The following is a 57671-nucleotide window of genomic DNA, read 5'->3' as shown; positions in this document are numbered from 1 at the left end:
GCGGTGCACCGAGAATGCCGAGCAGGCCGGCCTTGTCCAATGGGGCAACCGCCCACGGACGCCAGTCGACGTGGCCCTGGGCGGTATACACCGCGACCAGCAGCAGCACGAAGGCCAGGCTCAGGTTGAACGCCCGCAGTACACCACCACGGTCGTTGCGGGACGGGACCGGCGGCGTGCCGGTGGGCTGGGGCAGGTTGGCGTTCATACCCTTAGGGATGGCGTCGCCCCGGATGAACACAAGGGCAACGCCGTGGGAGAGAGAGGTGCCGCCTGCGGGACAATCCCGCAGGCGGCACGGTCGGTCAGGCGTGGCCGCCTTCCTTCGGCGGGTTCTTCAGGCTCAGCACCACGGTCGCGGCGATGATCACCGCCACCACACCCAGCGAGATCGGGGTGGGGATCTTGAAGATGTCGATCAGCATCATCTTGATGCCGATGAAGGCCAGCACCAGGGCCAGGCCGTACGGCAACAGGTGGAAGCGATCGGCCATGCCGGCCAGCAGGAAGAACATCGCGCGCAGGCCCAGCACCGCGAACACGTTCGAGGTCAGCACGATGAACGGGTCGGTGGTGATCGCAAAGATCGCCGGGATGCTGTCCACCGCGAAGATCACGTCGGTCACCGCGATCAGGATCAGCACCACGAACAGCGGCGTGAACCACCGCTTGCCATCGCGCATGACGCTCATGGCATTGCCGGCATAGTCCGGCAGCAGGCGCAGGTGCTTGCGCATCCAGCGCAGGGCGGGATTGGTCTCCAGATCCGGCTCGCTGCCGGCCGAGAACCACATCTTCCAGCCGGTGAAGAGCAGGAACGCGCCGAACACGTAGAGCAGCCAGTGGAACTTGGTCAGCAGCACGCTGCCGGCGAAGATCATGATCGTACGCAGCACGATCGCTCCGAGGATGCCGATGATCAACACCTTCTGGCGCTGTTCCTCGGGCACCGCGAAGTAGCCCATGATCATCAGGAACACGAAGATGTTGTCCACCGCCAGGGCTTTCTCGACCAGGTAACCGGTCAGGAACTCCAGGCCGACCTTGTTGGCCACCACCTGGCCGGCGGTCTCGTTCAGGTAGTACCAGAGGCCACCGTTGAAGGCCAGGGCGAGGGCGACCCAGCCGATGGACCACCACAGGGCTTCCTTGAAGGTGACCTTGTGTGGGCCGCCATGTCGCATCAAGACGAGGTCGACCAGTAGCGCGATGATCACCACCGCGCCGAAGCCGCCCCACAACCACACATTACCGATCGTCTGCATTGGGTTTATCCGTTGGAAAAAATAGAGTGCCTCAAGCCGGACGGCGAGGATCTGCAACGGAGGATCGGGGGGATCCAGGGACAGAGCTTCGCCATACGGCGAAGGTCTCGCTCGCAGTCCCGATGGGTGGGACTGCCGTTGCACCGGAGCCTGCGGGCTCGAATTGACGGCGACAACGTCTGGGAGCTACTCCCCTTCTGGGGCCGATTCTGCGGGGTGCCGGGGGCCGGCGTCAAATGGTTTCCATGTAGTGACGGCCGCTGGCCGTCAACCAGGTAGCGGCCGGGTTTACCGCGCTGACGGCCAGCGGCCGTCACTACCAAAGCGTCGTGGGCCTCGCCGCTAGTACCGAGGGCTGCGGGCTTCCCGTTTACAATGCGCATATGAATACCCCTGCCCCCGTTGTCCGCCTCAAGAACGCCTGGCGCTCCAGCCACCCGTGGATCTTCCAGAAACTGGTCGAAAAGCCGGCCGTCCGTCCCAAACCCGGTGCCATCGTCGACGTCGTCGGCGTGGACGGGGAGTGGATCGGCCGTGGCTTCTACAACGGTCATTCGCGCATTGCCGTGCGCATCCTGGAGACCGATCAGGCCATCCCGGTCGACGCCGGCTGGTTCTCGCGCAAGATCGCCCAGGCGGTGTCGCTGCGTCGTGAGGTGCTCAAGCTGGACGAGATCTCCGATGCCTGGCGCGTGGTCCACAGCGAAGGCGACGGTCTGTCCGGCCTGGTCGTGGACCGCTACGGCGACCTGGTCGTGGTCGAATTCTTCGCCGCCGGCATGTTCCGCCACCGCGAGTGGGTGTATGAAGCCCTGCGCGAACAGTTCCCGGGCTGCCGTTTCCACAGCTTCGCCGACGAGCACGTGCAGAAGCAGGAGAGCTTCGACTTCCACGGCAACACCACCACCGAAGCCTCGGTGATCACCGAGTACGGCGTGAAGTTCCGCGCCGACCCGGCCGGTGCCCACAAGACCGGCTTCTTCGCCGATCAGCGTGAGAACCGCCAGTGGCTGAGCCAGCAGGTGGAAGGCAAGACCGTGCTGGACCTGTGCTGCAACACCGGTGGCTTTGCGGTGTACGCCGCCGCGCGCGGTGCGGCCGAGGTGGTCGGCATCGATATCGATGAAGACGTGATCGCGATCGCCAAGGGCAACGCCAAGCTCAACAACGTGCGCCCGAAGTTCATCCAGTCCGACATCTTCCCGTGGCTGCGCGATGCATCCAACCGCGGCGAAAAATACGACGTGGTGATCCTGGATCCGGCCAAGATGACCCGCGACCGCGACCAGGTCATCACCGCGCTGAAGAAGTACCTGGACATGAACAAGCTGGCGCTGGGCGTGGTCAAGCCCGGTGGCCTGCTCGCCACGTTCTCGTGCACCGGCCTGGTAGCCGAAGATCAGTTCCTGGACATGCTGCGCCGTGCCGCGTTCTACGCCGGCCGTACCATCCAGATCCTGAAAGTGGCCGGCGCCGGTCCGGACCACCCGTTCATGGCCCACGTGCAGGAATCGCGCTACCTCAAGGCCGTGTTCTGCCGCGTGGTGGACTGATTCGCAGGATCCCGGCCACGTTCGGCATCGGGTAGTGCCGGCCGCTGGCCGGCTCCTCCTGGTCGCCGATTGTCGCGGGGAGCCGGCCAGCGGCCGGCACTACCGTTTGTTGTCCTCTCGGCGCTATGGTCTGACGCTTCTCAACCAAGGTGAGGCGTCATGACGTTGCGCAGTCTGTCTTTGCTGGTTTCGCTGGCGTTGTGCACGCCGCTGGCCGCCCACGCGATCGCGTTCACCCCGCAGGAACTGGCCAAGGCGTCCGCGCTGCAGCAGCGGCTGCTGACGCTGGACAGCCATCTGGATACGCCGGCCAACTTCCACCGCGACGGCTTCGACATCACCCAGCGGCACGACCACAACGCGCTGTCGCAGGTGGACTACCCGCGCATGGTCGAAGGCGCGCTGGATGGCGGCTTCTGGGCGATCTACACCGATCAGGGCGACCGCAGCGCACAAGCGCACCAGCATGACCGCGATGCCGGCCTGCTGCGGCTGACCGAGATCCGCGAGATTCTCGCCGCGCATCCGGACACCTTCCAGCTCGCGCTGACCGCCGCCGATGCCGCGCGCATCAAGGCCGCCGGCAAGCGCGTGGTCTACATCAGCATGGAGAACGCCAGCCCGCTGGTCGACGATCCCACGCTGCTCAGTTACTACCACCTGGCCGGCCTGCGCCTGCTCAGCACGGTGCACTTCGCCAACAACGAGTTCGCCGATTCGGCCACTGATCCCAAGGGTGCCGAGTGGAAGGGCCTGAGTCCGGCCGGCAAAGCGCTGGTGGATGAAGCGGTGCGGCTGGGCATCGTCATCGATCAGTCGCATGCTGCCGATGCGGTGTTCGATGATCTGATCGAGCGCATGCCGGTGCCGTTCGTGCTCTCGCACAGTTCGGCCAAGGCGATCTACAACCATCCGCGCAACCTCGACGATACGCGCCTGAAACAGCTGGCCAAGGCCGGTGGCGTGATCCAGGTCAACGCCTATGGTGGTTATCTGATCGACACCGCCAAGAGCGAGGCGCGCAAGGCGGCCGAGACGGCGCTGATGGCGCAGCTGGGCACCGATTACGTCGGCATGAGCATCCAGCAGGGTGTCGCGCTGAAGAAGGGGTTGGAGGAAATCGACCAGCGCATTCCGCTGCGCAAGGCCACGCTCGACGATTTCTTCGCCCACCTCGAGCACATCCTCAACGTGGTCGGCCCCGGACACGTGGGTATCGGGTTGGACTGGGATGGCGGCGGTGGCCTGGCGGATCTGCCCGACGTGAGCCAGTTGCCGAAGATCACCGCGTGGCTGCTGCGCAAGGGCTACAGCGAGAAACAGATCGCCGGTATCTGGGGCGGCAACCTGCTGCGCGTCATGCAGCAGGCACAGGATCACGCGGCCAAGGTCGCCGCCGCGAAGTCCTGAGTACAGGGGGCAACACGCGCGCTGCCCGGCAGCGCGGCTTCACCAGCGCCCACAAAGAAAAAGGCAGGCCCAGGGCCTGCCTTTTTCACACCCGGTCATCGCCGGCCGGTGGCCGGCGCGATCGCTCAGCGCTTGCCCAGCACCGCATTGCGACGCCCGTAGGCGAAGTAGGCGATCAGGCCCAGAACGTTCCAGCCCAGGAAGTACAGCTGGGTGGTGCTCGGCAGGCTGAAGAACAGGTACACGCAGCCGATCATCGCCAGCGGGCCGACCACATAGGCCAGCGGCGTGCGGAACTTGCGCACGCGGTTGGGCTCGCGCTTGCGCAGCACCACCAGGCACAGGCCCACCGCCGTGAACGCGGCCAGGGTGCCCGCGTTGGCCAGCGCGGCGATCTCGTCCAGGCGTGCCACGCCGGCCAGCGCGGCCACCAGCACCGCGGTGAACAGCGTGGTGGCGACTGGCGTTCCGGTGCGCGCGCTGACCTTGGACAGCCCACGCGGCAGCAGGCCGTCGCGCGACATGACGAAGAAGATCCGGCTCTGGCCGTACAGGAAGGCCAGCAGCACGGTCGGCAGCGCGATCACGGCGGCAGCGCCGATCCACTTGGCCGCACCCGGGCTGCCCAGCTCGCGCAGGATCAGCGCCAGCGGCTCGGCGCTCTGGCCGAAGATCGTGTAGCTCATCGCACCCACGGCAGCCAGCGCCACCAGCACGTAGATGATGGTGCAGCCGACCATCGAGCCGATGATGCCGATCGCCAGGTCGCGCTCGGGCTTCTTGGTTTCTTCAGCGGCGGTGGAGATCGCATCGAAGCCGTAGAACGCGAAGAAGATGATCGCGGCGGCCGCCATCACCCCGCGTTCGACGCCATCGGCGCCCAGCGACTTGACGAAGCCGAACGGCATGAACGGCTCCATGTGGCTGGTGTCGAAGTGCGGCATCGCAATGGCCACGAACACAGTCAGCGCGATGATCTTGATCACCACCAGAACGGCGTTGAGGGTCGCGCTCTCTTTGGTGCCGGCCATCAGCATGCCGGCCACCAGGAAGGTGATCAGCACCGCCGGCAGGTTGATGAAGCCGCCTTCCACGTGGGGGCCGGCGGTCAGCATCAGGGGCAGGTCGATGCCGAAGCCGTGCAGGAAGCCGACCGCGTAGCCGGACCACCCGACCGCGACCGTACTCACCACCAGCGAGTATTCCAGTATCAGGCTCCAGCCGACCACCCAGGCCACCACCTCGCCCAGGGCGGTGTAGCTGTAGGTGTAGGCGCTGCCGGCGGCCGGCATCATCGTCGACAGCTCGGCGTAGGACAGGGCCGCGCAGGCGCAGACCGCGCCGGCGATGGCGAAGGAAATCAGCACCGCGGGGCCGGCCAGGTTCGCGCCGACACCGATCAGGGTGTAGATGCCGGTGCCGACGATGGCGCCGATGCCCAGCGCGATCAGGTGCGGCCAACTCAGGGTCGGGATCAGTTGCCTGCCGGCTTCATGGACGGTGACAGTGTCTAGGGACTTGCGCCGGAGCAATGACATGGGGCCTCGCGGTGGATGACTGTGAACGACAAGTCTGCGAGTTTTACCGAACGCGGCGCAGCATTACTACTGCCAAGCGTCGTAAGCGGCTGCACCGCCCGCATGACTGAGGCGAAGGTGACGAAACCGGCACAAAGACCGGAGGCTCATTCCCAGTGGCAGCCGGTGTCGGAGATCGCACCGACGTCTTCACCGAACGCGGTCTGCTTGCCCGTCCGCGCGTTGGTGTAGGAGAAGCCATAGATGCGCGCACCCTGGGTGCTGATCGCATAGTGGCCGATGACCTTGCCGTCCAGGTGCTCGTCCCACACCGTGTCGAACTGCCACGGGCGGTCTTCGGCCAGTACCGTGCTCTCCTGCGAGGCCAGGGTCAGCCGCAGCCACGCGGTCTTGCCGGCGTAACGCACATGGCTGACCCGCTCACCGCCCACGGCGCCCTCGGGGAGTTTCCATTCAAGATGGATCTGCTGGCGGCTGCCACCGGTCAGGCAGCGGATTTCATCGGCGTGCGCCGGCGCGATGGCCAGCAGCAGCAACAGCGGGGCGAGCCAGCGCATGGGGCAGGGTCCATCCAGACAGAAAGAGCACCATTGTCCTCCCCCGCGCACGCTGCCGGCAGCCTCGGCCGGATCGAGCGTCACGATCCGGCCGGTGGCACCTCAGCGGTTCAAGGTCGCCATGGCCGCCGGGGCATAGCGCGCGCCGGCGGCGGCATGGGCCGGGAAGATCGCATCGATCCTTGCCAACTCGTCGGCAGTGAGCCGCACCTGCAGCGCGCCAAGGTTTTCCTCCAGATAGGCCAGCCGCTTGGTGCCCGGGATCGGGACCAGATCCTCACCCTGCGCCAGCACCCAGGCCAGGGCGAGCTGCCCGGGGCTCACGCCCTGGGTCGTGGCCATCGCGGTCACCGCATCCACCAGAGCCAGGTTGCGGTCGAAGTTCTCGCCCTGGAAGCGCGGCGATTGGCGGCGGTAGTCATCGGCATCGAAATCGGCCGGGCTGCGGATCGCGCCGGTCAGGAAGCCACGGCCCAGCGGCGAGTAGGGCACGAAGCCGATGCCGAGCTCACGCACCGTCGCCAGCACACCGTTGTCTTCCGGATCGCGTGACCACAGCGAGTACTCGGTCTGCACCGCGGTGATCGGATGCACCGCATGGGCGCGGCGGATCGTGCCGGCCGAGGCCTCGGAGAGGCCGAGGAAGCGCACCTTGCCCTGTTCGACCAACCGCGCCATCGCCCCCACGGTGTCTTCGATCGGCACCGTGCCGTCCACGCGGTGCTGGTAGTACAGGTCGATGTGGTCCACGCCCAGCCGCTGCAGGCTGGCCTCGCAGGCGGCGATCACGTACTCCGGGCGGCCATCGACGCTGCGCGCGGCGGTGTCGCTCGGCTCCAGCTTGATCCCGAACTTGGTGGCGAGAAACACCTGGTCGCGGCGGTCGGCGATCGCCTTGCCGACCAGTACTTCGTTGGTGTGCGGGCCGTACATGTCGGCGGTGTCGAGCAGGGTGACACCGCGCTCCAGCGCGCGGTGGATGACCGCGGTCGATTCGGCATCGCTGCTGCGGCCGCCATAGAAGGCGCTCATGCCCATGCAGCCCAGGCCGAGCGCGGAAACAGTGGGGCCATCGCGGCCAAGGGTACGGGTCTGCATGCGGTACTCCGGGGAAGGGAAGGAACAGGACCAGCATCCTCCTGCGGACTATGTGGATAAACTGGCTGCTCCCGCATCGTCCTTGAAGCCAGCCTTCACAATGAGCGCCCAGCATCCCCTGCCTGCCGTGGTCGCGTTCGCCCGCGTCGCGCACCATGCCAGCTTCACCCGGGCCGCTGACGAGCTGGGCGTATCGCCCTCGGCGCTATCGCAGACGGTGCGCGCGCTGGAGGCCCACCTTGGCGTGCGGCTGCTGCAACGGACCACGCGCCGGGTCGGCCTGACCGAGCAGGGCGCGCGCTTCCTGGCGCAGGTACGCGAGGGCCTGGCCCGGATCGATGCCGCGTTCGAAGACCTGGACCAGCAGCGCGATGTCCCCGCCGGCAAGCTGCGCATCAACGTGCCGCGGATCGCTGCCGAACTGCTGGTGCTGCCGCACCTGCCCGGCTTCCTGGCGCGTTATCCCCAGATCGAGGTGGAGCTGTTCGTGGAAACCGCGCTCACCGATCTGGTTGCCGGCGGCTTCGACGCCGGCATCCGGCTGGGCGAAAGCCTGGCCCGCGGCATGATCGCGGTGCCGATCGGGCCGCTGGAGCGGCAGGTAGTGGTGGCTACGTCGGACTATCTGGCCACGCACGGTGTGCCCGCCACCCCGGCCGACCTGGTCGGGCACGAGTGCATCGTGCACCGGCTCAGCACCGGCCGGCGGATGGCGTGGGAGTTCACCGGCGAGGGTCGCGATTTCGAGGTGGAGGTGGCGGGCCGGCTGGTGTTCAACGACGCCGGGCTGATCCATGCCGCCGTTATCAGAGGCATGGGGCTGGCGCAGGGCTTTGAGGCACTCTACGCCGGCGATGTGGCGGCCGGCCGCCTGCAGTGCGTGCTGCAGGATTGGCAGCAGCCGTTCGCCGGCTTCCACCTGTACTACCCGGCACGCGAGCAGATGGCGCCCAAGCTGCGGGTGTTCATCGACCATCTGCGCGAGGCGATGCGGCGCTGAGGCTCTCGGCTCATCCGCCGCCTGGCAACAGGGCGGCCGCCCAGTCCGCGAGCGGTGGATGACCCTGTGGATAGATCACCTGCGCATCGCCGGGGAAGCGCTTGCAGCACAGCACGCCATCGGCATCGAACAGACGCCAGCCCTGCGCGGCGGCTTCGGCTTCGGCGATACGGTGGCGCAGCCCGATCAACAGGCTGGCGTGGCAGTCGAACAGGCAGGCACGCAGATCGATCCGGTCCACCGGCTGCAACCCGGCAACGATCCGCGAGACCGCCGGGTGGGCCAGGTCGATCCGATGGGTGTGCATGCCGAGCAGGCGCTCGTCATGACCACTCAGGTGCTGCACGAAGTAGACAGGTGAAGGCATGGTGTCCCCGCAGCGTTGCGCACGCGCCGGGGAGGCGACGTTGGACGATGGCGCCGATTGGACACGTCACCGGCACGCAGGGGAATCTCAATGTTTGAATGAAAACCGAGCGTCGCGATGATGTTCCCTATCCGCGGGCGAACACGACGCGCGCTGTCGTCGTGCACCACGTCTGCCCGCAAGGGCTCAGCCGCTCACGCCCAGCCGCACACCGAACCCGACCAGGAACACCCCCGCCACCCGCCTCAGCCAAAGCCCGACACGCGGGTGCTGCAGAATCCGACGGCGAAGCAGGTTGCCCACCCCGATCAGCACCGAGCAGTAGGCCAGCCCCATGACGAAGATGATCAGCGCCATGGTCGCAAACGTCACCACACCCTGGTGCCGTGCCGGATCGATGAACAACGGCAGGAAGGCCATGTAGAAGATGATCGCCTTCGGGTTGAGCAGGTTGATCAGCACCGCCTGGCGGAAGTAGTGGCCCGGCGTGAGGCGGATGCCACCTTCCTCGCCCTGGGCGCGCGGCTGGCGCAGCAGGCCGATGCCGATCCACACCAGGTACCCCGCGCCGAGGTACTGCACCGCGTGGAACACCAGCGGGTTGGCCTTGAGCAGCGCCGCCACCCCGGCCACCGCCAGCCACATCAGGATCTGGTCGCCCAGCAGCAGGCCGAACAGCGCCGTGTACCCGCCGCGCACGCCGCCGCGGCCGGTGGCGGTGAGCAGGGTGAAGGTGCCCGGGCCCGGCAGTGCCAGGAACACCAGCACGGCAGCAACAAAGGTCCACAGATCCTGGATGCCCATCCACGGCATGGCGGCGACTCGACTACGGGGGAGGGGCATTGTCCGGCAGCCGCGCGCCGGGCGATAGCGTCAGCGCGCGCCGGCCGGCAACCCGGCAAGCAGCGGCTGCAGCCGTTGCGCGAACAACGCATGCAACTGCCGGATCGCCGGCGAGAACTGCTTGCGGTGCGGACACACCAGGTTCAACGGCAGGTTGTCGCCGGCCCCGTCCAGCAGCACCTGCAGGCGCCCGGCCTGCACATCGGCGCAGATATCCAGCCACGATTTGAACACGATCCCTTCCCCGGCCACCGCCCAGCGGCGGACCACGTCGGCATCGTCGCAGACCATGTTGCCGCGCACCGGGATCACCGTGCGCCGGCCATCGGCTTCGAAGCTCCAGCGGTCGTACGCGCGCCCGGCCAGTTGATAGAGCAGGCAGTGGTGCTCTTTCAACGCCTCCAGGCTGTCCGGCGTACCGTGCCGGGCCAGGTAGTCCGGTGAGGCGGCCAGCACCCGGCGGTTGCCCGGCAGCAGGGGCAGGGCAACGTAGCTGGCGTTGTCGAAGCGGCCCAGGCGGAAGGCGATATCGACCGGATCGCGGAACACATCGGCGACCTGGTCGGACAACTGCAGGCGCAGCTGCAGCTTCGGGTGCGCGGCGCGGAACTCGGTCAGCCACGGCAGCAGCAGGTTGCGGCCCAGATCCGAGGGTGCGGCCACCTGCAGCGTGCCGCGCAGTTCGGCATCCTCGCCACGCACCCGGGCCTCGCCCTCGCGCAGCGCGGCCAGCACCTCCTGCGCATAGGGCAGGTACAGCGCGCCCTCGGCGGTCAGGCGCAGGCTGCGGGTGGAGCGCACGAACAGGCGCAGGTCCAGCTCGCGTTCCAGCCGCGCCACCGCCGCAGCGACCTGGCCGGGCAGCAGATCGGCCTCGCGTGCGGCGTTGGAAAAGCTGCCCAGCGCGGCGGTGCGGACGAACAGGGCGAGGTCGTCCAAGCGGACCATTTTCATTCCTGCTGTGAAAGTGCTGCCCGATTTTGCGCCTTTCTCCACCCCGCCGTGAAGCGCAGGCTGTCCGTCTTCCCCACTGGATCTCCCCCGATGAAAGCCGTTGCCTATACCCAGCATGGCCTGCCGATCAGCGACCCCGCCGCGCTGGTGGACATCACCCTGCCGATCCCCACCCCCGGCCCGCGCGACCTGCGGGTCGAGGTCCGCGCGATCTCGGTGAACCCGGTCGATACCAAGGTCCGCACCGGCGTGGCCGTCACCGAGCCCCGCGTACTGGGCTTTGACGCAGTCGGCATCGTGGATGCGGTGGGCGACGAGGTGACGCTGTTCCAGCCCGGCGACGCGGTCTTCTATGCGGGCGCGATCGGCCGCGCCGGCAGCAACGCCGAGTATCAGCTGGTGGACGAGCGCATCGTCGGCCACAAGCCGGCCAGCCTGGATGATGCCGCCGCGGCGGCGCTGCCGCTGACGGCGATCACCGCCTGGGAGTTGCTGTTCGATCGCCTGCGCATCGCGGAAAACGGCGGCGAAGGGCAGACCCTGCTGGTGATCGGTGCCGCCGGTGGGGTCGGCTCGATCCTGGTGCAGCTGGCCCGCCAGCTGACCCGCCTGACCGTGATCGGCACCGCCTCGCGCCCGGATACCCAGGACTGGGTCTACGCGCTGGGCGCGCACCATGTGATCGACCACACCCAGCCGCTGAGCGAAGGCCTGCAGCGCCTGGGGATCGCCGAGGTCAGCCATGTGGCCAGCCTGACCCATACCGACCAGCACTACGATCAGATCGTCGCCGTGCTGGCGCCGCAGGGTCAGCTGGCGCTGATCGACGATCCCGGCCAGCTCGATGTGATGGCGCTCAAGCGCAAGAGCCTGTCCCTGCACTGGGAATCGATGTTCACCCGGTCCAGCTTCAACACGCCCGATGTGCAGCGGCAGCATGAGCTGCTCGAGCGCGTGGCAGCGCTGATCGATGCGGGCGTGCTGCGTACCACGCTCGGCGAACACTACGGCCGCATCAACGCCGCCAACCTGCGCCAGGCACACGCCCTGATCGAGAGCCACCGCGCGCGCGGCAAGCTCGTGCTCGAAGGGTTCTGACGCAGCCAATGAGACCGCCGCGGCCTACACTTGGCGCATGCAAACCGAATTCCTCATTCTCGGCGGCCTGGTGTGTGCCGTCCTCGTGCTGCAGCTGCTCGCGCTGCTGCGGCGTTCCGGCAACGGCGATCTCGAACAGACCCTGCGCGAGGAAGCGCGGATCGGCCGCAGCGAACTGCGTGAGCAGCTCGAAGGCCTGGGCCGCCAGCAGGACGCCCGGCTGGAAAGTTTCGCGCGCGCGCTGACCGATCTGTCGACCCGCACCGACCAGCGCCTGGACCTGCTGCGCGATGCGCTCGGTGAAGACGCGCGCAAGGCCCGCGAGGAAAGCACGCTCAGCCAGCAGCGCACCGGCGACCTGCTGGCCCTGCGCATGCAGGAAGTGCGTGCGCAGCTGGAAGCGTTCGGGCAACAGCAGCAGGCGCGCATCGAAGCATTCGGCCAGCAGCTGGTGGAACTGACCACGCGTACCGACAGCCACATGGCCGCGCTGCGCCAGGCCCTGGCCGAAGACGCGCGCCTGGGCCGCGAGGAAACCGGGCAGTCGCAGCAGCGCCTGGCCGAATCGCTGGGCCTGCGCCTGCAGGAAATGACCCAGCGCAACGAGCAGCGTATCGGCGAGATGCGTGCCACGCTCGAGCAGCAGCTCAAGAGCCTGCAGAGCGACAACGCCGAGAAGCTCGACCAGATGCGCGTGACCGTTGACGAAAAGCTGCAGACCACCCTGGAAACCCGCCTGGGTGCTTCGTTCCAGCTGGTCTCCGAGCGGCTGGAGCAGGTCCAGCGCGGGCTCGGCGAAATGCAGCAGCTGGCCACCGGCGTGGGCGACCTCAAGCGCGTGCTGACCAACGTCAAGAACCGCGGCAGCTGGGGTGAAGTGCAGCTGGACAACATCCTCGAGCAGACGCTCACCCAGGAGCAGTACGCGCGTGGCGTCAAAGTACGCCCGGACAGCAACGAGATCGTCGATATCGCCGTGCGCCTGCCGGGCCGCGGCCATGAAGACACGCCGGTGTGGCTGCCGATCGATTCCAAGTTCCCGCGCGAGGATTACGAGCGCCTGCTCGATGCGCAGGAGCAGGGCGACGTCGAGGGGGTGCGCGTGCAGGGCGCGCAGCTCGAACGCGCGATCCGCATCCAGGCCAAATCGATCTGCGACAAGTACATCGCCCCGCCGCACACCACCGATTTCGCAGTGATGTTCCTGCCTACTGAAAGCCTGTACGCCGAAGTGATCCGCCGCCCTGGCCTGATCGACCTGCTGCAGCGCGACCATCGCGTGGTGGTGGCCGGCCCGACCACCGTGACCGCGTTGCTCAACAGCCTGCAGATGGGCTTCCGCACGCTGGCCATCGAACAGCGCTCCAGTGAAGTGTGGGGTCTGCTCGGTGCGGTCAAGAGCGAGTTCGGCAAGTTCGCCGGCATCCTGGAAAAAGCCGAGAAGCAGATCACCACGGTCGGCCGCAGCCTCGGCGAAGCCAGCCGCAAGACGCGCACCATCGAGCGTCGCCTGCGCAGCGTGGAAACGTTGGGCAGTGAACAGACCCAGGACCTGCTCGGCGACATGAGCGGCGAAGACGAGGACGTGACTGGCGACGAACCCAGCCCGCTGCAGGACTAGGCGCCGACGCCATGCATGCATGCGATCGCGCATGCTGCGTGGCACGTCTTTTCCCCGCCTTCTCCCATCGTTCAAGGAACCGTCCATGCGCCTGCCCCTGATGCTGTCCCTCCTGTTCGCCCTGGCCGGGTGCAGCAGTACCCCACCTGCAGACACCACCGCAGCGACACCCGCCACGCCCAGCGCCGCCGAATGCACCGCCGCCGGTGGCAGCCTGCAGCCGCTGGGTCGCCTGCAGCGCGTGCAGTGCGTGGTGCCCTACGCCGATGCCGGCAAGGCCTGCAGCGCCAAGGCCGACTGCACCGGCCAGTGCCTGGCCACCGGTGATGTCGCGCCGGGAACGGCCGCCCGCGGCGTCTGCCAGCGCGATGTCAGCCAGAACTTCGGCTGCCGCCAGCGCATCGATGGCGGTGTGACACTGGGCACGATCTGCGTCGACTGACCGCCCCACGGCACGGCTATGCTGTGCCTCCCCCGATGCAACGCAAGGAATCTGCAGTGAGCCAGACCGTCTACGACATCCCCGTTACCACCATCGAAGGTCAGCCCACCTCGCTGGCCGACTACCGCGGCAAGGTGCTGCTGGTCGTCAACGTCGCCTCCAAGTGCGGCCTGACCCCGCAGTACGAAGGCCTGCAGGCGCTGTACGCCGACAAGCAGGCCGCCGGCCTGGAAGTGCTGGGTTTCCCGGCCAACAACTTTCTGGCCCAGGAGCCGGGCAGCGAAGCGGACATCCAGCAGTTCTGCCAGCTGGAATACAACGTCAGCTTCCCGATGTTCGCCAAGATCAGCGTGGCCGGCGAGGACACCCATCCGCTGTACCAGCAGCTGACCGCCGCACAGCCGGCCGCCACCGGCGAAGGCCCGATGCGCGAGAAGCTGCAGGGCGCCGTGGCCCAGTATCCGGAGCTGGTGGTCAACGCCGCCCCGGGCGTGCTGTGGAACTTCGAGAAGTTCCTGATCGGCCGCGACGGCCAGGTGATCGCGCGCTTCGCCCCGGACGTGCCGGCGGACGATGCCCGCCTGGTGGCCGCGATCGACGCCGCGCTGGCGGCCTGATCCACGCGCAGTGCATCGCGTGGTGCTTGTGCGCGCCACGCGATGCAGCGAGGATGTTCGATGCCGCTACGCCTGCGGTACGCGACTGGGGAAGGGGACATGGAGTTGTTGACGCTTGAACACTTTGCCGGCTGCGTGAACGAGACGTTCGCCGCCGAGTTCGATGGCATGCAGATGGAGTTCGTGCTCGTCGAGGCGCGGCCACTGCCGCAGACGCGCGTGGATACCGCACGTGCGCCGTTCTCGCTGTTGTTCCGCAATGGCGCGCCGATCGTCTTCCCGCAGCAGATCTATCCGATGCGGCATGCGCGGGTGGGCGAGGTGGGCATCTTCCTGGTGCCGATCGCGCAGGAACGTGCCGGTTTCCTGTACCAGGCCGTCTTCAACTGACAGGACGGTGCGTGGGCTCCCAGCGCATGGGCACGTAGAGTTCGCCCGCCTCCGCGGCGGTGGCGACAAACCCCATCCGCTGGTACAAGCGGAACGCAGCGTGGTTGTGCTGCATCACATGCAGCCGCAGCGCGCGCCCCTGCGCCGCACAGGCCTGCTGCTGGCAACCGATCACCGCCGTGCCGATGCCGGTGCCGCGTGATGACGGCAACAGGCTGATGTCCACGATGAGGTCCTCCTCACCGTCTTCATCGACATAGAAGCGCCCCACCGGCTGGTCCTCGCGCAGGATCGCCAGGTAATGCGCGCGCGGGTGCTGGGCCAGGTAGTGCTGGTGCTGGGCCACGAACTGCTGCGACAGGAACTGCCCCTTGGCAGCGTCCGGCCAGGGCACCGACCGGAGTTCCTCCTCGCGTGTGCTCGCATACAGCTGCACCAGCCAGGGCAGGTCATTGTCGCGCAGCGGGCGCCATTGCCAGCCGGTGTCCCCGGCGACCCCGGCCAGCGCTGGGCGCCGCTCCAGAGGGAACGGCGCCAGCGTCGCGGGCAGCATCAGTCGAACGCAGGGAACTCGCCCTGCAGGGCAATGCAGAAGTTCACCGCCAGGTAGGGCTGCTGGTTGTTGTGTGGCTGGCTGCCACCGTTGCTGGGTAGCAGCATGGACGGGGACAGCGGCGTATCCGGCGTTGCGTTGCTGAAGGGCTTGACGGCGTTGGACCCGGGCTGGGAAAGACCACCACCGGCAACCGGGACGCCGCTGCGTTTGCTGGTGTCGGTCTGCGCGAACGCGGTCAGCGTGTGCCCATGGGCAGGCATCTGCACTGTGCTCAACGCCACCTGGGAGACGCCGAATGTGTCGCCGATCGAGCGCGGGGTCAGGCTGTCGCCGGTGCCCGTCCCTCCGCCAGCGCGGGCGCTGAAGTTGGGCAGCTGGAAGGTGACGGTGCCGTTGCCGCCGTACTGGATGCCGAGCAGCGAAAACAAGGCGGTGTTCTGCTGGATCGCCAGCGTAGCGCCGTTGCAGAACGCCCATCCGTTAGGGGCGAAGTTGAAGCCGAACGGCTGGATCTGTCCGATGTAAGGTTCGGTCATGTCGGTTCTCTGGGCGAAACGAAGGAAGGGTCAGGCCTGCTGCGGGAAGATGCCGGAATAGGCGATGCAGTACTGCACCGTCAGGGTGGGCATGCAGTTCTCGTGCGCCTGATTGCCACCGTTGCTGGTCACGGCCAACGCCTCCATCGCCAGTGCGGTCGCCCCGTTGGTGTCGGTGACATAGAAGGTCTCGCCACTGACGGCGCCCGGTATCGCGGTGGCGGCGGGCGCCTCCAGCGTGGCCACCCCGCTGGAGACCGACAGCGCATGGGTGTGGGCCGGCATCTGTGGCAGGGTCAGCGTGACCGACTCGGTTCCGGACACCGCGCCCAGCGAGCGATTGCTGAGCCCCGGGCCCTGGCCCATGTGCACCGGCACGCGGCCGCGCATGTCCGGCACGGCGAAGGTGCTCTGGCCGTCACCGCCAAAGGTCGTGCCGAGCAGCGCGAAGAGCACGTCGTACTCTGAGATCGGTATCAGTGCGCCGTTGCAGCCAAGCCATCCACTGGGAACGCGGTTGAATCCGAACATACGGATTTCGCCGACGAAAGGTACGCTCATCTGATCATGCTCCTTGTGAGTAACGCATGGCCGGCAACGGCCGGCCCCGTGATCAACTGCGGGAAGGGAAGATTCCCTGCAGCGCGATGCAGAAGTTGAGCGTGGTGTAGGGCTGCATGTTCGGATGGGGCTGGGTGCTGCCTGCCGGGGCGACCGACGACGGTGCCTGTGCAACCAGCGCTCCGCCCTGGGCTGCATACAGCTTGGTCGTGCCGCCGCCGGCGAACGTGCGCCCGGTGGGGTTGCGGTTGTCGCCGGCAGCGGCCACGCCCACGACCTGGTGGCCATGCGCAGGCAACTGCGTGGGCAACAGGGTCACGTTCTCGGTCCCGGCCTGCTGACCGATCTGCATGGCCGGCGGCTGCCATGCTCCATCGGCCGATGGCGCATACGCGACGGGCGTGCGCCCGCGCAGATCCGGTAGGCCGAAGGTGGTGACGCCATTGCCGCCGTACTGCACGCCCAGTAGTGAAAACAACGCCTGGTTCTGGTTGATGGGCAGCAATTGCCCGTTGCATTGCGCGAAATACTTGGGTGCAAAATTGAACCCGGCCATCATGATCTGGCCGACGAAGAATTCGCTCATCTGATCCCCCTTGGATGCTGAGCGCGGCGCCGGACTGGCGCGCAGCTACTCTGAACGCCATTCAGGCTGTTCACAAGTCCCGTCGCTGGGGGCTTTCGTCGACACGGGGACTCTGTTCCAATGGCGCCAAAGGGGGGAGGCGTGGAATGCCTGCCGCTGGCGACGTCAGGGAACGACGGGAGCATCATGCTCCCGGGGCAGCCGGCACGGGACGCGCACCTCGATGTTGTTATGCATCAGGTGGATTCTTTCCAAGGGGGAAAGGTCATGGCATTCCGTACCCGATACGCGCGTACCGCGCGTGTTTTCTCGACCGTGTTCGTCCTGTTCTGCGCCGCCCTGTGCTGGTCGAACGCCGCATGGGCGCAGCACACCTCTCCGGTATGCGCAGCGAAATCGGCCACCGTTGCCAACGGCGCATCGGTGAGCGTGGACGTCACCGACTGCGCATCAGGCCCGGCGTACTTCGGCCTGGGTGCCGTGGATGGGCCGGCCTTTCCGCAGCATGGAACAGCCAACCTGCGCGTGACCGACAATCGCTGGTATGTCGATTACGGCCATGATGGCACTGCCACCACCTCCGATGCGTTCGAGTTCACCGACGGCGAAGCATCCGGCAACGGCGGTGCGGTGCGGGTCACCATCACCATCACGGCGGCGAACTCGTCGATCGTGGTCGCGCCGGCGGCACTGCCGACGCTGACCGCTGGCACCCCCATCTCGCAGACCCTTACCGCCAGCGGCGGTACCGGCCCGTACACCTTCAGTCTGGTGAGTGGCGCGCTGCCGGCCGGGATGACCCTCAATGCGAACACCGTCAGCGGCACGCCCACTGAACGCGGTTCCTACACCTTCACCGTGCGCGCCACCGATGCCACTTCGGCCACCGCCGACAAGGCCTACAGCGGCACCGTGCAGAACCCCAGCCTGAGCCTCACCCCGGCCGCGGCCACGGCCATCCAGGGCGTGGCGTTCTCGCAGACGCTGACCACCATCGGCGGCGTTGCGCCCTTCGCCTACGCGATGGAAGCCAGCAGCCTTCCCACCGGGTTGTCACTCTCTGCAGGCGGGGTGATCAGCGGTACCGCCACCGCGGCCCCTGGCACCTATCCGGTCACCATCCGCGTCACCGACAGCAGCACCGGTACCGGCACCTACTTCGAGGTGGAGAACTTCACCCTGACGGTGAGCGCGGCGCCCAGCGTCAGCATCGCCGTGGCACCGGCCAGCGTCAGCGAGGATGGGGGGAGCAACCTGGTCTACACCGTCACCCGCAGCCTCAACCTGTCCTCGCCGACCGTGGTCAACCTGACCACCGGCGGCACGGCGACCAGTGGCGTGGATTACACCGGCGGCGTCGCCACGGTGTCCATTCCCTCGGGCGCCACCACCGCCACGGTCACCATCAACCCGACCGCCGATGCCACAGTGGAGGCCAACGAAACGGTGATCCTCTCCGTCGCGGTCGGCAGCGGCTACACCGTCGGTGCGCCGGCCAGCGCTACCGGTACGATCCTCAATGACGATGTGCCCACGGCATCGATCACGGTGTCCCCGGCCACGGTCAACGAAGACAGCGGCACCCCGCTGGTCTACACCGTCACCCTGGACCAGCCGAGCCTGGTGCCGCTGTCGATCGCCTACACCGTCGGCGGTACCGCCACCAGCGGCACCGACTACGCGGCGGTGTCCTCGCCGCTGTCGATCGCAGCCGGGGCCACCAGCGGCACGATCACCGTCACGCCCACGGCCGACAGCACTGTGGAAGCCAATGAGACCGTCGTGCTGACGCTGGCTGCAGGCACCGGTTATGGCGTCGGCGCACCGACAAGTGCGACCGGCACGATCCTTGACGACGACCAGCCGGCGTTGAGTATCAATGACGTCAGCCTCAATGAAGGCAACAGCGGCACCACGGCGTTCACCTTCACCGTGTCGCTCAACGCGCCGGCGGGCCCGGGCGGGGTCGCCTTCGACATCGCCACCGCCAACGGCACCGCCACCGCCGGCAGCGACTATGTCGCCCAGGCACTGGCCGGGCAGACCATTGCGGCGGGAAGCAGCAGCGCGACCTTCACCGTGCTGGTCAACGGCGACACGTTCAACGAACCCAGCGAAACTTTCCTGGTCAATGTGAGCAACGTCACCGGTGCCACCGTTGCCGACGCGCAGGGCCTGGGCACGATCGTCAATGATGATGCGCTGCCGTCGCTGTCGATCAATGACACCTCGGTAACCGAGGGCAACGCCGGCACGGTCACCGCCACGCTGACGGTGACGTTGTCGGCGCCCAGCGGGCAGACGGTCACCGTCAACTACGCCACCGCCAATGCCAGCGCGGTCGCGCCCACCGACTACACCAGCGCCAGCGGCACGCTGACCTTCGCACCCGGCGCGACCACCCAGACCATTGCGATCACCGTCAACGGCGACACCACGCCGGAGGCCGACGAAACCTTCGCGGTCAATCTGACCGGACCCACCAATGCCACCCTCGCCGATGCGCAGGGCATCGTGACCGTGCTCAACGATGACCAACCGGTCACCGTCGCGCCGGCGGCGCTGCCGCCTCCGGCGATCGCCGTTGCCTACAGCCAGACCCTCATCGCCAGCGGCGGCAGTGGCAGCTACAGCTATGCGGTCACCACCGGCTCGCTGCCGCCCGGCCTGACCCTGAGCGCGGGCGGCGTGCTTTCCGGTACACCCACCGCTGGCGGCTCATATCCCTTCACGGTGACCGCGACCGATACCAGTGCAGCGCCGGGTCCTTACACCGGTACGCAGGCCTACGTGCTCACCGTGGGCGCACCCACGCTGGTGCTGCCGGGTGGCCCACTGCCGGGGGCAACGCTCGCCCAGCCGTATACCGTCACCGTCGGCCCGGCCAGCGGCGGCACCGCGCCGTACTCCTACGCGATCACCGCCGGCAGCGTGCCGCCGGGATTGAACCTGGCCGGCACCGGTGTAATCAGCGGGACGCCGACCACGCTGGGCACGTTCAACTTCACCGTTACCGCCACTGACAGCAGCACCGGCGTGGGTGCACCGTATTCGGTCAGCACCGCGATGGCGATCACCGTGGCCGATGGCCTGCCGGTCGCGGGCAATGTCAGCAGCGCGGTGGCCTACGGTGCGCCGGCCGCACCGGTGACGCTCGCGCTGTCCGGTGGGGCGGCCAGTTCAGTGGCGGTCGGTACCGCACCGCTGCACGGCACCGCCACAGTGACCGGCCCGACCTCGATCAGCTACCAGCCGGCCGCAGGCTTCGCCGGCACTGACAGCTTCACCTACACCGCCAGCAACGGCACCGGCACTTCAGCGCCGGGCACGGTGACGGTCAGCGTGGGCACCCCGACCATCACCGTCAGCGCCAACAGCGCGTTCTCGGCGGTGGCCGGCGTGCCTTACAGCCAGACCTTCACCTGGTCCGGCGGCGCTGCGCCTTACAGCGGCTACCAGGTGGCCAATCTGCCGGCCGGCCTGTCGATCACCGCCAGCACCGCTGACAGCGTCACCGTCAGCGGTACCCCGACCCAGGCCGGCAGCTTCAACCTGCAGGCCTCGGCGACCGACAGCAGCACCGGCACTGGTCCGTTCACCACCGGCCAGGGCTTCGTACTGAACGTGGCCAGCCCGACCCTGACAGTGACCCCGGCCACCTTGTCACCGGCCACGGCGGGCAGTGCCTACCAGCAGCCGATCACCGCTGCCGGCGGCGTCGCACCGTACACCTACGCGTTGAACGGCACGCTGCCCAGCGGCGTGGCGTTCGACACAGGCACCGGTGTGTTGTCGGGTACGCCGACCCAGGCCGGCAGCTTCGCGCTGATCGTCACCGTCACCGACAGCACCACCGGTACCCCGGCCAGCGTGGTCCAGAACTACACGCTGCAGGTGGCCACACCCACGCTGAGCCTGACGCCGGCCGCCGGCGCCCTGACCCCGACCACGGCGGGCAGCGCCTACCAGGTAGCCTTCGCTGCCGGCGGCGGCGTAGCGCCGTACACCTTCGCCATCACCACTGGCACCCTGCCGGCGGGCCTGGCGCTGGATGCTGCCAGCGGTCGCCTGTCGGGGACGCCCACCGCGGTGGGCACGGTTGCCTTCAGCGTGACCGCCACCGACAGCACCACCGGCACCCCGGCCACCGTGACCCAGGCTTACACGCTCAGCGTGGCCGCGCCGGTGCTGACGCTGACCCCGTCGACCCTGCCGGCCGGGTTGTTCGCCAACGCCTACCAGCAGCAGCTCTCCACCAGCGGTGGCACCGCCCCGTACACCTACGCGGTAACCACCGGCGCGCTGCCCGGCGGCCTGGCGCTGGCCGCGTCGGGTGCGCTGACCGGCACGCCCACCGCCGCGGGTGCGTTCGCCTTTACCGTCACCGCCACCGATGCACTGGGCTTCACCGGCACACGCGACTACACCGTGCAGGTGACCCAGCGCCCTGACCCGACCCGCGACCCGGAAGTGCGTGGGTTGCTGTCGGCGCAGGCCGACGCCGCGCGGCGCTTCGCCAGCTCGCAGATCGAGAACCTCCAGCAGCGCATGCAGCGCCTACATGGCGCCAGCCGCAGCAACGGCTTCAGCAACAACCTGGGCCTGGCCTACGGGCCGCAGCGCTGCGATCCGGCGGTGGGCAGTCTGCCCGGAAGTGACTGCGACGCTCAGCGCCGCCAGCCGTTCGATCGGGAACCGGGGCTGGATGCGCCGGCCGCGACCGGCACTGGCTCGCAGGCACCGCTTGGCTTCTGGGTGGGCGGCACGATCCGCAGCGGCCGGACCAACGGACACGGGAGTGCCGGCGGTGACTTCAACACGGACGGCGTCACCCTTGGCAGCGACCTGCAGGTGGGCGACGACCTTGCCGTCGGCATCGGCCTGGGCTATGGCCGCGACCGCACCGATGTAGGTGAGAACGGCAGCCGCAGCGATGGCCAGGCCTTCACCCTGGCGGTGTACGGCAGCTACAGCCCCGGCCAGCATCTGTTCGTGGATGCACTGTTGGGCCACCAGTTGCTGGACTACGACCTGCGCCGCTACGTGACCAGCGACGGCAGCTTCGTGCATGCCCGTCGCGATGGCAGCCAGTGGTTCGGTTCGCTGTCTGTCGGTGCCGACCTGCTCCGTGGCAGCTGGCAGTTCACCCCGTATGCGCGACTGGACGCGTCGCGCGGCACGCTCGACCGCTATGTCGAGCAGGGCAGCGACCTGTTCTCCCTGCGCTACGGCGATCAGGACGTGGACACCAGCACCGGTAACGCGGGCTTGCGCATCGAGTCGCGAAAGACCGCAGCATGGGGTGCCTGGACGCCGCAACTGCGGGTGGAGTACCAGCACGACTTCAGCGGCAGTGGCACAGCCACGATGCAGTACGCCGACTTGGTCGGGGTGCCGTTCTATCGCACCACGCTGGCTGGCTTCAACCGCAACCGCTGGATGCTGGGCGCCGGGGTGATGTTCGACTTCGGCCGGGCATGGGGCCTGCGGGTGGACTACCGTGGGCTGGTCGGCAGTGATGACCGCGACCACGGCGTCCAGATCAGTCTGGACAAACAGCTGTAGGACATCGCCACCGACCCGCGGTGGCACGATGCAGAGCAATAAAAAACCCCGCAGTGGCGGGGTTTTTTATCTGTCTTCAGTTACCCCAGTCCGGCATCGGCATCGCATCGACCGGGATCGGCGCGGTGTCGTCGGCGTCCTTGCCGCGCGCATGCTTGCCACGCAGGTCGTTTTCGATCTGATAGTTACGGCGCTGCAGCCATGCGTCGCGGGTAAGGGCGTACTCGTCAACGGCGTTGTCGCGGATGTCGTCCAGCGCCATCAACTGCGATCGCATGTCCACCAGCTGCAGACCTTGAAGACCAATTCGGACCTTGTCTTCTTCGATGGTCCGGATCGGCGAGAGCGGGATGTCGCCCGCCAAACCGAACACGTCGCGCACGGTCCGCGGGCCGAAGAAGGGCAGCTCCACATAGCGCGAGCCGCGCCAGCCCCAGGCACCCAGGGTCTGGCCGAAGTCCTCGCTGCGTCGCGGCACCATCGCCTTGCTGGCAGGATCAAACAAGCCACCCAGGCCCAACGTGGAGTTCATCAGGAAACGACCCAGGCTGTCCCAAGCATCATCCGGACGGCCCTGCAGCAGCTGGTTGGTGATCGTCACCGGCGCGCGCAGGTTGCTGAAGAAGTTGGTGACACCGGTACGCGCAAAACGCGGAACCACGCGCGTGTAAGCGGTGGCAAGCGGTCGTGCCACGGCGCGGTCGACCACGTTGTTGAAACTGTGCACCTTGCGGTTGAAGGGTTCCCAGGGGTCATAGGCAGCACTGCCGCCTTCACTGCCCTCCGCCGTCGGGGCGGGACCGCCGTACAGCGCGGCGAAGTCGTCCTCGGCATTGGTCGGCGCGGTGCCGGTGGTGGCCGCCGGATCGGTGCTGGCCTGCGTTGCTTCGGTGGCCGTGTCGACGACGGTCTCGGCCGGTACCGCATCGGTGTTGGCGACATCGGCAGCCGGTGCCGCCGCAGGGGCGACCTCGACGCTGACCGGTGCGCTGTCGCGTGCGGGCTTGCCGGCACAGGCGCTCAGGACCAGCGCCAGCACAAGGAGGGGGAGGGTGCGTATGACGTTCATGTCAGCTCGCCGCAGAAAGGGCATGGAAATCCAGGGTAGGTGCCAGCCGGTAGGCGGCACTGAGGTCGGTGAAACCGTCCGGGCTGCCGACGATCGTCAGCGTTGTCCCGTTTGCACGCAGGCGTGCGGCCAGCTCGGCCAGCAGCGCCAGACCGGCGCTGTCGAGCCGGCTCACCGCCGCCAGATCCACCTGCTGCACGCCGTCCAGCGCGGTCAGCGAGGGCCACAGGGCCGTCACCGCCGCGCGGTCGAGCGGCCCGCTGAACACCAGCGAGCTGCCGTTGCGCTGCACGCTGGCGCTGTTACTTGCCACGCGGGGCCTGCCCGGCCTGCATGCTGCCGTTGCGCAGTTCGGTGGCCACCTGCTGGATCGACTTCTGGCGCAGCGGGGCGTCGAACTGGGTCTTGAAGGTCTGCACGTAGGAGATGCCTTCGATCATCACATCGAAGATCTTCCACTGGCCGTTGACGTTGCGCATCAGATAGTCGACCGGGGTCGGCTCGCTGCCGGCGCGGATCAGCTCGGTGGACACGCGCACGCCGCGGTTGCCCGGCAGCGGCGACTCGCTCTTCAGGCGGAAGGTCGGCTTGCCCTGGATCTCGAGCAGGGCCGAACCGTAGCGCTGCATCAGGTTGTCGGCCATCGCATCGGCGAACAGCTTGACGTCGGCATCGGACGCGCCGCGGCCGTGCACGCCCAACACCAGGCGGGCGGCGTAGTCGCGGTCGAAGGTCTTGTTGAGCTCGCTGTTGATGAAGTCACGCAGCACGGCCGGGTTGGCCCGCAACTCGGTGCGGCGCTGCTGCAGCGAGGTCAGGATGCGGGTGCTGGCATCCATCACGGCCTTGCTGGCCTGGCCCTGCTGGGCGGCGGCGGCAGCAGGAGCGGCCTGGGCGAAGGAGAGCGAGGGCGTGGCGGCGAGCAGAGCCGAGGCCAGCAGCGCCGGGATCAGGGTCTTTTTCATGGTTGCGGTTCCGTTGCAGGCGCGGGCGCGCCGTTGCCATCGTGGGAGTCAGCGCCACCGGTGTTGGCCGGACCGCTGAACATGTACTTGCCGACCAGCTGCAGCAGGTCCACCGCCGGCTGGGTGAAGACGATCTCGTCGCCGGACTTGAGCACGTCCGGATCTCCGCCCGGCTGCAGTCCGATATAGCTCTCGCCGAGCAAACCGCTGGTGAAGATGCCGGCCGAGGTATCGGCGGGCAGATCCTTGAATTTGCCGTCGAGCTTGAGGGTCACGATCGAGTCGAACTTCTGGGGATCCAGTTCGATGCCCGAGACCTGGCCGATGGTGACGCCGCCGATCTTGACCGGGGCCTGCTTGCGCAGCTGGCCGATCTGGGTGAAGCGCGCCTTGAGTTCGTAGCCGCTGCCACCGGTGCCCCACCGTTGATTGGTGGAGGCCACGGCCAGCACCAGCAGCGAGGCCAGCGCCAGCAGCAGGAACGCGCCGACGGAAAATTCGAGTCTGGGACCGCGGATGGCCATGGGATATCTCACTGTTCTTTGTCAGGTGCCTGGACAGGTGTCCGGGCGGGAAGTCTTTGCGTACCGAAGAGGCGTACCGACCAACGGTCGGTACCTACTGGAACATCATGGCGGACAGCACGAAGTTGAAGACCAGCACCAGCAGCGAGGCGTTGACCACCGCACGCGTGGTGGCGACCGAGGTGCCTTCGATGGTGGGTTCGGCATGGAAACCGACATAGGAGGCCACCAGGGCCGCCGTGCCGCCGAAGATCGCCGACTTCAGCATCGCCACGCCGAAGTCGTCCCAGAAGTCCACGCTGTTGCTCAGCGCCGACCAGAACACGCCATTGTCCAGGCCGAGCACGTGCACGGCCTCGAAGTAGCTGGCACTGATCGCCAGTGAACAGAAGATGCCGGTCAGCAGCGGCACGGTCAGTACCGCCGCCCAGAAGCGCGGGGCAACGACCTTGGCGACCGGGTCGATCGCCATCAGCTCCAGCGCCTTGATCTGATCGGTGGCCCGCATCAGGCCCAGCTCGGCGGCGATCGAGCTGCCGGCGCGGCCGATGAACAGCAGCGCGGTCAGCACCGGGGCCAGTTCGCGGTACAGCGACAGGCCGAGCAGGGTGGACAAGGCATCGGCGGCACCGAAGGTGGTCAGCGTGCGGTAGCCCTGCAGGGTCAGCACCAGGCCCACGAAGGCACCGCCCACGGCGATGATCGGCAGCGAACGTGCACCGATCTTGTAGATCTCGCGGGTCAGCTCGGCCAGGAAATCGGCGGTGGGCAGCGAGCCGCGCAGCACCGTCAGCGAGAACAGGCCGGCGCGGCCGAGCGAGCGGGTGGCGTCAACGAACGGCATCAGGCAACCCTCGCACGCGGTGCGGCATCAAACGGGATCGGGCCGTCCGGCTCACCATGCAGGAACTGCCGCAGCAGCGGGTCCTGGCTGGATTCGAGCGCGGCCGGGCTGCCCTGGAACACGATGCCGCCGTTGGCGATCGCGATCACCTGGTCGCAGATCGGCAGGGTCTCGTGCACGTGGTGGCTGACGATGATGCTGGTCAGCCCCAGGCTGTGGTTGAGGCGCTGGATCAGGCTCATGATCACGCCCGAGGCGATCGGGTCCAGCCCGGTCAGCGGCTCGTCGTAGATCATCAGCGGCGGGTCCAGTGCCAGCGCGCGGGCCAGGGCCACACGGCGCGCCATGCCGCCGGACAGCTCGCGCGGCCAGGCATCGGCAGCGGCCAGCAGGCCGACCGCATGCAGTTTCATCTGCACCAGGCGGCGCAATACGGGCTTGGGCAGGCGGGTGTGGGTGCGCAGCGGCAGGGCCACGTTCTCGGCCACGGTCAGATCGGTCAGCAGGCCGTTGCCCTGCAGCAGCACGCCCACGCTCTTGCGCATCTCCAACAGCGCGCGTGCGCCGGTCGGGATGGGCTGGCCGAACAGGGTGACCTCGCCGGCAACCGGCCGCAGCTCCCCGGTCAGCGCGGCCAGCAGGGTGGACTTGCCACTGCCCGACGGGCCGAGCACGGCCGTGATGCTGCCGCGCGGAACGGTCAGCGAAACGTCGCGCAGGATCGTACGTCCGCCGCGGTCGATGCGGACGTTGGACAACTGCACCAGACTCTCTTCGGAAACCGTCATGAGCGCCATTAACAAAATTCCAACGTTGTAAGATCGTGGTGAACGGCTGAACATAACCGAACTGCACCGTGCAGTATTGTCGCACGGGCAGGTGAGGGCAGTGCCCCGACGGCCATACCGTGGGCTGCAACACAGCGTGTCGGGCCGGCATCGGCCACGGGCGTTTCCACGTCCAGATACCCCTCAGCGCTGCGTTCGTGCGCGGGCTGCGGCACACTCCTGCGATGACCGACGCCGCTTCAGACTTCCGCCTGTACCACTCCAACTCGCTCGATGTGCTGGCCGCCCTGCTGGCCGCGACGCTGCGCACGCCCGTGCCGGGCCAATCGATCCTGGTGCCGGAGGTGGTCCTGATCCCGCAGGTCGCGATGCGCCGCTGGCTGCAATCGACCCTGGCGGCCGAGTATGGCATTGCCGCCAATCTCGAGTTCCTCACCCCCGGTGAGCTGGTCGCCCGCGCCCTCAACGCCAACGTGCCCGGCGAACATGACGATCTCAATGCCGAGGGCCTGCGCTGGGGGCTGTACGCCGCGCTGCGTGACCCGGTGCTGATGGCGCAGCCGCCGATGGCGGCCCTGCAGGCGTATCTGTCCGCGGCCGATCCGCTCAAGCCGTGGGCGCTGGCCGCCGAGCTGGCCTCGGTGTTCGAGAAGTACCAGGCCTGGCGTCGCGATTGGCTGCTGCGTTGGGAGGCCGGCGCAGCACCGAACGACCCGCAGGCGATCCTGTGGCGACATATCGCCAGCGGCAAGCAGTACCGTGCGCGCCGCATCGATGCCTATCTCGCCCGTTTCGAGGGCGCCGGACAACCGCTGCCGCAGGGCCTGCCGGCGCGGGTGTTCGCCTTCGCCACGCTCAACATCTCCCCGGACGTGCTGCGGGTGATGGCCACCCAGGCGCGGGTCGGCACGATGCACTTCTATCTGCCCACGCCCACCCAGGCCTACTGGGGCGATCTGCAGACGCTGGGCGAGAAGCTGCGCAGCGGCGCGCCCGATCCGTTCGGCGAGGCGGCCGGCGAGAACCGCCTGCTGCAGGCCTGGGGCGCGGCGGGCCGCGACTTCATGGCGGTACTGGGCAGCTACGAGGTCGTGCACCCCTCCGGTGAGATTGCCGCGTACGACGATCCCGAAGAGGATGCGCGCCCGGACATGGACGCCGGCGGCCTGTCCGACAGCCTGCTGCATCGTCTGCAGCGCGACCTGTTCCACCGCCGCGGGCAGCCCGCCGGCCCTCTGCGCGAGGCGCTGCGCTACGACGACCCGAGCCTGCAGGTGCATGCCTGCCATACCCGCCTGCGCGAACTGCAGGTGCTGCACGACCAGCTGCGCGGCCTGCTCCAGGACCCGCGCTTCGATCCGCCGTTGCAGGCGCGCGACATCGCGGTGCTGGCGCCGGACATCGACCCCTACGTGCCCTACCTGGAAGCGGTGTTCGGCGGGCGCGGCGGCGGCGATGACCACATTCCCTATGCACTGGCCGACACCAGCCCGCTGGCGGGAGAACCACTGGCCGATGTGTTCGTGCACCTGCTCGGGTTGCCGGTCTCGCGCTTCGGCTTGAACGAAGTGCTGGATCTGCTCGCCAGCGCGCCGCTGGCCGAAGCGGCCGGTCTGGATGCGGCGGCGTTCGACCGCCTGCACGACTGGCTGCAGGCCGCCGGCGCACGCTGGGGGCTGGATGCCACCCATCGCGGCCAGCACCAGGCCCCGGTCGATGATGCCTTCACCTGGCAGTTCGCACTTGATCGCCTGCTGCTGGGCCATGCCAGCGGCAGCGACGGCGATATCGCCGGGGTCGCGCCGTGGCCGGAGCTGGAAGGCAGCGCGCTGGATGCGCTGGACCGCCTGCTCGGCCTGCTGCGGGTGCTGGCGCGCTACCAGAAGGCGTTGGGAGAGGCGATGTCGCCCGGCCAGTGGCGGCAGCGTCTGCTGGCGCTGCTCGATGTGCTGCTGCCGGAGCCCCCGCAGGCCGCCAACAGCCAGCGCGCGCTGGAGCGGCTGCGCAAACTGATCAACGAGTTCGCCCGTGATGCGGATACCGCCGGCTTCGAGGGCGACGTGCCGCCGGAGGTGCTGCGCGCGCATTTCGCCGGCGTGCTCGCGCAGGCCGATACACGTGCGCCGCTGCTGACCGGCGGCGTCAGTTTCGGGCGGATGGTGCCGATGCGCCTGCTGCCGTTCCGGGTGATCTGCGTGCTCGGGCTGAACGATGGCGATTTCCCGCGCCGCGACCCGGCTGCGGGGCTCAACCAGCTCACCGCCGAACTGGGCACCGACAAGCGCCGGCATGGCGACCGCTCGCTGCGCGAAGACGACCGTTTCCTGTTCCTGCAGCTGTTCGCCTCGGCGCAGGACGTGTTCTACCTGAGCTATCTGGGCGCCGATCCGCGCGATGGCAGCGTGCGCGAACCGTCAGTATTGGTCAGCGAGCTGATCGATGCCGCGGCCGAGTACCACCTGGATCCGCCCGCGGCGGCCAAGCGGATGACGGTGCGGCACTCGCTGCAGCCGTTTGCACCGGCGGCATTCGGTGGCGGTGAGGAACCGCGACGTTTCAGCTACCGCCAGCAATGGCACCCGGCCGCCGGCTCGCTTGGCGGCGCACGGCGCGCGCTGGCGCCCTGGTTCGCGCGGCCACTGCCACCGATGGAGAGCGTCGTGGGCGAAGCGGAACTGAGCGTGGATGCGCTGCGTCGCTTCCTCACCGATCCGGCCAGCCAGTTCCTCTCGCAACGGCTCGGCCTGCGCCTGCCCGACGACGTGGACAACGCCGAGGATGTGGAGCCGCTGGTGATGGCCGCGCGCGGTGGCGATACCCTACTGCTGCAGCAGGCGGTGATCCAGGCAACCCTCGACGAGGATGCCGCGCCGCTGTACCCCCGGCTGCGCGCGCGTGCGCTGCTGCCCTCCGGTGCACTGGGCGAGCGTCAGTTCGCGCTGCTGCAGGCGCAGACCGAACCCTACGCACAGGCGCTGGCGCAATGGCAGGCCGGTACTGCGGCCGGCAGCCGCCGCTACGAAGTGGATATCGACGGGGTGCGCCTGCACGGCCGCGTCGATGGCCTGCATCCGCATGGCCTGGTGCGCCTGCGCCCGGGCCCGCTCAATGGCCGCGCCGCGATCCGTCAGGGCCTGGACTGGCTGCTCGCCAACGCCGCCGGCGACGCACAGCCGCTGGTCCAGTTCCACGACGCGGGCGATGACGGGCTAGGCCCGCACACGCTGCCGCCGCTGGAGGCCGAACGCGCGCACGAGGTGCTGCGACGCCTGCTGCAGCTGCGCAGCGAAGGGCTGCGCGCGCCGCTGTTGTATGGCCCGTCCACCGGCTGGGTGCTGTACACCGCCGCCGAGGCCAAGCGTGACGCCGAGGGCCGCGCCAAGTGGCATGGCAGCGACCGCACCTGGGGCGAATCCACCGGCGCCGGCTACCCGCTCGCGCTGCGTGGCCATGATCCGTTCGCCAGCGCGGACAGCTACCGACAATTGCTGCACAACAGCTTCGTGGTGTTCACCGCGGTGCGCGAGGGCCGGGTGTTCCCGGGCTTTGACGAGAAAGGAGCCCTGCGATGATCGACCACGACCTGCTCACCGATCCCTATCTGGCGCTGCCGCTGGAGGGCGTGCGCCTGATCGAGGCCAGCGCCGGTACCGGCAAGACCTTCACCCTGGCCACGCTGTTCACCCGGCTGGTGGTGGAGAAGGGCTGGCGCATCGGCCAGATTCTGGCGGTCACCTTCACCGATGCCGCGACGCAGGAACTGCGCAAGCGCATCCGCGAGCGCCTTGCATTGGCCGCACAGCTGGTCGAGCGCGCGCCGAGCGAACAGGACAGCCCGGAGGTCGTCCTGACCCGGGTGATCCTCCACCGCCAGCTTGCCCTCGGCGAAGAAACACCGGCCGCGCTGGCGCGTCGGCTGCAGACCGCGGCCGACGAAATCGACCTCGCCTCGATCTTCACCATCCATGGCTTCTGCACCCGCGTGCTGCGTGAGCATGCCCTGGAGAGCGGACACACCTTCGATCCGCCGACCCTGCTGCCGAGCGAACGCGCGCTGCACGAGGAACTCGCCGCCGACCTGTGGCGCGTGCATGCCAACGACCCGGCCACGGTCGATGCGCTGACCTGGCTGTGGTCCGCGCCCGAGGCGCTGGCCGGTGATCTCTCCACGCTGATCAAGCCATTGCCGTTGCTGCCAGCGCGGCCAACCCACATCTTCGATGATCCCGCGCCGCAGCTGCGGCTCGCCGCGGCCGCGCTGGCCGAGGCGATCGAAACCCACGCCGAAGACGCGCAGGCGCAGATCGCCGTCGCCTTCGATCGCAAGATCTTCGACGGTCGCCGTGCCAAACGGCCCAGCTTCGACAAGGCCTTCGGCGAGCTGTTCGCCGGCCGCAGCGCGCAGCACTGGCCGCGCGGCGACAAGAGCCACCTGGGCAAGCTGCTGCCAGTGCAGCTGCTGGCCTTCTGCAAGGACGGCATGGACGGCCAGTGCCCGGTCTCGCCGCTGTTCGATGCACTGCAACGCTGGTGGCACGCCGCCGACGCGCGCGAGCAGTGGCTGCGCCAGCAGGCCACCGCGTTCCTGCATGACCTGCGCGATGAGGCGCGTGCGCGCCTGGCCGAGCTCAAGCGGATCGGACGCGTGCAGACCTACGATGACCTGATCGACGGTGTCGCCGATGCACTCGACGGCCCGCACCGCGCCACCCTGGTGCAGCAGCTGCGCGCGCAGTACGCGATCGCGCTGGTGGACGAGTTCCAGGATACCGACGACCGCCAGTGGGGCATCTTCCAGCGCGTGTTCGGCGATTCGCAGGAGACCCGTGAGGCCGGCCTGGCACCGGCGCTGTTCCTGATCGGCGATCCGAAGCAGGCGATCTACGGTTTCCGCGGCGGCGATATCCACACCTACCTCAAGGCCAAGCGCCAGGCCGATGCAGCGCCCGCGCTGGACCGCAACTTCCGCTCGCGTCCGGCGGTGCTGCACGCGATCGAAGCGCTGTACGCCAATGCCGGCGAACGCGCCTTCCTCGAAGCCGACATCGCCTTCGAACCGGTGCACCCCGGCAGCACCCGCGTGGATGCGGATTTCCTGCGCGACGGGATTCCCGCACCCGGCCTGACCGTGCGCGTGCTGCACAACACCGAGGCCGGCGATCTCAAGGCCGATCCCTCGCGCCAGCAGGCCAGCGACGCCTGCGTGGCCGCGATCCACCAGATCCTCAGCGAGGCCCGGCAAGGGCGCGCGCTGCTGCGCGACCTGCCGGTACAGCCCGGCGACATCGCGGTGCTGGTGCGCTCGCACAAGGAGGCCACGCGCATCCAGCAGGCGCTCGGTGCGGTGGGTATTCCCGCCGTTGCTGCAGGCAAGCAGAGCCTGTATGCCACGCCCGAAGCGCACGACCTGCGCCTGCTGTTGCTGGCGCTGCTGCAGCCGGCTGATGAAGGACGGCTGCGCGCCGCGCTGTCGACCGTGCTGCTTGGCGAAGATGCCGAGGCAATCGATGCGCTGGAGCGCGAAGGGGATGCACAACGTTCGTTCCAGGTGCGGCTGCTGGAATGGCGTGAGCGCTGGCAGCGCGGCGGTCCGTTCGCGGTGATCACCGATCTCTGTGCCGAGCACGCCGAGCGTCTGCTCGGCCTGCTGGATGGCGAGCGTCGCTTGACCAACTACCTGCAGCTGGGCGAGCTGCTGCAGCAGGCGGCCGGCCAGACGCTGGGCATGCACGGCCTGCTCGACTGGCTGCAGGTGCAGATGGCGCATGCAGACCAGAACGACGAACAGCAGCTGCTGCGCCTGGAATCGGATGCGCGCCGCGTGCAGATCATCACCCTGCACAAGAGCAAGGGCCTGGAGTATCCGCTGGTGTTCCTGCCGTTCGTGGGCATCGGTGGTGGCGCGCCGAACACCGAGGCCAACTGCACGGTGTACGCCAACGGCCGCCGCGAGCTGCATTGGAAACTGGACAAGGACGACAGCTGGAGCGCGGCCAGCACGCGCAGCGCGCAGGAACAGGAGGCCGAAGACGCGCGCCTGCTCTATGTCGGGTTGACCCGCGCCGAGCACGCGCTGTGGATCGCCGCCGGTGATCTCGCCGGCCTGGCGAAGACCCGCCTGGCACCGATGCTGTCGAACATGGCCGCCCTGCGAGACCACCCGGACATCGCCGTGATCGAAGGCCCGGTGGAGACCCGGCCGGTACAGCTCGCCTTCGAACGCGACGGCGAACTGCCGCCGGTACGCGCGCTGACCCGCCGCGTCCCGCACGACTGGTGGGTGTACAGCTTCACCCAGCTGGCGCATGCCGATGCGGGCCACGACACCGATGCCGCCGCGACTGAAGTGCCGGCCCCCGCCGCCGATGAACCGGCCGGCGTGGACCTCACCCTGGAAGCAGAACAACCGGCCGTGGCCAGCGAAGAGAGCGACCCGCGTTTCATGGGCAGCCGCTTCGGCAATGTGCTGCACGATGCACTGGAAAACACCGATTTCGCGCTGTGGTCCGGCTGGCAGGCCGGGCAGCCGGCACCCGGCGAGGAAGCCGAGGTCCTGCGTGCCTCGCTGCGCGCCGAAGGCTATGCCGAGGAAGATCTGGACGATGGCGTGGGCATGTTGACCGCGCTGGTCGGCCAGACCCTGACCGTGCCCTTGCCGGAAGGCGGCGCACTGCACGATCTGCCGGCCGATGCGCGCCGCGCCGAGATCGAGTTCCACTTCGCGATGCAGCCGACCGCCGTGCCCGCCCTGCTGACCTTGCTGCACGCGCATGGACTGGTGCGTGACCGCCATGGCTTCGGCACACGGCGGCGGCTGGAAGGCCTGATGACCGGCAAGATCGACCTCACCTACGTGCGTGCGGACCGCTGGTACGTGCTTGATTACAAATCCAATCGCCTGCCCGGCTACGACGCAGCCCGGCTGGCCAGCGCCATGCAGCACAGCGAGTACGACCTGCAGGCGCTGATCTACACCGTGGCATTGCATCGCTGGCTGCGCTTCCGGCTGGGTGCGCAGTACGACTACACGCGCGACATGGGCGGCATCCGCTATCTGTTCTGCCGCGGCCTGGATGCAGGCCGCGACGACAGCCCCGGCCTGTACGCGCATCGCTTCGATCCTGCACTGGTGGACGCGCTGGATGCGCTGTTCGCCGGTGGCGAACACGCCCAAGCCCGCATGGCCGCGCGCGCACGGGGGGACGCATGAGCCTGCTCACCACGCTGTACCGCGGCAACGCGCTGCGCACACTCGATCATGCACTGGCGCAGAGCCTGCGCCGGTTGCGCCCGGACACGCCCGAGGCGGTGCTGCTCGGTGCTGCACTGGCGTCGCTGGCGGTCTCGGAAGGCCATGCCGGCCTGGATCCGGGCCAGCCGCAGCGGCTGATCGACGCCGAGATCGAGTGGCCCGCGCCCGAGGGTTGGCTGGCGCAGCTGCGCGCCTCGCCGTGGGTGGAGGTGCCCGGCGCAGACGACGCGGTCGCCGGCGATGCACCGCTGGTGCTGGAGAACGGGCTGCTCTATCTGCGTCGCTATCGCGAATACGAACGTCGGCTGGCGCAGGGCCTGCAACGCATCGCCACCCATTCGGTGGCCGAGGCCGATCCCGGCCGCCTGGCCACCCTGTTTGGCCAGCTGTTCCCGCAGGCGCGCGAGGGCATCGATCACCAGGCCCGCGCCGCCGCCGTCGCGCTGCGCCATCCGCTGGTGCTGGTGACGGGTGGTCCCGGTACGGGCAAGACCACCACCATCGCACGCCTGTTGGTGCTGCTGGCCGCCCAGGCAGTGCAGGCGGACCAGGCATTGCCACGGGTCGCGCTGGCCGCGCCGACCGGCCGTGCCGCCGAACGCATGGCCGAGAGCCTGCGCCTGGCCGTGCAGCGGCTGCGGCTGGTCGGCATCGCGCCGGCCCTGTGCGATGCGATGCCGAGCACCGGTACCACCCTGCATCGCCTGCTCGGGGTAATCCCGGATTCGCCGCGCTTCCGCCATCACGCCGACAACCCGCTGCCGTATGACGTGGTGGTGGTGGACGAGGCCTCGATGATCGATCTGCCGTTGATGACCAAGCTGGTCGAGGCGGTCGCCGATGGCAGCCGGCTGGTGCTGCTCGGCGATCCGGATCAACTGCCCTCGGTGGAAGCCGGCGATGTGCTCAGTGCGATCCTGCGTGCCAGTGGCGATGGCCTGGGCACCCAGGCCGACGACGCGCAGGCATTACGCGTGCTGCTCGCGCCCGACGCGTTGCAACCGGTGGCACCGCCACGCCGGTTCGCGGGCCGGCGCGTGCAGCTGCAGCGCGGCTACCGGCAGACCGACGCGCTCGATCTGGCGCCGCTGGCGCATGCCGTGCGCGAGGGCAACAGTGCCACCGCACTGGCGCTGCTACGCGTAGGCACGCTGGCCGGTGTGCACTTCCACGAGGACCAGAGCGACCCGCTGCAGCATCATCGCGAGCACCTGCTCGGGCATTGGCGTGGCCTCGGCGAAGCCGCCGATCCCGGTCAGGCGCTGGCCAATGCCGGCCGCATCCGCCTGCTCACCGCCGTGCGCGAAGGCCCACAGGGTGCACGCGGGCTCAACGCGCGCATCGAGGCACTGCTGGCCGGTGTGCCGCGGCCGGGCATGGCGCCGGGTTATTTCCACGGTCGGCTGCTGCTGATCACTGAAAACAGCTACCGGCACCGCCTGTTCAACGGCGACATCGGCATCTGCCTGATTGATCGGCACGGCAGCGTCACGGCGTGGTTTCCCGGCGAGACACCGGACCAGCCGCGCGGCTTCCACCCGGGTGCGTTGCCCGCACATGAGAGTGCGTTCGCGATGACCGTGCACAAGGCACAGGGCTCGGAGTTCGATGAGGTCTGGCTGCAGCTGCCGCGACGCGACAACCGCGTGCTGTCGCGCGAGCTGATCTACACGGGTATGACCCGTGCGCGGCAGTCGCTGCACGTGCTCGGCAGTGCGGAAGTGCTGGAGGCCGCGTTGGCGCGGCATGCCAGCCGTCTGTCGGGCCTGGCGGCGCGCCTGCAGGGCGGCCAGGGGGACGCAGTAGCCGACGCCGTCGTGACGGCGCCGGCCCAGGGGCAGTTGTTCTAGCCCCGCGTCCGGTTTTACTCCGGAATCACCACGGTGCCATCGGGGAACACGATGGCGCCGTCACCGCTGACATCGAAGAAGCCCAGCTGGTGGGTGTTGGCCAGCACCTGCACCAGGCCGTGCGCGTTCTCGGCCACCTCGTCATCGAACGAGGCATAGACCACGTGCTGGCCGATGCTGTAGTCGGTCACTTCCGGGCGGTCGTCTTCCTCATCGGACAGCGGGCCGTCCATCGGCGGGTAGTGTTCGGCGAGCGCGGCGAAGAACGCCTGCAGCGCCGGCACCGACACCTTCGGGTCGTCGTAGTCGTGCGTCTCGTTCCATTCGGTCTGCGCGTCATACCACTGCAGGAAGGCCTCGGCCTCGCGCGGGGCGACGGCGGGGTCGAACACCATCAGGTCGTAACTCATCGGAAATCACCTTGATCCATGCGCAAATGCATGCGTCAGGATAGCCCTGATCGGCGTGGGCCGGCCGGTCTGCGGCCAGGCCGGTTCAGCGCGACGCGGGCAGGCCGGGTGCCGCTGCGGGGGTCTCGGCAGGGGTATCGATCACCGGCGCCTCGGGGAACAGGGCATAGCGCAGCCCGATCAGACCCATCAGCGCCTCATCGCGGGCCTTGCCGGCCGCCACGGTCTGCACGCGCTTGAGCGAGGCCTCCAGCCGGGCCTGCAGCCCGGTGGGGGCGGGCAGGGGACGCCGACGCGCCGCCTGGGCGCGGTAATGGTGGGCGATGTCGTCCAGGATCGCGTCGATCGCGGCCACGCTGGCCGGCGGCAAGCCATGCCGTGAGCGGCGCAGCTGCAGGATGTTCAGGCCGATCCGGGCTTCGGTGAGCATGTCCACCGAGGCGATATCGCTGCCTTCCGGGGTGGCCGCCAGGCGCGGTGCGAGCAGGCCGAGCAGATCCAGCATGCGCGCGGCGAACTGCTGGCGGTCCTGCTGGCCACGGCCCTCGGCTGCATCGGCCAGCGTGTTCCAGCCCTGGCGCACCAGCCGGCGTGCGGTCCACTCGGCACCCACCGAGCGGAACAGCCGCGTCATCACCACCGCAAAGCCGATCCCGATGAACATCGCGACGGCAGAGTTGATGAAGCTCTGGATGTTGGCGCTGTAGGTGTTCTGCACGTTCAACAGCGCGACCAGATTCACCGTGAGCGGCAGGCCGATCAATGCGGTCTTGGGCCGATGCAGCAGCAGGCCCAGCGGCAGGAAGATCACCGCCAGCACCAGCACCAGGCTACCGAAGTCGTGCACGGCGGGGAAGATTCCGAACAGGTACACCCCGGCCACCAGGCTGGCCACGATCGCCCAGAGCAGGAAGGACAGCATGCTTGGCGCCGGATCATCCTGCGCGGCGAAGAACGCGGCAGCCACCGCGGCCATCATCGCGCCATTGCCGCCGCCCTCCCAGCCGAGCCCGATCCACAGCACGCAGTACGTCATCAGGGCGACGCCCGCACTGGCGGCGGAGAACAGCGCCATGCCGTAGTCCACGTGGCGCACGTGATCCACGCGCTGGGTGCGCACGCGGTAGTGCGCGGCATCGCTGGGCGCGGTGCCGGCATCGATGGCGGCGTGCAGGGTGGTGCAGTCCTGCCAGAGGTCGACCAGTTCTTCCAGGCGCAGCAGCAGGGTGACCAGCAGCAGGTGATCCAGCTCGCCATCCACCGCCGGCTTGAGCGCGACGATGCGCGCGCGCAATGTGGCGTACGCACTGGCGCTGGAGCGGCCGGGCTGTTCCAGCCACTGCGCCAGATCGGCGATCAGCGTCTCCAGCCCGGGCGGCAGCGCACGGCCCCCCGCGCGCAGCGCCCCCAGCCGGTCGGCGATGGAGGAGAGCACCGGCAGCATCAGCAGCATGCGCTCGCGCAGTCGCTCCATCGAGACCGCCGCGCCGGCATGGCGCGGATCATCGCGACGCATGAATTCGATCAGCGCGTCGAACTGGACCAGATCGGCGGCCAGCCGGTTGCGCGGGCCGTGCGCGTGGCCGCGCGTCAGGATCTGCCGGCACCAGTCGGCCGCATCGCCCATCCAGCTGCCGATCCGCGAGCGCAGCATCGGCCGCACCGAGGCCGGGAAGAACAGCGAGGCGAACAGCACCGCCACCACCGTGCCAAGGATGATCTCCTCGCTGCGCGCCACCACGGTATCGAAGATGGTGTCCGGCGAGGTCACCGCCGGGAAGCCGATGAAGGCGGTGGTGTATCCGGCCAGCAGGAACGCGTAGCCGCGCGGGCCACGGTTGAGCAGGGCGATGAACAGACACCCGGACAGCCACAGCGCCATCGCCGCGCTGAGCAGCAAGGGGGTCTCCACCAGGTGCGGCACCATCCACAGCGTGGCCGCGCCGGCGAGCAACGTGCCGAGGATGCGATAGGCCCCTTTGGCGCGGGTCGGGCCCAGCATCGGCTGGGTCACGATGTAGACCGTGGCCATCGCCCAGTACGGCCGCGAGAGATTGCCGGCCAGGCCGATGTACAGCGCCGCGATCGCCGCCAGGAAGGTCTTGACCGAGAACAACCAGGCCTGTCTGTCGAGCAGCAGCATGGCTTACCTCGGGGCTGCCGCAGTCGCTGCGGCCTGCGCGGCGCTGTCCTGCCAGCCACCGCCAAGCACCAGGAACAGCTGGATCTGGTCGCGCGAGACCTGCGCCTGCGCGTCGGCCAGGGTCGCCTCGGCGCTGGCCAGGCTGCGGTCGGCATCCAGGCTGGTCAGGTAGGGCGTGCGCCCGCCCTGATAGAGGCGGCGGTTCTGGCTGGCGGCCAGATCGGCCTGCTGCTGGGCCTGCTGCAGGAACTGCAGGCGCTGCAGATCCTGGGCATAGCGGCTCAGCGCGGTCTGGGTTTCGCGCAGGGCCTGCAGCACGCTGTGATCAAACTCGGCCAGCGCGGCATCGGCGCCGGCTTCGGTGGCGTGGATGCGCGCATGCGTGCCGGAAGAGGGCAGCGTCCAGGAAATCAACGGGCCGATCGACCATTGCTGGGTCAACGGCGTGCCGAAGTCTTCCAGCAGGCCGGCCGCACCGACCGAAGCGCCGAGGCGGATGTCCGGGTAGAGCTCGGCGGTGGCGACGCCGATCCGCGCGGTGGCGGCAGCCAGCTTGCGCTCGGCCTGGCGGATGTCCGGTCGGCGCTGCAGCAGTGCGCGGCCATCACCGATCGGCAGCGCCTGGGCCAGGGTCGGGGCCTGGCTGCAGTCGCTCACGCCCTCGGGCAGCTGGCCCGGGGTGCGGCCGAGCAAAGCGGCCAGCTGGTATTCGGAGGCCTGGCGGTGCGCGCGCAGCGGCGGCAGCGCGGCCTGCAGCATCGCCACCTGGGCATTGGCGCGGGCCAGCTCCGGCGGGGTGCCGCGGCCGGCCGTGATCAAGCGCTGGGTGACCTCGCGGCTGCGCTGCTGCAGCTGCAGCGAGTGCTCGGCCACATGCAGTTCGTGGTTGGCGTGGCAGATGTCGACGTAGCTGCCGGCCACCTGCGCCACCAGCGACACGCGCGCCAGATCGAGTGCTGCGGCCACGCTCTGCTCGTCGGCATGCGCGGCCTCGGAGGCGCGCTTGAGCTTGCCGAACAGATCGAACTGGTAGGACACCGCGAATTTGCCGTCGGCCAGGTTGATCGGCGGCAGTTCGTGCTCCAGCAGGAACGATTCGGCGGACAGCTGCGCGCGGCTCACGCCGGCCTCGGCCTCGTACTCGAAGCCACCGGCATCCAGCGCCTGCTCGTACACGGCGGCGGCGCGGCGCAGGTTGGCATCGGCCACCTTCAGCTCCACGTTGTCGCGCAGCGCCTGCTGCACCAGCGCGTTGAGGGTGTCGTCCTGGTACAGCTCCCACCAGCGTGCAGGCAGCGCGGCGCCCGCGGCGACCTGCGCGTTGCCGGTGTCGAGGAAGGCGGCATTCGCCTCCGGCCGCTGGAAGGCGGACCCGGCCGGCACCGCGTAGTCCGGGCCGACCGTGCGGCACGCGGCCAGCGTGGTCAGGGCCAACCCCAGGGCGATGCGGTGCAGCGCCGGGCGGTTCACAGCGCCGTCCGTGCCGGTTGCGCCGGCGTGGCCGGGGCGGTGTCCGGCTGGATGGTGACCGTGGCGGTACGCCCGGCGATCAGGTTGACGCCGGCCGGCACGCGGTCGATATGGATGCGCACCGGAATGCGCTGCGCCAGCCGCACCCAGTCGAAGGCCGGGGTCACGTTCGGCAGCAGGCTGCTGCCCTCACTGCGATACCGGTCTTCGATGCCGGCGGCGATGCTCTGCACGTGGCCCTGCAGCGGCTGCGCTTCACCCATCAGACGGATGTCGACCTTCTGGCCGGCATGCACGCCCTGCAGGCGGGTCTCTTCGAAGTAGCCGTCCACGCGGAACGAGCCGGTATCGAGCACCGCCATCACCGGCCGCCCGGCGGTCACGTAGTCGCCGGCGCGTACGGTGCGGTCGTTGACGTGGCCATCGCTGGGGCTGCGCACTTCAGTGCGGGCCAGATTGAGCCTGGCCAGGTCCACGGCCGCCTGCGCGGTGGCCATCGAGGCCTGCGCGGCGAGCAGCTTGGCCCGGCGCACTTCGGCGTCCTCGGCGGCGACCAGATCCTGCAGGCTGCGGTCGCGCGCGATCTCGCGGCGCAGCTGGTCCAGCGTGGCGCGGCGCTCGCCCAAGGCGGCCTGGGCCTGTTCCAGCGCGATCTCATAGCGCGCGCGGTCGACCACGAACAGCACCTCACCGCGCTTGACCGGCTGGTTGTCGGCCACCTTTACTGCCTCCACCAGCCCGGACACGTCCGGCGCGACCTGGACCACGTCGGCGCTGACGTGCGCATCGCGCGTCCACGGCTCATCCATGTAATAGGCCCACAGGTGGCGCAGCACCAGCACGGCGGCCACCACGGCCACGGCGGTCAACACGACCGGGAATGTCTGCTTGAGGATCTTGTTCACGATTGCATCCAACGCATCAGGGAAAACAACCCGCCGAGCACGATCACGTACACGGCCAGGTTGAACAGGGCGGGGTGCCAGATGTGGCGGTAGGCGCCGGTGCGCTGCAGGACCATGCGCAACCCGCTCTTGAGCAGGTAGGCAAGCAGCATCAGCCCGAGCAGGGTCGGGACGAACACACCATAGAGACTGAATTCACCGTACATCGAGGCAAAGGATTCGCAGGGGAGCGGAAAGGGGATCGCCCGGCGTCGAGGGACGACACCGGGCGGTACAACGGGGGAACGGCTTACGTCACGCGGTCGGCCGCATCGGCCAGCAGCTGCCACAGCTTCAGCACGGTGCGCAGTTCGTCAGTGCTGAGTTCGCCGAACACGTCCTGGCGCAGCCCGATCAACTGGGTTTCCAGCTGGCTGACCAGGGCCTCGCCCTTGTCGGTCAGCCACAGCAGGTTGGCGCGGCGGTCGCTGGCATCGCATTCGCGGCGGACCAGGTCGCTGGCGGCCAGCTTGTCCAGCAGGCGTACCAGCGAAGGGCCTTCCATGCCCAGCTGGTGGGCCAGCGCCACCTGGCGGATCCCGCCGCCGGCGCGCCCGATCATCAGCAGCGGCATGGTGCAGGCGGCGGAGATGCCGTAGCTGCCCAAGGCCTGGTCGGCCAGGCGCTGCCACTGCCGCCCTGCGTAGAGCAGGCCGGAACTGAGCTGCATCTGCAGCTGGGTACGTTCGTCGAGGGATCGGTTCATCAGAATAGATAGGATACTACTAATTCGCCTCCTATCAATACCCGTGGCACAACCGCGGCCCAATGAATGCCTTCCCGGGCGCGGCCGGGCGCCCCGGCGCAGGACGCCCGAGGGGTCTGTCGGGTACGATGCTCGCCCCCCTTCGGGTGCTGTATGTAATGAGCAAGCAAGACAACGACGCCAACCCCGTCACCCAGGCCGAGGCTGAATCGGCGGTGCGCACCCTGCTGCGCTGGGCCGGTGAAGATCCGACCCGTGAAGGCCTGCTGGATACCCCGCGCCGCGTTGCCGAAGCCTATGGCGACTGGTTCAGCGGCTACCGCGACGACCCGCGCGCCTACATGGAGCGGACCTTCGAGGAAGTGGCCGGCTACGACGAACTGATCGTGCTGCGCGACATCGAGTACGAAAGCCACTGCGAACACCACATGGCGCCGATCATCGGCCGCGTGCACGTCGGCTATCTGCCGGCCGGCAAGGTGGTGGGCATCAGCAAGCTGGCCCGCGTGGTCGAGGCGTACGCACGCCGCTTCCAGGTCCAGGAAAAGATGACCGCGCAGATCGCCCAGTGCATCCAGGACGTGCTGCAGCCGGTCGGCGTGGGCGTGGTGGTGGAAGGTGCGCATGAGTGCATGACCACCCGCGGCATCCACAAGCGGGGCGTCAGCATGGTCACCTCCAAGATGCTGGGCAGCTTCCGCGAGGACGCGCGCACCCGCGCCGAGTTCCTGCGTTTCATCGAAGTGGGCGGCAAGCGCTGATTCCCCGCGCTGTCGCGCGCGGCCGGCAGGCGCTGGGCTTCGGCCCGGCCCTGCGGGTGCGTGCGCGTCCCGTTTCCCTCCCGGCCGCCGCGACCCGCGCGGCCCGTCTTCCTGTCCCCGGTCTCGAATGAAACATCGCGAGCGCATTACCCGTTACCGCCACCTGCGCGAACAATCGCAGTGGAAGCTGCTGGCGGCCGATCACGCGCCGGAGATCATCGGCCTGCTGCAGAGCCTGCTGATGCAGGACGAGCGCACCCTGTCCACCGCGGTGCTGCACGAACGCCTGCAGCGCGCGCTGGATGATCTCAAGGCCGATGAGCTGTCGCGCGATCTGCCGCGCACCGCACAGGCCTACATTGCGCATTGGCTGGCCCAGGGCTGGCTGGAACGTCGCTTGCCCGAAGGCGCCGACCAGGAACAGTACGAACTGTCCACCCAGGCCGCGCAGGCGATCCGCTTCGCCGACAGCCTGGAGCAGGCGCGCGCTGCCGCCACCGAGAGCCGCCTGGCGCTGGTGATCGAGCAGCTCTCGCAGCTGGCCGCGCTGACCGAATCCAATCCGGATGCGCGCCTGTCCGCGCTGCGCGACGAGCGCGACCGCATCGATGCCGAGATCGCCCGCGTCAGCGGCGGCAAGGTGTCCTCACTGGACGGCAAGCGCGCGCTGGAACGGACCCGCCAGATCATCGGCCTGGCCGACGAGCTGACCGAAGATTTCCGCCGCGTGCGCGATGACTTCGAACGCCTCAACCGTGAGTTCCGCGAACGCATCATCGATGACGAAGGCGAGCGCGGTGACGTGCTGTCCAAGCTGTTCGAAGGCGTGGACGTGATCGGCGACAGCGACGCCGGGCGCAGCTTCGAGGCGTTCTGGCGCCTGCTCAATGATGCCGAACAGAGCGCCCAGCTCGATGCCGCGCTGGAAACCGTGCTCGCGCGTGGTTTCGCCCGCAAGCTGGATCGCAACGAGCGCACCTTCCTGCGTGGCTTCACCACCACCATGCTTGAGCGCGGTGGCCAGGTCCACGACGTGCTGCAGCACTTTGCCCGCAGCCTGCGCGGCTTCGTGCAGAGCCGTGGCTACCTGGAACAGCGCCGCCTCAACCAGCTGCTCAAGCAGGCCCAGGGCGAGGCGCTGGGCCTGCGCGACCACATCCCGGCGCAGCGCGGCATCGGCCGCGACCTGCAGCTCACCACCAGCCGGCTGCGCTCGCTCTCGCAATGGAAGCTGCACGATCCTCGCCAGGCGCAGGTGGATGGCAGCGTGCAGCGCAACGACACCGCCGCGATCTCGCTGGAAAGTGTCGGCGACCTGGTGGCCGCCTCTGAAATCGACTTCCGCAACCTGCGCCGCGATCTGCACGACCTGCTCGGCGAGCAGCCGCGGCTGTCGATCGCGCAGGTGCTTGAACACCGCGAGGCCCCACAGGGGCTGGGCAGCATCATCGGTTACCTCTCTCTCGGCACCCGCCACGGCGAGGTCGCCACCGATCAACAGGAGATCGCGCAATGGCGCGGCGGCGATGGCCAATGGCGTCGCGCCCGCATTCCGCTGATCTGGTTCACCCAGGAGAAACGCCATGAGCTGGCATGAACAATCCACCGACACCCCGATCGACGGCGGCGCAGACGAGCACGACGACGAACCGGTCGTGGTGACGCCCGTCCTGCGGCGTAACAATGACGTCTTCTACATGGGCGACACCGGCCGGCTGCCGCTCGATGGCCGCCGCGCGCTGTGCCAGCTGCTGATCGGCCCGAGCATCGACCAGCTGCGCCACGCCAAGCTGTGGCCGGCGCTGATCCGCAGCGAAGCGGCGATCCGCTCGGCGCTCTCGGACCTGTTCCTGGAACTGGTGCTGGACCGCGAGAGTGGCGTGGCCTTCACCCGCCAGGCCGATACCGAAGATATCGATGCACCGGTGCTGCTGCGTACCTCGCCGCTGACCTTCATCGACTCGGTGCTGCTGCTGCACCTGCGCCAGCAGTTGGCCGAAGCCGATGCGCGCGGCGTGCGCGCGGTGGTCGAGGATGCCGAACTGGCCGAAGCACTGGCCGTGTACGAGCGCCACCTGTCCACCGACCGCGCCGGCTTCAACCGCCGCGTCGCCAGTGCCGTGCAGAAGATGAAGGACAACCACATCCTCACCCGCCTCGGCGGTGACGATGCGCGTCATGAAGTCTCGCCGGCACTGAAACTGATGTTCTCCGCCGAAGATGTCGCCGCCCTGGCCCAGGTGTACCGCCGCCTGCGCGAAGCGCCGGCCGACCTCGACGCCTGAGCGCGCGCCCGCGCGCCGCTGCCCTGCCTGGATTGCTAGCCCTGCCATGACCGTCCACATTCCCGCACCCGCCCTGTTCCCCGGCGACCAGCCCGACCCGCGCGCGCAGCAGTTCCGCATGCGCCGCCTGCAGGTCCACAACTGGGGCACCTTCTCCGGCCTGACCGAAGTGCCGATCGCCGAACGCGGCTTCCTGTTCGTCGGCCGCTCCGGCTCGGGCAAGTCGACCCTGCTCGATGCGATGTCCGCGCTGCTGGTGCCGCCGGCCCTGGTCGACTTCAACGCCGCCGCGCGCGAAGCCGAACGCAGCGGCCGCGACCGCAACCTGGTCTCCTACGTGCGTGGCGCCTGGGCCGACCAGCAGGACAGCGGCACCGGCGAGATCGCCACCCAGTACCTGCGTAAAGGCGCTACCTGGACCGCGCTGGTGCTGGAATACCGCAGCAATGACGGCCGCATCGTCAGCCTGGTGCGCCTGTTCTGGATCGCCGGCAACGGCGCGGCCGCGGCCGACGTGCGCAAGCACTACATGGTGGCCGAGCGCAGTTTCGACATCGCACGTGACCTTGGCGGCTTCGACCTGGACCTGCGCAAGCTCAAGCAGCGCCTGGGCGATGTGCACCACTTCGACAGCTTCGCCAGCTATGCCGAACGGTTCCGCCACGTGCTCGGGATCGAGAACGAGATGGCGCTGCGCCTGCTGCACAAGACGCAGTCGGCGAAGAACCTCGGCGATCTGAACGTGTTCCTGCGCGACTTCATGCTCGATGCACCGCGCACCTTCGATGCGGCCGAGCGGCTGGTCGATGATTTCGCCGAACTCGATGGCGCCCATCAGGCCGTGGTCACCGCACGCCGCCAGGTCGAAACCCTGCAGCCCGCACGCGGCCACTACGCCGATCTGCAGGCGCTGCGCCGCCAGCGCGAAGACCTGGATGAGATGAAGCTGGGCATCGACGGCGTGCGCGAGCAGCGTCGCCTGGCCCTGCTTGAGGCACGCCTGCTGGAACTGGATACCCGCGACCGCGGTCTGTCCGGGGAAGAAGGCCAGCGCCGCAGCGCGCTGGACAACCATGAAAGCCACCTCGCCGAGCTGGAAGCGCAGCGTCGCCAGCAGGGCGGCGAGCGCATCGAAGAGCTGGAGCGCGAGCAGGGCCGTGTCGCCCAGGAACGCGACCGCCGCCTGGCCAAGCGCAGCCAGGCCAACCATGCCAGCCGCGAACTGGGGGAAACCCTGGCCGAGACCGCGCACGGGTTTGCCGAGCAGCTCGCCCGCGCCCAGTCCCGCCTGGACGACGGCCAGCGCGCCGCGGCCGAGCTGGATGAAGCCATCGCCGAGCGCATGGGCGGCAAACGCGACGACGAACGCCGCTTCGCCGAGGTGCGTTCGGAACTGGAGGCGCTCAAGCGCACCCCGTCCAGCATCCCCGCACCCATGCAGCAGCTGCGCGCACGCCTGAGCAGCGATACCGGCATTCCCGAGGCGGCGCTGCCGTTCGTGGGCGAACTGCTGCAGGTCCGCGACGAAGACGCCGCATGGCAGGGTGCCATCGAGCGCGTGCTGCACGGCTTCGCGCAATCGCTGCTGGTCGATGAACGCCACCACGCCCAGGTCTCGGAGTGGATCAATCAGACCCACCTCGGTACCCGCCTGGTCTACTACCGCGTACGCCGCAACGACGATGCACTGCATGGCCGCGAGCCGGGCGCACGTTCGCTGCTGCACAAGCTGGTGCTGCGTGAGCACGGCTATGCCGGCTGGCTGCGTCGCGAGCTGGGCAAGCGCTTCGACTACGAATGCGTGGATGCACGTCACCTGCGCGATACCGACCGCGGCATCACCAAGGAAGGCCAGGTCAAGCACCCGGGCGAACGCTTCGAGAAGGACGACCGCCACAACATCAGCGACCGCCGCCGCTGGCTGCTCGGCTTCAACAACCGCGACAAACTGGACCTGTACGAGCGCGAAGCGATCGAACTGGCCCAGCGCATCGCCGCCTGCGACAGCGATGTGGCCGGCCTGCGCGCGCAGCGCGAACAGGACGGCAAGGCCCGACTGGCCTGCCATCAACTGTGCACGCTGGGCTGGGACGAGATCGATGTGGCCGCACCGCTGCAGCGCCTGGACGACATCGCCCAGGCCCTGCACGACCTGCGCGAAGGCAATGCCGACCTGCGCAAGCTGGGCGAACAGATCGAGAAGACCCGGGCCGATGTGGCCCAGGCCAAGCGCACCTATGAAGACGTGCGCGTGGAGCGCGGCCAGCTCGGCCGTGAACACGAACGCCTCGAGCGTCTGCACGAGCAGTGCGCGCCGCTGGCCAAGCGCGTGGTTACCCCCCTCCAGCAGCAGGGCCTGGACGAACGCGTCAAGGCGCTCGGCGTGCTCAGCCTGGAGAACCTGGAAGCCCACTTCCGGCAGATCAGCAACACCCTCAACGAACAGCTCGGCGGTTCCCAGGCCGAACACAACCGGCTGGAGAACCTGCTGCTCGGCTGCTTCCGCCGCTACTGCCAGACCTGGCCGGAAGACAGCGGCGACTTCACCGTCAGCCTGTCCAGCGCCGAAGATTTCCTGGCCCGCCTGCAACGGCTGGAGAACGATGGCCTGCCGCAGCACGAGGCACGCTTCTTCGATCTGCTGCAGAGCCAGAGCAAGAACAACCTGCTGGCCCTGCAGCGGCACACGGCCGAGGCGCGCAAGTCGATCGCCCAGCGCCTGGACGAGGTCAATGCCTCGCTGGAGCAGGTGCCGTTCAACCGCGGCACCCTGCTGACCATCGAACTCACCGACCGCCGCCTGCCCGAAGTGCTGGATTTCCACCAGCGCCTGCGCGACGTGCTGTCCCAACAGCAGACCGACCAGCGCGAGCTGGCCGAAGCACAGTTCGCGGTGCTGCGTGAGCTGGTCGCCAAGCTCGGCTCGCAGGAAGGCGAGGACAAGCGCTGGCGCGAGCTGGTGCTGGACGTGCGTCTGCACGTGGAATTCGTCGGCGTCGAACTCGACGCCGCCACCCGCCAGCAGGTCGAGATCTACCGCAGCGGTGCGGGCAAGTCCGGCGGCCAGCGCCAGAAGCTGGCCACCACCTGCCTGGCCGCCGCGCTGCGCTACCAGCTCGGTGGCGCCGACGGCCAGCTGCCCAGCTACGCGGCGGTGGTGCTCGACGAAGCCTTCGACAAGGCCGACAACGAGTTCACCGCGCTGGCGATGAACATCTTCGACAACTTCGGGTTCCAGATGGTCGTGGCCACCCCGCTGAAGTCGGTGATGACGCTGGAACCGTTCATCGGCGGTGCCTGCTTCGTGGAGATCAGCGGTCGCCACGACTCCGGCGTACTGCTGATCGAGTACGACGACGAAGGCAAGCGCCTGAAGCTGCCCGAGCGTGCCCGCGCCGGCGAGACGACGGCGGCACCGGCACCGGCCGTGATCGCCGCGCCAGACGTGGTCGATGCCCCCGAGGTGATGGCCAATGAGGTGCTGGCGGCCTCGGTCGACGAGGAAGCCCACGTCGAGGCCGAGGTCGTGGAGGCACCGGCAGCCGTGCCGGCATCCCGCTCGAAGAAGGCCGCGCCCAAGGCACCGGCAAAGAAAGCGGCAAAGAAGACGGCCACCAAGGCCGTACCCAAGGCAGCTGCAAAGAAGCCGGCCAAGCCCAAGCGCTGAGCAACCAACGGGTCAGCCCCAGGGCTGACCCGTCCTGCTAACCGGCGAAGGTATCCCAGCCCATCCGGGCGATCAGTACCACCACCAGGCCGACGAACAGCTTGCGGATGAAGGGCGTGCCGCCGCGCAGCGCCATCCGCGTACCGACCACCGAGCCGATGATGTTGGCCGCGGCCATCGGCAGCGCGAACAGCCACAGGATGTTGCCGGTCGGCACGAAGAACGAGATCGCCGCCACGTTGGTCGCCAGGTTCACCACCTTGGAGGCGGCCGACGCACGCAGGAAGTCCAGCCCGAAGAAACGCACGAACAGGAAGATCAGGAAGCTGCCGGTGCCGGGCCCAAAGAAGCCGTCGTAGAACCCGATCACGGCACCGATGGCCAATGCGGTCACCAGCTCCTTGCGGCCGATCTCGCGCGGACGGTGCAGGGCACCGAAGTCCTTCTTCCACAGCGTGTAGCCGAGCATCGCCACCAGCAGCACCAGCACCAGCGGGCGTACCGCGTCCTTGGGCAGCAGGCTGACCGCCGTGGCCCCGGCAAACGAGAACACAAACGCCGTGCCCGCCGCAAACAATACCGGCCGCCACGGAAAGCGCACATTGCGCGCATAGCGGAACGCGGCGGCCGCCGTGCCGAACATCGAGCTGAATTTGTTGGTGCCGAACAGCATCGCCGGCGTGTGCTGCGGCAGGACGGTGAACAACCCGGGCAGCTGCACCAGCCCGCCGCCGCCGACGGCGGCATCGACCAGGCCGGCGATGAAGGCGATCGCCACCAACCAGAACAGCTCAGGGGGAATCATCTCAAGCACGGCGGGGCATCGCAACGCAGGGCGCGCAAGCATACGCCCGGTCATCGCGCGACAATACCCCCATGACCACCGTCTCTTCCGATCCCTGTCCCTGCGGCCGCCCGCTGGCCTACGCCGCCTGCTGCGGCCTTTACCATGCCGGCACCCCCGCGCCGGATGCCGAAGCGCTGATGCGCTCGCGCTACAGCGCCTACGTGCGGCACCTGGCCGACTACCTGCTGGCCAGCTGGCACCCGTCCACGCGCCCGGCCGAGCTCTCGCTGGCCGAAGCACCCGGCCAGCGCACCCAGTGGCTGGGGCTGACGATCCACGCCCACACCCGCTCAGATCCCGACCACGCCCAGGTGCGCTTCACCGCGCGCTACAAGGTCGGCGGCGGCAGTGCGGTGAAAATGCTGGAGCACAGCCGCTTCGTCCGCGAAGACGGCCGCTGGTTCTATCTCGACGCGTTGCCCTGAGCCAGTGCGGTCGCGCGCACCGGCACGGTGCCCTGCTGGCCAAGCGCACACACACAGTTGCGGCCGGCGTCCTTGGCTGCATACAGCGCCTGGTCGGCGGCCTTGATCATCGCCTGCGGGCTGTCGGCCACCCGGCTGTCGGCGACGCCGATGCTCACCGTCACCTGCACCACCGCGCCGTTGCCACCACGCCCACGTTGCAGCTGCCCCACCGCATCGTCGCGGCTGCGTGCGGCGCGGTCGCGCAGATGCATACGCACCCCCTCGATCCTCGCGCGGACCTCTTCCACGGCCGCCACGCAGGCCGGGGCTGGGCGATCCAGGAACACCAGAGCGAATTCCTCACCGCCATAGCGGAACGCGCGGCCACCCCCACCTACCTCGGCCAGTCGCGCGGCCACCAGCTTGAGCACGTCATCGCCGGCATCGTGGCCGTGGGTATCGTTGAACCGCTTGAAATGATCCACGTCCACCATCGCGATGGTGTAGGTGGCGCCCACGCGCTGCAGATATTCATTGAACGCGCGACGCCCGGGCAGGCCGGTGAGCTCATCGCGGAAGGCCATGTGGAATGCCTCCTGCAACATCGCCGAGACGATCAGCAGCAGCGCCATGCAGCTCACCGCCGGCAGCAGCGCCGGCGACACGAACACCCGCGGCAGCAGCCACCACAGGCAGAGCAGGGCGATCAGCAGGGCGGTGTGCAGCGGGCGGGGGCGTCGCCAGGCCTGGACGGCCAAGGCCACCGTCGTAATGAGAAACAGCAGCGCCGGGAGTTGGGCCAGCGCATTCCAGTCGCTGGGCAGCCAGGCCAGGTGGCGATCGGACAGCAGCGCCTGCATGCCGTCGGGAACCTGCGTGGCCAACAGCAGGAAGATGCCGAGGGCCGTCCCGCTCACCACGCCGCGCAACAACAGGTCCTGGCGCAGCCGTCCGCGTTCGGGCCACAGTCCATGCAGCAGGAACAGCAGTGGCAGCCACCACGACACCGCATGGAAGATCAGCGGGGTCTGTGCCGAAATCATGCCCTCACGCAGGAACGTGCCGACCACCCCATGCAACAGCGCGAAGGCCAGCGCGATCGCCAGCATCAGGCACAGCGCCCGCACGCGGTTGTAGATCAGCGCCAGGCCGACACCCAGGCAGGCCAGCACCATCGGCAGCAGGCGATGCACCGAGCTGCCCGCTTCGGCAGCGGGGGTCGCCGCCCACAATCCCAGTGCGACCAGTACTGCAGGCAGCACGAACAGATAGTGACTGGGCTGGCGTAGCAGATGCATCCGCAAGAGGGGGTCCACGTGGTGGCCGGCGCGCCGTGGCTGCAGCGTGCAAACCGGACTACACAGGCGATGGGTCTTCCCCGGTAGCGGCCTGCGCGTATTCAACTTGAGCAATGTCACCGAATCGATGCGTTGCCATGACGTCGCGCTCACCCCGGCTGGTCGATCCTGACCCGGATGAATACCGCCGTTGCTGCCGCACAACCGCTCCCTGTCGCCCCGCCGTCGCCGCTGGCCGTCCGCTACGCCACCGTGCGTGCGCGGACGCTCGCATTGGCCGCGCCGCTCAGCGCGGAAGACGCCATGGTCCAGAGCATGCCCGACGCCAGCCCGGCGAAATGGCACCTGGCCCATACCACATGGTTCTTCGAGCGCTTCGTGCTCGCGACCCGACCGGGCTATGCCCCGATCGACGCGGACTGGCATTACCTGTTCAACAGCTACTACCAGAGCATCGGTCCGGCCCATGCACGCCCGCAGCGCGGCCTGCTCTCGCGCCCGACGCTGGACGAGGTGCTGCACTTCCGCGCGGAGATCGATCAGCGTGTGCTCGCCGCACTGCATGCCGGCAGTCTGAGCGAGCAGGCCCAGCATCAGCTGCTGCTCGGCCTCCATCATGAGCAGCAGCACCAGGAGCTGTTGTTGACCGACATCAAGCACGCGTTCTGGTCCAACCCGCTGCAGCCGGCCTACCGCGATGACCTCGCTGCCCCCCCGGCGCGTGCGCTGCCGCTGCAGTGGCTCACCCATCCCGAACAGATCGTGGAGATCGGCGCACCGGTGTGGCCGACCCAGTCGACGTTTGCGTATGACAACGAATCGCCGGTGCACCGCGCGCTGGTCCCCGCGCATGCGCTGGCCAACCGCCCGGTCAACAACGAGGAGTACCGGCAGTTCGTGCAGGCCGGCGGCTATCGCGAGCCGCGCTGGTGGATGAGCGAAGGCTGGACGCTGTGTCAGGAACAGCAGTGGCAGCACCCGCTGTACTGGGATGACGCGCTGGAGCGCGAATTCACTCTGGGCGGCTGGCGCGCGCTCGATCCGCATGCACCGGTCTGCCACCTGAGCTATTTCGAAGCCGACGCCTACGCGCGTTGGTGCGACGCCCGCCTGCCCACGGAGTTCGAATGGGAAGCGGCGACGGCGGGCCGCGCCCTGCGTGGCCGCTTTGCCGATGCCGATCAGCTGCACCCGGGCGGCGCGGAGGAAGAGGGGGACATCGTCCAGTTGTTCGGCGATGTCTGGGAATGGACCAGCAGCGCCTACGGGCCCTATCCCGGCTTCCGTACCTTCCCGGGCAACCTTGGCGAGTACAACGGCAAGTTCATGTGTGGGCAGTGGGTGTTGCGCGGCGGAAGTTGTGCGACCCCGGCAGATCATCTGCGCGCCAGCTACCGCAACTTCTTCGCCCCGTCGGCCCGGTGGCAGTTCGCCGGCCTGCGCCTGGCCCGGGACGTCGCATGAGCTCGGTCCGTGATGCGCTGGATGCACTGACCGATCTGCAGCCCGATCGTGACCGGATCACCGCCGACATCCTGCGCGGGCTCTCGTCCACGCCGCGGCAGCTGCCGTCCAAGTATTTCTACGATGCGCACGGCTCGGCCCTGTTCGAGCAGATCACCCGGCAGCCGGAGTACTACCCGACCCGCACCGAACTGCAGCTGCTGCAGGACTGCGCGCATGACATCGCCAAGGTGGTCGGCCCGCGCCTGCACGTGGTGGAACTGGGCAGCGGCAGCGGCCGCAAGACCGAGTTGCTGCTGCACGCGCTGCGTGACCCGGTCGCCTACACCCCGATCGAAATCTCGCGCGCCGCTCTGCTGGACAGCATCACCCGTCTCGCAGCGTCCCTGCCGGACATCGAAATGTTGCCGGTCTGCGCCGACTTCACCCAGCCGGTGCAGCTGCCGACCCCGCAGCGCGAACCCGCGCGCCACCTGGTGTTCTTCCCCGGCTCTACGCTCGGCAACTTCGCCCATGATGACGCCATCGCACTGCTGAAGGCGATGCGCCAGACCATGGGTCCGGATGGCATGGCCCTGATCGGCATCGACTTGCACAAGGACGCGGCGTTGATCGAAGCGGCGTACAACGATGCCGCCGGGGTCACCGCCGAGTTCACCCTCAATCTGCTGCGTCGGCTCAACCGCGACATCGGCAGCGATTTCGATCTGGACGGCTTCCGCCATCGTGCCCGCTACAGCGTGCCGCGGCTGCGCATCGAAACCGAGCTGGTCAGCCAACGCGACCAGCGCGTGCAGGTGGATGGGCAGAGTTTTGATTTCGCCGAAGGCGAAGCGATGACCGTCGAGTACAGCCATAAATACACCGATGCGGTGTTCGCCCGCATGGCCGCCGATGCCGGCCTGCAGGTGACCGCCCATTGGAACGCGACGGATCCCGCCTTCGGCCTGCGCCTGCTGCAACCGGTCTGACCTGCGCGGCATTGCCGCTATGATGCAGGTCCACTGGCTGCAAGGATTCCCGCCAATGCGATGGTCGCCCCTGTTGTTGGCCGGGCTGTGTCTCGGTATACCGTCGATCACGGTCGCCGCGCCGGACGCCTTCTCCACGTGCCTGGTCACCCTCAAGGCCCAGGCCGGCAAGCAGGGCATCACGGCCGAGCGATTCGATGTGCTCACCGCCGGGCTGACCCCCGATCCCAGCGTCTTGCCGCTGCTGGACGCGCAGCCGGAGTTCACCACACCGTTGTGGGATTACCTGGCCGCATTGGTGGATACCCAGCGCGTGGCGGATGGGCGTGCCCGCCTGGCCGAGCACCGGGATCTGTTGGCCCGGGTATCGACCGAGTACGGCGTCGATCCGGCCACGATCGTCGCGGTCTGGGGCGTGGAGAGCGATTACGGGCGCGTGTTCGGCAAGCGCCCGCTGCTGCAGTCGCTGGCCACACTGTCCTGCCAGGGCCGCCGACAGCCGTTCTTCCGCGGCGAACTGCTGGCCCTGCTCAAGCTGATCGATGCCGGTGACCTGCGTGCCGAGGGCCTGACCGGCTCGTGGGCCGGCGCCTTCGGCCACACCCAGTTCATGCCCTCCACCTATGCGCGTATCGCGGTGGATGGCGACGGTGATGGTCGCCGCGATCTGGTCGCCTCCATTCCCGATGCGCTTGCCTCCACCGCCAACTATCTCAAGAAGGCGGGCTGGCGGACCGGGCAGCCGTGGGGCATCGAGGTGAAGATTCCGGCCGGCTTCAACGCCGCCCAAGCCGGCCGCACCCAGCGCAAGCCACTGGCCGACTGGCGCGCGCTGGGCATCGTCCCGGTCGCCGGCGGTGCCCTGGCGCCTGCCGGGCTCCCGGCCGACAGCAATGCGGCACTGCTGCTCCCGACCGGTGCCAAGGGCCCGGCCTGGCTGGTGTTCCGCAATTACGATGCGATCTACGCTTACAACGCCGCCGAGAGCTACGCCCTGGCGATCGCCACCCTGGCCGATCGCCTGCGGGGTGGCCCGGGTATCGCCGCCGCCTGGCCAACCGATGATCCCGGCATCGGCCGTACCGAACGCCGTGAGCTGCAGACCTTGCTGCTGGCCCGCGGCCACGATATCGGTACGGCGGACGGCATGATCGGTACCGCCACCCGCCGCGCCATCCAGGCCGAGCAGCAGCGGCTGGGCTGGACCCCCGCCGATGGCCGCGCCGGCCAGCGCATCCTCACCGCCCTGCGCGGTGCTCCTCCTTCTTCAACGCCGACCATGCCTGCATCCACCGTGTTCACCCTGCCGCCCAATCACGCCCAGTACGTCCAATCCCCGGCGGCGCCGCGCGCGGCCCTGCCCAAGGTACCCGGGCTCAGTCTGGCCGACATCCAGGGCTTCCCCGCGTGGACGGTCGAGACCCCGTTCGCCACCGCTGCGATCAGCGTGTTCGGTGGCCAGCTGCTGTCCTATGTGCCCAAGGGCGGGCAGGACGTGATGTGGCTCTCGCCGAGCGCCCAGCCGCTGCCGACCCCGATCCGTGGCGGCAGCCCCGTATGCTGGCCGTACTTCGGCCGCCAGGGACAGGGCAATGACGTGCCTTCACATGGCTTCGTCCGCAACGTGCCATGGACCCTGCAGCAGGCCCGTCGCGAGGCCGATGGCACCATGGTGCTGACCTTGGCCCCGCCGGTGCTGGAGAACCTGGATCTGCGCCTGCGCATGGAACTGCGGATCGGCCGCACCCTGGAACAGCGCCTGATCACCGAAAACACCGGCCGCGAACCGGTCGCCTTCACCCAGGCCCTGCACAACTACTTCCATGTCAGCGATGCGATGCAGGTCAGCGTGGAGGGGCTGGATGGCCTGTCCTACCTGGACAAGTTCGAGAATTACGCGATCCCGCGCCAGCAGCAGGGCGACTGGAACCTGCGCGACCCGCGCGATCCCGGCCGCAGCGACCGCATCTATACGCAGGCCGGCGGCCGCTACGTGCTCAAGGACCCGGGCCTGAAGCGCCGCATCGAGATCACCACCACCGGCAGCCGCTCGCTGGTCGCGTGGAACCCCGGCGAGGCGGGCGCCAGCAAGATGGCCGATGTCGGGGCCGACTGGCGCAACTATGTGTGCCTGGAAGCGGCCAATGCCGGTCCGGATGTGGTGACCCTGGCACCGGGTGCGCAGCACGTGCTGCAGCAGACGCTGGCGGTTCGTCCACTATGAGTACGGTTCCGCCCCCGGCCCGGCCGGACGAGACGGCCGACAATCCTTATCGCGCGCCCAGCACCGCCATGCACGAGGCCATGATCGACGCCCAGATCGATGCGGCGGTGGCGGTGCATGACCGCCATCCGCTGCTGGCGAAGGCGGTGGGCGACAACTTCGCGTTGTATGCCCGTCGCTGGCATCTGGATGAGGCCGGTGGCCGCTGGCCGCGCCCGTGGCACTGGCCGGCCGTACTGTTTGGTTTCCACTGGCTCATGTACCGGCGTATGTACCTGGTGGCATTGGCGGTGCTGATTGCCGATTTCGCCATTGGCATGGCGATGGTCCTGCTGGACCTGGCGGTGGGCGGCGTCGTGTTATCGCTGGGTGTGCAGCTCTCGCTGGGCATCTTCGGCAATGCGCTGTACCGCTGGCATTGCCGCCGCATGGTGGCGCGCGCCCAGGCCCGTTTTACCGGGCAGCCGGAGCGGATCAACGCGGAGCTGGTGCGTCGCGGGGGTACCAGCCGGCTTGCCCTGGGCCTGGGCCTGGCACTGTTCGTCGTACTGCGTATCTTCGAAGGCGCCTGAGGCGTCAGCGGGCGACCGGGCGCGGTCGCAGCGCCACCAGGCAGATGCCGCCGGCGACCAAGCCCCAGAACGCCGAGCCGATCCCGGCCAGCGACAGGCCCGAGGCGGTCACCAGGAAGGTCACCAGCGCCGCTTCGCGATCGGCCTCCTCACGCAGGGCCGTCGCCAGGCTGTTGGCGATGGTGCCGAACAGTGCGATGCCGGCCACGCAGGCCACCAGTTCCTTGGGGAAGGCGGCGAACACGGCCGCCACCGTCGCCCCGAACAGGCCCACCACGATATAGAAGGCGCCCGCGGCCACCGCGGCGGTATAACGGCGGGCCGGATCCTCGTGTGCCTCACGGCCCATGCAGATCGCGGCGGTGATCGCGGCCAGGTTGAGCCCATAGGCGCCAAACGGGGCGAGCAGCGTGTTGACCACCCCGATCCAGCCGATCACCGGCGATACCGGGGTGTCGTAGCCGGAGGCACGGATCACCGCTACGCCCGGGATGTTCTGCGAGGCCATGGTGACCACGAACAGGGGCAGGGCGATGCCGAACACCGCCGACCACGACAGCGTCGGCCAGGTGAATACCGGCCTGGCCAGTTCCAGCCGCACGTCCTGCATATGAAGCAGACCCTGACCTGCGGCGACCAGGACACCGACAAGCAGCGTGGCGATCACCGCATAGCGCGGGAACAGCCGTCGCCCGGTCAGCCAGGTGGCGAACATCGCCAGTGCCATGCCCAGCTGGGTGCCCATCGAGACGAACACATCCAGACCGAAGCGCAGCAGTACGCCAGCAAGCATGCCAGCGGCCAGCGCCATCGGCACACGCTTCATCAGCTTCGCGAAGATCCCCGAGAAGCCGGCGAGCATGCCCAGCAGCGCGGCAAGGACGAACGCACCGATCGCATCGCTGTAGCCGACCGCGCCCGCACCCACCACGAGCATGGCCGCACCCGGCGTGGACCATGCAGTGACGACCGGCATCCGATAGCGCAGTGACAGACCAATACAGGTCACGCCCATGCCAAGGCCCAACGCCCACATCCACGAGGCGATCTGCGCCTGGTCGGCGCCTACCGCGCGTGCGGCCTGGAACACGATCACCGCCGAACTGGCGAAGCCCACCAATACCGTAATGAAGCCCGCCATCACCGCAGGCAGGGAGAGATCGCGCCACAACGAACGTTTGCCTACCGCAGACATCGCATGCATTCCTGATGACAAGAGATGCATTGTTAGCAAGCCAGCGGCAGCACGCGCAACGCGCGTGCTGCCGCGCTTGTTGATGAGCAGCACGTATGGATGACGCGCTGATGAAAAAGATCGACGAAAACGCTTGACGAAATTTCAGAAGTCTTTAGTATTCGCTCCCTCGCTGCGACGCGGTCTTCACCCCGGTGAACACCCATCCGCAGCGACGGCAACAAGCTTCGAAAGAAGGTGTTGACGGAAACGAAAAGCCTGACATAATAGGCGGCTCGCAACGACGAAAGCCTCTAAGGCGAACGACGAAGCGGCATCGGCAACAACGGTTCACTTCGGTGAAACGACCTTGAAAAAAGGTGTTGACGAAGCAGATAAGCCGGTCTACAATGGGCGGCTCGCAACGACGGAAACGTCGGGGCAAACGGAAGAAGGCGCTGAGGCCGATTCCAAAGTTC

Annotated in this window: 47 protein-coding genes and 1 pseudogene (1 of these 48 running past the window's edge); 21 read left to right on the top strand and 27 right to left on the bottom strand. The window is 68.3% G+C overall.

The features are described 5' to 3' along the window. On the bottom strand, positions 1 to 208 hold the 5' portion of the coding sequence (locus K4043_RS15370; protein ID WP_265309846.1) for a rhomboid family intramembrane serine protease. 575 nt of this gene lie to the left of the window's left edge; 208 of the gene's 783 nt are visible here — the first part of the coding sequence; its start codon is at positions 206 to 208; the stop codon falls past the left edge of the window. Between the two features lie 97 nt (positions 209 to 305). Next, entirely contained in the window at positions 306 to 1265 is a 960-nt protein-coding gene (locus K4043_RS15365; RefSeq protein ID WP_123730941.1) for a TerC family protein, read from the bottom strand. A gap of 383 nt (positions 1266 to 1648) precedes the next feature. On the opposite strand from K4043_RS15365, the gene K4043_RS15360 reads away from it, so the two are divergent. Further along, entirely contained in the window at positions 1649 to 2818 is a 1170-nt protein-coding gene (locus K4043_RS15360; RefSeq protein WP_123730940.1) for a class I SAM-dependent rRNA methyltransferase, read from the top strand. Between the two features lie 159 nt (positions 2819 to 2977). Continuing rightward, the gene (locus K4043_RS15355) at positions 2978 to 4228 is read left to right on the top strand and encodes a dipeptidase (protein WP_265309845.1); all 1251 of its coding nucleotides are present in this window, start codon (positions 2978 to 2980) and stop codon (positions 4226 to 4228) included. A 125-nt stretch (positions 4229 to 4353) separates the two neighbouring features. Here the strand turns inward: K4043_RS15355 and K4043_RS15350 are convergent, their stop codons facing one another. The 3 genes from K4043_RS15350 to K4043_RS15340 all read right to left on the bottom strand — a co-directional run bounded on the left by K4043_RS15350 (position 4354) and on the right by K4043_RS15340 (position 7421). Next, entirely contained in the window at positions 4354 to 5766 is a 1413-nt protein-coding gene (locus K4043_RS15350; protein ID WP_123730938.1) for an amino acid permease, read from the bottom strand. 146 nt (positions 5767 to 5912) lie between these two features. Beyond that, positions 5913 to 6323: a hypothetical protein gene (locus K4043_RS15345; protein ID WP_265309844.1), complete on the bottom strand. Its 411-nt coding sequence runs from the start codon at positions 6321 to 6323 to the stop codon at positions 5913 to 5915. A gap of 102 nt (positions 6324 to 6425) precedes the next feature. Continuing rightward, positions 6426 to 7421 (bottom strand): aldo/keto reductase, encoded by a 996-nt coding sequence (locus K4043_RS15340; protein ID WP_265309843.1) that lies wholly within the window; start codon positions 7419 to 7421, stop codon positions 6426 to 6428. Positions 7422 to 7521: 100 nt separating this feature from the next. On the opposite strand from K4043_RS15340, the gene K4043_RS15335 reads away from it, so the two are divergent. Further along, positions 7522 to 8421: a LysR family transcriptional regulator gene (locus tag K4043_RS15335; RefSeq protein WP_265309842.1), complete on the top strand. Its 900-nt coding sequence runs from the start codon at positions 7522 to 7524 to the stop codon at positions 8419 to 8421. A gap of 10 nt (positions 8422 to 8431) precedes the next feature. Here K4043_RS15335 and K4043_RS15330 read toward each other — a convergent pair whose 3' ends face one another. The 3 genes from K4043_RS15330 to K4043_RS15320 form a co-directional block, all read right to left on the bottom strand. Further along, a complete protein-coding gene (locus K4043_RS15330) occupies positions 8432 to 8788 on the bottom strand; it encodes a hypothetical protein (protein ID WP_265309841.1) in 357 nt (118 codons plus the stop codon). A 186-nt stretch (positions 8789 to 8974) separates the two neighbouring features. Then, positions 8975 to 9601 (bottom strand): leucine efflux protein LeuE, encoded by a 627-nt coding sequence (gene leuE / locus K4043_RS15325; protein ID WP_259260749.1) that lies wholly within the window; start codon positions 9599 to 9601, stop codon positions 8975 to 8977. Positions 9602 to 9661: 60 nt separating this feature from the next. Next, entirely contained in the window at positions 9662 to 10585 is a 924-nt protein-coding gene (locus K4043_RS15320) for a LysR family transcriptional regulator (protein ID WP_265309840.1), read from the bottom strand. A gap of 90 nt (positions 10586 to 10675) precedes the next feature. On the opposite strand from K4043_RS15320, the gene K4043_RS15315 reads away from it, so the two are divergent. From K4043_RS15315 to K4043_RS15295, 5 genes are all read left to right on the top strand, one after another. Next, positions 10676 to 11683 carry a zinc-binding alcohol dehydrogenase family protein gene (locus K4043_RS15315; RefSeq protein ID WP_123730931.1) on the top strand — a complete coding sequence of 336 codons (1008 nt, stop codon included), beginning with the start codon at positions 10676 to 10678 and terminating at the stop codon, positions 11681 to 11683. A 37-nt stretch (positions 11684 to 11720) separates the two neighbouring features. Beyond that, positions 11721 to 13304, top strand: a complete 1584-nt coding sequence (gene rmuC, locus K4043_RS15310; protein ID WP_265309839.1) for a DNA recombination protein RmuC — start codon at positions 11721 to 11723, stop codon at positions 13302 to 13304. A gap of 85 nt (positions 13305 to 13389) precedes the next feature. Continuing rightward, complete coding sequence (locus tag K4043_RS15305) at positions 13390 to 13746, top strand: hypothetical protein (protein ID WP_265309838.1); 357 nt, start codon at positions 13390 to 13392, stop codon at positions 13744 to 13746. Between the two features lie 56 nt (positions 13747 to 13802). After that, the gene (locus tag K4043_RS15300) at positions 13803 to 14363 is read left to right on the top strand and encodes a glutathione peroxidase (RefSeq protein WP_265309837.1); all 561 of its coding nucleotides are present in this window, start codon (positions 13803 to 13805) and stop codon (positions 14361 to 14363) included. Positions 14364 to 14462: 99 nt separating this feature from the next. Further along, positions 14463 to 14753 (top strand): hypothetical protein, encoded by a 291-nt coding sequence (locus K4043_RS15295; protein ID WP_265309836.1) that lies wholly within the window; start codon positions 14463 to 14465, stop codon positions 14751 to 14753. On the opposite strand, the gene K4043_RS15290 is transcribed toward K4043_RS15295, so the two are convergent. Genes K4043_RS15290 through K4043_RS15275 form a run of 4 tightly spaced genes read right to left on the bottom strand, consistent with a single transcriptional unit; the run spans position 14746 to position 16992 of the window. Next, positions 14746 to 15306 carry an N-acetyltransferase gene (locus K4043_RS15290; protein ID WP_265309835.1) on the bottom strand — a complete coding sequence of 187 codons (561 nt, stop codon included), beginning with the start codon at positions 15304 to 15306 and terminating at the stop codon, positions 14746 to 14748. The two genes, K4043_RS15295 and K4043_RS15290, sit on opposite strands and share 8 nt — an antisense overlap. After that, positions 15306 to 15845 (bottom strand): tail fiber protein, encoded by a 540-nt coding sequence (locus tag K4043_RS15285; RefSeq protein ID WP_265309834.1) that lies wholly within the window; start codon positions 15843 to 15845, stop codon positions 15306 to 15308. Before K4043_RS15285 ends, K4043_RS15290 begins: the two co-directional genes overlap by 1 nt. 30 nt (positions 15846 to 15875) lie before the next feature. Continuing rightward, positions 15876 to 16406, bottom strand: coding sequence for a tail fiber protein (locus tag K4043_RS15280; RefSeq protein ID WP_265309833.1), 531 nt, complete (start codon positions 16404 to 16406; stop codon positions 15876 to 15878). A 52-nt stretch (positions 16407 to 16458) separates the two neighbouring features. Further along, positions 16459 to 16992 (bottom strand): tail fiber protein, encoded by a 534-nt coding sequence (locus tag K4043_RS15275; protein ID WP_265309832.1) that lies wholly within the window; start codon positions 16990 to 16992, stop codon positions 16459 to 16461. Positions 16993 to 17259: 267 nt separating this feature from the next. Between K4043_RS15275 and K4043_RS15270 the strand changes: the two genes are divergently transcribed. After that, entirely contained in the window at positions 17260 to 22557 is a 5298-nt protein-coding gene (locus K4043_RS15270; RefSeq protein ID WP_265309831.1) for a putative Ig domain-containing protein, read from the top strand. A gap of 76 nt (positions 22558 to 22633) precedes the next feature. Here the strand turns inward: K4043_RS15270 and K4043_RS15265 are convergent, their stop codons facing one another. The 6 genes from K4043_RS15265 to K4043_RS15240 form a co-directional block, all read right to left on the bottom strand. Next, a complete protein-coding gene (locus K4043_RS15265) occupies positions 22634 to 23626 on the bottom strand; it encodes a VacJ family lipoprotein (RefSeq protein WP_265309830.1) in 993 nt (330 codons plus the stop codon). Between the two features lies 1 nt (position 23627). Further along, a complete protein-coding gene (locus tag K4043_RS15260) occupies positions 23628 to 23939 on the bottom strand; it encodes an STAS domain-containing protein (RefSeq protein WP_123730927.1) in 312 nt (103 codons plus the stop codon). Then, positions 23929 to 24591, bottom strand: a complete 663-nt coding sequence (locus K4043_RS15255) for an ABC transporter substrate-binding protein (protein ID WP_265309829.1) — start codon at positions 24589 to 24591, stop codon at positions 23929 to 23931. The genes K4043_RS15260 and K4043_RS15255 overlap by 11 nt, the downstream gene beginning before the upstream one ends. Beyond that, positions 24588 to 25115, bottom strand: a complete 528-nt coding sequence (mlaD, locus tag K4043_RS15250) for an outer membrane lipid asymmetry maintenance protein MlaD (protein ID WP_019183994.1) — start codon at positions 25113 to 25115, stop codon at positions 24588 to 24590. The genes K4043_RS15255 and mlaD overlap by 4 nt, the downstream gene beginning before the upstream one ends. Positions 25116 to 25209: 94 nt before the next feature. Beyond that, positions 25210 to 25959 (bottom strand): MlaE family lipid ABC transporter permease subunit, encoded by a 750-nt coding sequence (locus K4043_RS15245; RefSeq protein WP_019183993.1) that lies wholly within the window; start codon positions 25957 to 25959, stop codon positions 25210 to 25212. Continuing rightward, positions 25959 to 26747, bottom strand: coding sequence for an ATP-binding cassette domain-containing protein (locus tag K4043_RS15240; protein WP_019183992.1), 789 nt, complete (start codon positions 26745 to 26747; stop codon positions 25959 to 25961). Before K4043_RS15240 ends, K4043_RS15245 begins: the two co-directional genes overlap by 1 nt. 224 nt (positions 26748 to 26971) lie before the next feature. Here K4043_RS15240 and recC point away from each other — a divergent pair, with 224 nt between their 5' ends. From recC to recD, 3 genes are read left to right on the top strand one after another with little or no spacing between them, the layout of a single operon-like run. Further along, complete coding sequence (gene recC / locus K4043_RS15235) at positions 26972 to 30319, top strand: exodeoxyribonuclease V subunit gamma (RefSeq protein WP_265309828.1); 3348 nt, start codon at positions 26972 to 26974, stop codon at positions 30317 to 30319. Next, complete coding sequence (recB, locus tag K4043_RS15230) at positions 30316 to 33957, top strand: exodeoxyribonuclease V subunit beta (protein ID WP_265309827.1); 3642 nt, start codon at positions 30316 to 30318, stop codon at positions 33955 to 33957. Before recC ends, recB begins: the two co-directional genes overlap by 4 nt. Continuing rightward, entirely contained in the window at positions 33954 to 35849 is a 1896-nt protein-coding gene (recD, locus tag K4043_RS15225; RefSeq protein WP_123730923.1) for an exodeoxyribonuclease V subunit alpha, read from the top strand. The genes recB and recD overlap by 4 nt, the downstream gene beginning before the upstream one ends. Positions 35850 to 35863: 14 nt before the next feature. On the opposite strand, the gene K4043_RS15220 is transcribed toward recD, so the two are convergent. The 6 genes from K4043_RS15220 to K4043_RS15195 form a co-directional block, all read right to left on the bottom strand. After that, positions 35864 to 36259, bottom strand: coding sequence for a hypothetical protein (locus K4043_RS15220; RefSeq protein ID WP_088435243.1), 396 nt, complete (start codon positions 36257 to 36259; stop codon positions 35864 to 35866). 85 nt (positions 36260 to 36344) lie between these two features. Then, positions 36345 to 38402, bottom strand: coding sequence for an FUSC family protein (locus K4043_RS15215; protein WP_265309826.1), 2058 nt, complete (start codon positions 38400 to 38402; stop codon positions 36345 to 36347). A gap of 3 nt (positions 38403 to 38405) precedes the next feature. Beyond that, complete coding sequence (locus tag K4043_RS15210; protein ID WP_265309825.1) at positions 38406 to 39872, bottom strand: efflux transporter outer membrane subunit; 1467 nt, start codon at positions 39870 to 39872, stop codon at positions 38406 to 38408. Beyond that, positions 39869 to 40777, bottom strand: a complete 909-nt coding sequence (locus tag K4043_RS15205) for an HlyD family secretion protein (protein WP_265309824.1) — start codon at positions 40775 to 40777, stop codon at positions 39869 to 39871. Before K4043_RS15205 ends, K4043_RS15210 begins: the two co-directional genes overlap by 4 nt. After that, on the bottom strand, positions 40774 to 40983 hold the full coding sequence (locus K4043_RS15200) for a DUF1656 domain-containing protein (RefSeq protein ID WP_265309823.1): 210 nt from the start codon (positions 40981 to 40983) through the stop codon (positions 40774 to 40776). Before K4043_RS15200 ends, K4043_RS15205 begins: the two co-directional genes overlap by 4 nt. Before the next feature lie 83 nt (positions 40984 to 41066). Beyond that, entirely contained in the window at positions 41067 to 41522 is a 456-nt protein-coding gene (locus K4043_RS15195) for a MarR family transcriptional regulator (RefSeq protein WP_123730918.1), read from the bottom strand. Between the two features lie 158 nt (positions 41523 to 41680). On the opposite strand from K4043_RS15195, the gene folE reads away from it, so the two are divergent. The 4 genes and pseudogenes from folE to K4043_RS15175 all read left to right on the top strand — a co-directional run bounded on the left by folE (position 41681) and on the right by K4043_RS15175 (position 48235). Further along, the gene (gene folE / locus K4043_RS15190) at positions 41681 to 42283 is read left to right on the top strand and encodes a GTP cyclohydrolase I FolE (RefSeq protein WP_019183982.1); all 603 of its coding nucleotides are present in this window, start codon (positions 41681 to 41683) and stop codon (positions 42281 to 42283) included. 127 nt (positions 42284 to 42410) lie between these two features. Next, entirely contained in the window at positions 42411 to 43880 is a 1470-nt protein-coding gene (locus tag K4043_RS15185) for a DUF3375 domain-containing protein (protein WP_123730917.1), read from the top strand. 88 nt (positions 43881 to 43968) lie between these two features. Continuing rightward, a pseudogene (locus tag K4043_RS15180) lies at positions 43969 to 44568 on the top strand (DUF4194 domain-containing protein); the annotation flags it as partial. A gap of 46 nt (positions 44569 to 44614) precedes the next feature. Beyond that, entirely contained in the window at positions 44615 to 48235 is a 3621-nt protein-coding gene (locus tag K4043_RS15175) for an SbcC/MukB-like Walker B domain-containing protein (protein WP_265309822.1), read from the top strand. A gap of 37 nt (positions 48236 to 48272) precedes the next feature. On the opposite strand, the gene K4043_RS15170 is transcribed toward K4043_RS15175, so the two are convergent. After that, positions 48273 to 49049, bottom strand: coding sequence for a TSUP family transporter (locus K4043_RS15170; RefSeq protein ID WP_265309821.1), 777 nt, complete (start codon positions 49047 to 49049; stop codon positions 48273 to 48275). A 62-nt stretch (positions 49050 to 49111) separates the two neighbouring features. Between K4043_RS15170 and K4043_RS15165 the strand changes: the two genes are divergently transcribed. Then, positions 49112 to 49507 (top strand): YchJ family metal-binding protein, encoded by a 396-nt coding sequence (locus K4043_RS15165; RefSeq protein ID WP_123730913.1) that lies wholly within the window; start codon positions 49112 to 49114, stop codon positions 49505 to 49507. Here the strand turns inward: K4043_RS15165 and K4043_RS15160 are convergent. After that, on the bottom strand, positions 49486 to 50793 hold the full coding sequence (locus K4043_RS15160) for a GGDEF domain-containing protein (RefSeq protein ID WP_265309820.1): 1308 nt from the start codon (positions 50791 to 50793) through the stop codon (positions 49486 to 49488). The genes K4043_RS15165 and K4043_RS15160 overlap by 22 nt on opposite strands. A 171-nt stretch (positions 50794 to 50964) precedes the next feature. Between K4043_RS15160 and egtB the strand changes: the two genes are divergently transcribed. Genes egtB through K4043_RS15140 form a run of 4 tightly spaced genes read left to right on the top strand, consistent with a single transcriptional unit; the run spans position 50965 to position 56018 of the window. Beyond that, positions 50965 to 52251, top strand: a complete 1287-nt coding sequence (gene egtB, locus K4043_RS15155; protein ID WP_265309819.1) for an ergothioneine biosynthesis protein EgtB — start codon at positions 50965 to 50967, stop codon at positions 52249 to 52251. Continuing rightward, complete coding sequence (egtD, locus tag K4043_RS15150) at positions 52248 to 53222, top strand: L-histidine N(alpha)-methyltransferase (RefSeq protein ID WP_123730910.1); 975 nt, start codon at positions 52248 to 52250, stop codon at positions 53220 to 53222. The genes egtB and egtD overlap by 4 nt, the downstream gene beginning before the upstream one ends. A gap of 55 nt (positions 53223 to 53277) precedes the next feature. Beyond that, on the top strand, positions 53278 to 55446 hold the full coding sequence (locus K4043_RS15145) for a lytic murein transglycosylase (protein ID WP_265309818.1): 2169 nt from the start codon (positions 53278 to 53280) through the stop codon (positions 55444 to 55446). Next, on the top strand, positions 55443 to 56018 hold the full coding sequence (locus K4043_RS15140) for a DUF2628 domain-containing protein (protein WP_123730908.1): 576 nt from the start codon (positions 55443 to 55445) through the stop codon (positions 56016 to 56018). Before K4043_RS15145 ends, K4043_RS15140 begins: the two co-directional genes overlap by 4 nt. A gap of 4 nt (positions 56019 to 56022) precedes the next feature. Here K4043_RS15140 and K4043_RS15135 read toward each other — a convergent pair whose 3' ends face one another. Next, positions 56023 to 57213 (bottom strand): benzoate/H(+) symporter BenE family transporter, encoded by a 1191-nt coding sequence (locus tag K4043_RS15135; protein ID WP_265309817.1) that lies wholly within the window; start codon positions 57211 to 57213, stop codon positions 56023 to 56025. Positions 57214 to 57671: the final 458 nt, after the last annotated feature.

Origin of the sequence: Stenotrophomonas sp. SRS1 (assembly GCF_026130205.1) — a bacterium.
GTDB lineage: Bacteria > Pseudomonadota > Gammaproteobacteria > Xanthomonadales > Xanthomonadaceae > Stenotrophomonas > Stenotrophomonas rhizophila_B.
Note: the sequence above shows the minus strand (reverse complement) of the source record. Positions and strands in the feature narration are given on the sequence as shown.

Excerpts from the sequence above, each read along its gene's own strand:
- K4043_RS15330 (WP_265309841.1), bottom strand. The coding sequence starts at position 8,788 with ATGCCTTCACCTGTCTACTTCGTGCAGCACCTGAGTGGTCATGACGAG.
- K4043_RS15305 (WP_265309838.1), top strand. The coding sequence starts at position 13,390 with ATGCGCCTGCCCCTGATGCTGTCCCTCCTGTTCGCCCTGGCCGGGTGC.
- K4043_RS15245 (WP_019183993.1), bottom strand. The coding sequence starts at position 25,959 with ATGCCGTTCGTTGACGCCACCCGCTCGCTCGGCCGCGCCGGCCTGTTC.
- K4043_RS15360 (WP_123730940.1), top strand. The coding sequence starts at position 1,649 with ATGAATACCCCTGCCCCCGTTGTCCGCCTCAAGAACGCCTGGCGCTCC.
- K4043_RS15285 (WP_265309834.1), bottom strand. The coding sequence starts at position 15,845 with ATGACCGAACCTTACATCGGACAGATCCAGCCGTTCGGCTTCAACTTC.
- egtD (WP_123730910.1), top strand. The coding sequence starts at position 52,248 with ATGAGCTCGGTCCGTGATGCGCTGGATGCACTGACCGATCTGCAGCCC.
- K4043_RS15315 (WP_123730931.1), top strand. The coding sequence starts at position 10,676 with ATGAAAGCCGTTGCCTATACCCAGCATGGCCTGCCGATCAGCGACCCC.
- K4043_RS15365 (WP_123730941.1), bottom strand. The coding sequence starts at position 1,265 with ATGCAGACGATCGGTAATGTGTGGTTGTGGGGCGGCTTCGGCGCGGTG.
- K4043_RS15295 (WP_265309836.1), top strand. The coding sequence starts at position 14,463 with ATGGAGTTGTTGACGCTTGAACACTTTGCCGGCTGCGTGAACGAGACG.
- K4043_RS15275 (WP_265309832.1), bottom strand. The coding sequence starts at position 16,992 with ATGAGCGAATTCTTCGTCGGCCAGATCATGATGGCCGGGTTCAATTTT.
- recB (WP_265309827.1), top strand. The coding sequence starts at position 30,316 with ATGATCGACCACGACCTGCTCACCGATCCCTATCTGGCGCTGCCGCTG.
- folE (WP_019183982.1), top strand. The coding sequence starts at position 41,681 with ATGAGCAAGCAAGACAACGACGCCAACCCCGTCACCCAGGCCGAGGCT.
- mlaD (WP_019183994.1), bottom strand. The coding sequence starts at position 25,115 with ATGGCCATCCGCGGTCCCAGACTCGAATTTTCCGTCGGCGCGTTCCTG.
- K4043_RS15140 (WP_123730908.1), top strand. The coding sequence starts at position 55,443 with ATGAGTACGGTTCCGCCCCCGGCCCGGCCGGACGAGACGGCCGACAAT.
- K4043_RS15280 (WP_265309833.1), bottom strand. The coding sequence starts at position 16,406 with ATGAGCGTACCTTTCGTCGGCGAAATCCGTATGTTCGGATTCAACCGC.
- recC (WP_265309828.1), top strand. The coding sequence starts at position 26,972 with ATGACCGACGCCGCTTCAGACTTCCGCCTGTACCACTCCAACTCGCTC.
- K4043_RS15340 (WP_265309843.1), bottom strand. The coding sequence starts at position 7,421 with ATGCAGACCCGTACCCTTGGCCGCGATGGCCCCACTGTTTCCGCGCTC.
- K4043_RS15220 (WP_088435243.1), bottom strand. The coding sequence starts at position 36,259 with ATGAGTTACGACCTGATGGTGTTCGACCCCGCCGTCGCCCCGCGCGAG.
- recD (WP_123730923.1), top strand. The coding sequence starts at position 33,954 with ATGAGCCTGCTCACCACGCTGTACCGCGGCAACGCGCTGCGCACACTC.
- K4043_RS15345 (WP_265309844.1), bottom strand. The coding sequence starts at position 6,323 with ATGCGCTGGCTCGCCCCGCTGTTGCTGCTGCTGGCCATCGCGCCGGCG.
- K4043_RS15270 (WP_265309831.1), top strand. The coding sequence starts at position 17,260 with ATGGCATTCCGTACCCGATACGCGCGTACCGCGCGTGTTTTCTCGACC.
- K4043_RS15135 (WP_265309817.1), bottom strand. The coding sequence starts at position 57,213 with ATGTCTGCGGTAGGCAAACGTTCGTTGTGGCGCGATCTCTCCCTGCCT.
- K4043_RS15175 (WP_265309822.1), top strand. The coding sequence starts at position 44,615 with ATGACCGTCCACATTCCCGCACCCGCCCTGTTCCCCGGCGACCAGCCC.
- K4043_RS15255 (WP_265309829.1), bottom strand. The coding sequence starts at position 24,591 with ATGAAAAAGACCCTGATCCCGGCGCTGCTGGCCTCGGCTCTGCTCGCC.
- leuE (WP_259260749.1), bottom strand. The coding sequence starts at position 9,601 with ATGCCGTGGATGGGCATCCAGGATCTGTGGACCTTTGTTGCTGCCGTG.
- rmuC (WP_265309839.1), top strand. The coding sequence starts at position 11,721 with ATGCAAACCGAATTCCTCATTCTCGGCGGCCTGGTGTGTGCCGTCCTC.
- K4043_RS15165 (WP_123730913.1), top strand. The coding sequence starts at position 49,112 with ATGACCACCGTCTCTTCCGATCCCTGTCCCTGCGGCCGCCCGCTGGCC.
- K4043_RS15355 (WP_265309845.1), top strand. The coding sequence starts at position 2,978 with ATGACGTTGCGCAGTCTGTCTTTGCTGGTTTCGCTGGCGTTGTGCACG.
- K4043_RS15240 (WP_019183992.1), bottom strand. The coding sequence starts at position 26,747 with ATGACGGTTTCCGAAGAGAGTCTGGTGCAGTTGTCCAACGTCCGCATC.
- K4043_RS15265 (WP_265309830.1), bottom strand. The coding sequence starts at position 23,626 with ATGAACGTCATACGCACCCTCCCCCTCCTTGTGCTGGCGCTGGTCCTG.
- K4043_RS15200 (WP_265309823.1), bottom strand. The coding sequence starts at position 40,983 with ATGTACGGTGAATTCAGTCTCTATGGTGTGTTCGTCCCGACCCTGCTC.
- K4043_RS15185 (WP_123730917.1), top strand. The coding sequence starts at position 42,411 with ATGAAACATCGCGAGCGCATTACCCGTTACCGCCACCTGCGCGAACAA.
- K4043_RS15320 (WP_265309840.1), bottom strand. The coding sequence starts at position 10,585 with ATGAAAATGGTCCGCTTGGACGACCTCGCCCTGTTCGTCCGCACCGCC.
- K4043_RS15195 (WP_123730918.1), bottom strand. The coding sequence starts at position 41,522 with ATGAACCGATCCCTCGACGAACGTACCCAGCTGCAGATGCAGCTCAGT.
- K4043_RS15215 (WP_265309826.1), bottom strand. The coding sequence starts at position 38,402 with ATGCTGCTGCTCGACAGACAGGCCTGGTTGTTCTCGGTCAAGACCTTC.
- K4043_RS15335 (WP_265309842.1), top strand. The coding sequence starts at position 7,522 with ATGAGCGCCCAGCATCCCCTGCCTGCCGTGGTCGCGTTCGCCCGCGTC.
- K4043_RS15145 (WP_265309818.1), top strand. The coding sequence starts at position 53,278 with ATGCGATGGTCGCCCCTGTTGTTGGCCGGGCTGTGTCTCGGTATACCG.
- egtB (WP_265309819.1), top strand. The coding sequence starts at position 50,965 with ATGAATACCGCCGTTGCTGCCGCACAACCGCTCCCTGTCGCCCCGCCG.
- K4043_RS15350 (WP_123730938.1), bottom strand. The coding sequence starts at position 5,766 with ATGTCATTGCTCCGGCGCAAGTCCCTAGACACTGTCACCGTCCATGAA.
- K4043_RS15290 (WP_265309835.1), bottom strand. The coding sequence starts at position 15,306 with ATGCTGCCCGCGACGCTGGCGCCGTTCCCTCTGGAGCGGCGCCCAGCG.